Source organism: Burkholderia ubonensis subsp. mesacidophila (assembly GCF_002097715.1).
Lineage (GTDB): Bacteria > Pseudomonadota > Gammaproteobacteria > Burkholderiales > Burkholderiaceae > Burkholderia > Burkholderia mesacidophila.
Genome location: NZ_CP020737.1, coordinates 283548 through 341218, shown reverse-complemented (window position 1 = coordinate 341218; position 57671 = coordinate 283548). Strand labels below are relative to the sequence as shown.

Genomic DNA, 57671 nt, shown 5'->3' with positions numbered 1-57671 from the left:
ATGCGCCATAAACGATGCGCTCTGCGACCGACTTCTTGCCGGACAGCATCAGCATGTTCATGAACTTGGCAACATCAACGTTGCCGAACTTCGGATCCGGCAACACTTCCCGCTTGGGAACTTCGCGACGACGCGGCATGATTCTTCCTTTACTTGTTCAGTTGGAGCTGCATCCAGCTCCGCGGCCACCAACAAACCCGATCACATCTTCACGACTAACCAGCTTGGCCGGGTGACCACTTACTCGACAGCACCGGCAATCCGGCACTCCCGCCTTGACCGCCCTGCGGCGATCCCTGATCAAAAACTGCTTACTTGGCAGCCTTTGCACGCTTCGCGCCGTACTTCGAGCGCGCTTGCTTACGGTCCTTGACGCCCTGGGTATCCAGCGAGCCGCGAACCATGTGGTAACGCACACCCGGCAAGTCCTTCACACGGCCGCCGCGGATCAGCACAACCGAGTGTTCCTGCAGGTTGTGGCCTTCACCGCCGATGTACGAAATCACTTCGAAGCCGTTCGTCAGACGAACCTTGGCGACCTTACGGAGTGCCGAGTTCGGCTTCTTCGGCGTCGTCGTGTACACACGCGTGCACACGCCGCGACGCTGGGGGCAGTCCTGCAGGGCCGGGCTCTTGCTCTTAGTCGTTTCCGACTGGCGGCCTTTGCGAACCAGTTGGTTGATGGTTGGCATTGTTTATTCCTGAAATTGAACAAAATCCGCACATCGATTTCGGGCAAAGCGAGAATCGAGGCGCGATTGACCTCCGGAACCGGGAAACGGGCACGAACTTTCGCACGCAACCAGCCCCACCAAGAACCGGAACCTAGCATCATATTCCGGAAATACTAAGCAAGTCAACGGCTTGCGTGATTTTCCGGCCGCGCGGCCGGGAGTCGGGAAACGGTGTCGTCAGGCGGATTCGACGACGTCGATGATCTCGTCGCCGAAGCGCTCGAGCTTGCGGATACCCATGCCCGGAATGTGGCGCAGATCGTCGATCGTCTCCGGCGCGTTGCGCGCGATCTCGGCCAGGGTCGCATCGTGAAAGATCACGTAGGCCGGCACGCCGTCGGCCTTGGCCGTCTCCGCGCGCCACGCGCGCAACGCGTCCCAGCGCGCGCGTTCGCGCGTGCTCATGCCGGTCGTCGGGTCGACGCGCGTGCCGCTGCGGCTGGACGACTGGCGCGTGCGCTGCGGTTTCACGTAGCGCCGCAGCGTGACCTTCTCCTCGCCCTTCAGCACCGGCTTCGCGGCTTCGGTCAGCACCAGCGCGCCGAAGCCGCCGTGGTCGACGGCCAGGTAGCCATATGCGACGAGCTGCCGGAAGATCGCCCGCCATTCCGGCTCGGACAGCGAAGCGCCGATCCCGAACGTGCTGAGCGTGTCGTGGCTACGCTGCAGGATCTTCTCGTTGCGGCTGCCGCGCAGGATCTCGATCAGGTGGCTCGCGCCGAAGTTGAAACCGCTCGCGCGCTGCGCGCGGAACGCGCACGACAGCGCCATCTGCGCCTCGCGCGTCGCGTCCCACGAATCGGGCGGCTCGATACACGTATCGCAGTTGCCGCACGGCTGGCTGGCCTCGCCGAAATAGTTCAGCAGGCGCACGCGGCGGCACGAGATCGTCTCGCACAGGCCGAGCAGCGCGTCGAGCTTCGACGTCTGCACGCGCTTGTGCGCGTCGTCCGCATCGGACTCGTCGATCATCTTGCGCTGCTGGACGACGTCGCCGAGGCCGTACGCCATCCACGCGTTCGCGGGCAGGCCGTCGCGGCCCGCGCGGCCGGTTTCCTGGTAATAGCCCTCGACGCTCTTCGGCAGGTCGAGGTGGGCGACGAAACGCACGTCCGGCTTGTCGATGCCCATCCCGAACGCGATCGTCGCGCACATCACGACCCCCTCTTCGCGCTGGAACATCTCCTGGTGCTTCTGGCGCACCTCGAATTCCATCCCTGCGTGATACGGCAGCGCGCGCACGCCCTGCGACTTCAGCCATTCGGCCGTTTCCTCGACCTTGCGCCGCGACAGGCAGTACACGACGCCGGCGTCGGTCGTGCCGTCGGCATTCGTATGCTCGGCGCGGATGAAGTCGAGCAGCTGCGCGCGCGCGTTGTCCTTCTCGACGATCCGGTAGCGGATGTTCGGCCGGTCGAAGCTCGACACGAACACGCGTGCGTCGTCGAGCGCGAGGCGATGGACGATCTCGTCGCGCGTGATCGCGTCGGCGGTGGCCGTCAGCGCGATGCGCGGCACCGACGGAAAACGCTCGTGCAGCACCGACAGCTGAATGTATTCGGGACGGAAATCGTGCCCCCATTGCGACACGCAGTGCGCTTCGTCGATCGCGAACAGGCCGATCTTCGCGCGGTCGAGCAGGTCGAGGAAGCGCCCCGTCATCAGCCGCTCGGGCGCGACGTACAGCAGGTCGATGTCGCCTTCGCGCAGTGCGCGCTCGGTGGCGGCCGCCTCCGCGCCGGACAGCGTCGAGTTCAGATAGGCCGCGCGCACGCCGACTTCGGAGAGCGCGGCGACCTGGTCCTGCATCAGCGCGATCAACGGCGACACGACGATGCCGGCGCCCTGCCCGGCCTCGCGGCGCAGCAGCGCGGGAATCTGGTAGCACAGCGACTTGCCGCCGCCCGTCGGCATCAGCACGAGGCAATCGCCGCCGCCGGCGACGTGCTCGACGATCTCGCCCTGCTGGCCGCGAAACGCGGAATAACCAAAGACTTCGTCGAGAATTTCGAGGGCGCGGGACATGAATGAGAACGAGGACGGCAAACGATGACCCGGATTTTAACAACCCGCTCGCAGTGCGCGCGGCGAATCGCGCAACGTTGGCCATCCGGACTGGTTCCGTTCGCGCGCATGACGGGCCTGCAGCCGCGCGGGCGCAAGCCCGTCATGCGCGTGAACGACGGATAAAAAAAACCGCCCAGTCGAAACTGGGCGGTTTCAGCGACAGCGTAGCGAGGCGGCTCGCGCCGCCCGCGCTTACTCGGCTGCCGGGTGCTGTTGCGGCTCTTCCGCAGCAGGCGTGCTCGGCGTGCCGAAATCGAACGCCTCTTCCGCTGCGATCTGGTCGAAACGCTCGCGATCCGACGACTCCTTGGCCTTGCGCGCCTTGTGGAACGCCAGACCCGTACCGGCCGGGATCAGACGGCCGACGATCACGTTTTCCTTCAGGCCGCGCAGATCGTCGCGCTTGCCCATGATCGCCGCCTCGGTCAGCACGCGGGTCGTTTCCTGGAACGATGCCGCGGAGATGAACGAGTCGGTCGACAGCGACGCCTTCGTGATACCGAGGAGCACGTTGTCGTACGACGCCGGACGCTTGTCTTCGGCGATCATGCGGTCGTTCTCGTCCAGCATGTCCGAACGCTCGACCTGCTCGCCCGGGATGAAGCGCGTATCACCGTTGTCGGTGATCTGCACACGACGCAGCATCTGGCGAACGATCACTTCGATGTGCTTGTCGTTGATCTTCACGCCCTGCAGACGGTACACGTCCTGCACTTCGTCGACGATGTAGCGCGACAGCGCCTCGATACCCTGCAGACGCAGGATGTCGTGCGGATCGGCCGGGCCGTCCACGATCATTTCGCCCTTGTTGACGACCTGGGCGTCGTGGACCAGCACCTGCTTTTCCTTCGCGATCAGGAACTCGTGCTGATTGCCCTCGAGGTCCGTGATGACGAGACGCTGCTTGCCCTTCGTGTCCTTGCCGAACGACGTCGTGCCGGTGACTTCCGCGAGAATGCCCGCATCCTTCGGCGAACGCGCTTCGAACAGTTCCGCCACCCGCGGCAGACCGCCGGTAATGTCACGCGTCTTCTGCGCTTCGGTCGGGATACGTGCGAGCACTTCACCCACCTGCACCTGCTGGCCGTCCTTCACGGTGATCAGCGCGCCGACCTGGAAGCCGATCTGCACCGCGTGCTCCGTGCCCGGGATCTTCACTTCGTTGCCGTTCGCGTCGAGCAGCTTCACCTGCGGACGCACGCTCTTCGAAGCCTGCGAACCGCGGCGCTTCACGTCGATCACGACGAGGGTCGACAGACCGGTCACGTCGTCGATCTGCTTCGCGACCGTCACGCCTTCCTCGACGTTCTCGAACTTCACCGTACCGCCGTACTCGGTGATGATCGGACGCGTCATCGGGTCCCACGTCGCCAGCTGCGTGCCGGCCTTGATCGCCGCGCCGTCGAGCTGCAGCAGCGTCGCGCCGTACGGGATCTTGTGACGCTCGCGCTCGCGGCCGAAATCGTCGGTGATCAGCGCCTCGCCCGAACGGGAGATGACGATCTGCTCGCCCTTCGCGTTCGTCACGTAACGCATCGTCGCCGTGAAGCGCAGGATACCGTTGCTCTTCGCTTCGACCGACGAAGCCACTGCCGCACGCGATGCCGCACCACCGATGTGGAACGTACGCATCGTCAGCTGCGTGCCCGGTTCGCCGATCGACTGCGCCGCGATCACGCCGACCGCTTCGCCGACGTTCACGAGCGAGCCGCGGCCGAGGTCGCGGCCGTAGCAGGCCGCGCACAGGCCGTAACGCGTTTCGCAGGTCAGCGGCGTGCGCACGCGCACTTCGTCGATGCCGAGGCGCTCGATGTCTTCGACCGCGGTCTCGTCGAGCAGCGTGCCCGATTCGTACAGCGTTTCCTGCGTTTCCGGATTCACGACGTCCGCCACCGCGACGCGGCCGAGGATACGGTCGCGCAGCGCTTCGACGACTTCACCGCCTTCGACCAGCGCCTTCATCGCAACGCCGTTCGACGTACCGCAATCGTCCTCGACCACGACCAGATCCTGCGTCACGTCGACGAGACGACGCGTCAGGTAACCCGAGTTCGCGGTCTTCAGTGCCGTATCAGCCAGACCCTTACGTGCACCGTGGGTCGAGATGAAGTACTGCAACACGTTCAGGCCTTCGCGGAAGTTCGCGGTAATCGGCGTCTCGATAATCGAGCCGTCCGGCTTCGCCATCAGGCCGCGCATACCGGCCAGCTGACGAATCTGCACCGCCGAACCCCGGGCGCCCGAGTCGGCCATCATGTAGATCGAGTTGAACGATTCCTGGCGCGTCTCGTTGCCGTCGCGGTCCGTCACCGGCTCCGTCGACAGCTGCTCCATCATCGCCTTGCCGACCGCTTCCGACGTCGCCGACCAGATGTCGACCACGTTGTTGTAGCGCTCCTGCGCGGTGACGAGACCCGACATGTACTGGCGGTCGTACTCCTTCACCTTCTTCGCGGCGTCGCCGACGATCGTTTCCTTCTGCGGCGGCACGAGCATGTCGTCGACGCAGATCGAGATGCCGGCGCGCGTCGCGAGACGGAAGCCCGACTGCATCAGCTGATCGGCGAACACCACAGTCGCGCGCAGACCGCACTTGCGGAATGCCGTGTTGATCAGGCGCGAGATTTCCTTCTTCTTCAGCGGCTTGTTCAGCACCGAGAACGGCAGGCCGTGCGGCAGGATCTCCGACAGGATCGCGCGACCGACGGTCGTCGCGTACAGCGTGATCTTCGGCACGAACGCCGGCGCGCCTTCCGACGTGTCTTCGTTGTGGACCATTTCGGTGATCCGCACGTTGACGCGCGATGCGAGCTCGACTTCCTTGTTCTCGTACGCGCGGAGCACTTCCGACACGCCGGTGAACGACAGGCCCTCGCCCTTCGCATTGATCGCCTCGCGGGTCGCGTAGTACAGACCCAGCACGATATCCTGCGACGGCACGATCGACGGATCGCCGTTGGCCGGGAACAGCACGTTGTTCGACGCGAGCATCAGCGTGCGCGCTTCCATCTGCGCTTCGAGCGACAGCGGCACGTGAACGGCCATCTGGTCACCGTCGAAGTCGGCGTTGAACGCCGCGCAAACGAGCGGGTGCAGCTGAATTGCCTTACCTTCGATCAGCACCGGCTCGAATGCCTGGATACCGAGACGGTGCAGCGTCGGCGCACGGTTCAGCATCACCGGGTGCTCGCGGATCACCTCTTCGAGGATGTCCCACACGACCGGCGTCTGGTTCTCGACTTCCTTCTTCGCAGCCTTGATGGTCGTCGCGACGCCCATCACTTCCAGCTTGTTGAAGATGAACGGCTTGAACAGCTCGAGCGCCATCAGCTTCGGCAGACCGCACTGGTGCAGCTTCAGCGTCGGGCCGACCACGATGACCGAACGGCCCGAGTAGTCGACGCGCTTGCCCAGCAGGTTCTGACGGAAACGACCGCCCTTGCCCTTGATCATGTCGGCGAGCGACTTCAGCGGACGCTTGTTCGCGCCCGTCATCGCCTTGCCGCGGCGGCCGTTGTCGAGCAGCGAGTCGACGGCTTCCTGCAGCATCCGCTTTTCGTTGCGGACGATGATTTCCGGCGCCTTCAGCTCGAGCAGACGCTTCAACCGGTTGTTACGGTTGATCACGCGGCGGTACAGGTCGTTCAGGTCCGACGTCGCGAAACGGCCGCCGTCCAGCGGCACGAGCGGACGCAGTTCCGGCGGCAGCACCGGCAGCACTTCGAGGATCATCCACTCGGGCTTGATGCCCGAGCGCTGGAATGCCTCGAGGACCTTCAGGCGCTTCGCGTACTTCTTGATCTTCGCTTCCGAGCCGGTGTTCTTCAGCTCGGTGCGCAGCGTCTCGACCTGCTCGTCGATGTTGATCGCGCGCAGCAGCTCACGCACGCCTTCCGCGCCCATCTCGGCACGGAATTCGTCGCCGTATTCCTCGACCTTGTTGTAGTAATCCTCTTCGGTCATGATCTGCCGCGCCTTCAGCGGCGTCATGCCCGGTTCGATCACCACGTACGCTTCGAAGTACAGCACGCGCTCGATGTCGCGCAGCGTCATGTCGAGCACCATGCCCAGACGCGACGGCAGCGACTTCAGGAACCAGATGTGCGCGACCGGCGAGGCCAGCTCGATGTGGCCCATGCGCTCGCGGCGCACCTTCGCCAGCGTGACTTCGACGCCGCACTTCTCGCAGATCACGCCACGGTGCTTCAGGCGCTTGTACTTGCCGCACAGGCACTCGTAGTCCTTGATCGGCCCGAAGATCTTCGCGCAGAACAGACCATCGCGTTCCGGCTTGAACGTACGGTAGTTGATGGTCTCCGGCTTCTTCACTTCGCCGAACGACCACGAACGGATCTTGTCAGGCGAAGCCAGACCGATCTTGATCGCGTCGAAAACTTCTTCCTGTTGGACTTGCTTGAATAGATCGAGCAGAGCTTTCATTGCTTTCTCTCCGTAGTCCGATTAATTGCGGTCGAGATCGATATCGATACCGAGCGAGCGGATTTCCTTCACGAGCACGTTGAAGGATTCCGGCATGCCTGCATCGATGACGTGATCGCCCTTGACCAGGTTCTCATAGACCTTGGTCCGGCCGTTCACGTCGTCCGACTTCACCGTCAGCATTTCCTGCAGCACGTAGGACGCGCCGTACGCTTCGAGTGCCCACACTTCCATTTCACCGAAACGCTGGCCACCGAACTGCGCCTTACCACCCAGCGGCTGCTGCGTGACGAGCGAGTACGGGCCGGTCGAACGCGCGTGCATCTTGTCGTCGACCAAGTGGTGCAGCTTCAGGTAGTGCATGTAGCCGAGCGTCACGCGACGTTCGAACATTTCACCCGTGCGGCCGTCGTACAGGCGGACCTGGTTCTTCGACGGGTTCATGCCGAGCTGTTCCGCGATGTCGTCCGGGAACGCGAGGTCGAGCATCTTGCCCATTTCTTCCTCGGTCGCACCGTCGAACACCGGCGTTGCGAACGGCACGCCTTCGCGCAGGTTCTTCGCGAGTTCGAGAATCTCGTCGTCGGTGAAGCTTTCCAGATCTTCCTGGCGGCCCGACTCGTTGTAGATCTTCGTCAGGAACACGCGCAGTTCCTCGATCTTCGCCTGGCGCTGCAGCATTTCGCCGATACGCCAGCCGAGGCCCTTCGCGGCCCAGCCGAGGTGCACTTCCAGAACCTGACCCACGTTCATCCGCGACGGCACGCCGAGCGGGTTCAGCACGACGTCTGCCGGACGGCCGTCGGCCATGTACGGCATGTCTTCGATCGGGACGATCTTCGACACGACACCCTTGTTACCGTGACGGCCTGCCATCTTGTCGCCAGGCTGCAGACGGCGCTTCACCGCGAGGTACACCTTGACCATCTTCAGCACGCCCGGCGGCAGTTCGTCGCCTTGCGTGAGCTTCTTGCGCTTCTCTTCGAACGCGAGGTCGAACTGGTGACGCTTCTCTTCGATCGAGTTCTTGATCGCTTCGAGCTGCACCGCTGCCTCGTCGTCCGCCAGGCGGATGTCGAACCAGTGGTAGTGATCGAGGTCTTCCAGGTAAGCCTGGTCGATCTTCGTGCCCTTCGCGAGCTTCTTCGGACCGCCGTTCGCGACCTTGCCCACGAGCATGCGCGCGAGACGCTGGAACGCGTCGCCTTCCACGATGCGCAGCTGGTCGTTCAGGTCGAGACGATAGCGCTTCAGTTCGTCGTCGATGATCTGTTGCGCACGCTTGTCGCGCTGGATGCCTTCACGCGTGAAGACCTGGACGTCGATCACGGTACCGCTCATGCCCGACGGCACGCGCAGCGACGTGTCCTTCACGTCCGATGCCTTCTCGCCGAAGATCGCGCGCAGCAGCTTCTCTTCCGGCGTCAGCTGGGTTTCGCCCTTCGGCGTGACCTTGCCGACCAGCACGTCGCCCGCTTCGACTTCCGCACCGATGTACACGATGCCCGATTCATCGAGACGGCCGAGCTGGACTTCCGCCAGGTTCGAGATGTCGCGCGTGATTTCTTCCGGCCCGAGCTTCGTGTCGCGTGCAACGACGTTCAGCTCTTCGATGTGGATCGACGTGTAGCGATCGTCGGCCACGACCTTCTCCGAGATCAGGATCGAATCCTCGAAGTTGTAGCCGTTCCACGGCATGAACGCGATCAGCATGTTCTGGCCGAGCGCGAGCTCGCCCAGGTCCGTCGAGGCGCCGTCGGCCAGCACGTCGCCGCGCGAGACCTTGTCGCCCATCTTCACGATCGGACGCTGGTTGATGTTCGTGTTCTGGTTCGAACGCGTGTACTTGATCAGGTTGTAGATGTCGACACCGACTTCACCTGCGACCGCTTCGTCGTCGTTCACGCGAATCACGATACGGCCCGCGTCGACATAGTCGACGACGCCGCCGCGGAACGCCTGAACCGTCGTGCCCGAGTCGACCGCGCAAGTGCGCTCGATGCCCGTACCGACGACCGGCTTCTCCGGACGCAGACACGGCACGGCCTGACGCTGCATGTTCGAGCCCATCAGCGCACGGTTCGCGTCATCGTGCTCGAGGAACGGAATCAGCGAGGCTGCGACCGACACGATCTGCGACGGCGCGACGTCCATGTACTGGATGCGGTCCGGCGTGACCATCATCGTTTCGCCGGCTTCACGCGACGACACGAGTTCGTCGATCAGCGTGCCGTTCTCGTCGATCGCGGCGTTCGCCTGCGCGATCATGTAGCGGCCTTCCTCGATCGCCGACAGGTAGTCGATCTGGTCGGTCACCTTGCTGTCCACGACCTTGCGGTATGGCGTCTCGAGGAAGCCATACTCGTTCAGGTGCGCGTACAGTGCGAGCGAGTTGATCAGACCGATGTTCGGACCTTCCGGCGTTTCGATCGGGCACACGCGGCCATAGTGGGTCGGGTGCACGTCGCGGACTTCGAAGCCTGCGCGCTCGCGCGTCAGACCGCCCGGGCCCAGTGCGGAGACACGACGCTTGTGCGTGATTTCCGACAGCGGGTTGGTCTGGTCCATGAACTGCGACAGCTGCGACGAACCGAAGAACTCGCGGATCGCCGACGAAATCGGCTTCGAGTTGATCAGGTCGTGCGGCATCAGGTTTTCGCTTTCGGCCTGGCCGAGGCGTTCCTTGACCGCGCGCTCGACGCGCACGAGACCCGCGCGGAACTGGTTTTCCGCCAGTTCGCCGACGCAACGCACGCGACGGTTGCCGAGGTGGTCGATGTCGTCGACTTCGCCCTTGCCGTTGCGCAGCTCGACGAGGATCTTGATCGTCGCGAGGATGTCGTCGTCCTGCAGCGTCATCGGGCCGACGATTTCGTCACGGCCGACGCGGCGGTTGAACTTCATACGGCCGACCTTCGACAGGTCGTACGCTTCTTCGCTGTAGAACAGGCGGTTGAACAGCGCCTCGACCGCTTCTTCGGTCGGCGGCTCGCCCGGACGCATCATGCGATAGATCGCGATGCGCGCGGCCGTCTTGTCGGTCGTTTCGTCGACACGCAGCGTCGACGAGATGTACGGGCCCTGATCCAGATCGTTCGTGTAGAGCGTCTGGATGTCCTTGATGCCCGCTTCGCGCAGCTTCTCGAGCACGCTTTCCGTGATCTCGTCGTTCGCGTTCGCGATCACTTCGCCGGTGTCGCCGTCAACGACGTTCTTCGCCAGCACGCGACCGAGCAGGTAGTCTTCCGGCACCGAGATGAACTTGGTCTTCGCGGCGTCGAGATCGCGGATGTGCTTCGCGTTGATCCGCTTGTCCTTCTGGACGATGACCTTGCCGTCACGATCCGTGATGTCGAAACGCGCGACTTCACCGCGCAGGCGCTCCGGCACGAACTCGAGTTGCGCGCCTTCGTCCATCAGCGTGAAGTTGTCGAACACGAAGAAGTTCGCGAGGATCTGTTCCGGCGTGAGGCCGATCGCCTTCAGCAGGATCGTGACCGGCATCTTGCGGCGACGGTCGACGCGGAAGTACAGGATGTCCTTCGGATCGAATTCGAAGTCGAGCCACGAGCCGCGGTACGGAATGATCCGTGCCGAGAACAGCAGCTTGCCCGAGCTGTGCGTCTTGCCCTTGTCGTGTTCGAAGAACACGCCCGGCGAACGGTGCAGCTGCGAGACGATCACACGCTCGGTGCCGTTGATGACGAACGAGCCCGTCGGCGTCATGAGCGGAATTTCGCCCATGTACACTTCCTGCTCCTTCACTTCCTTGACGACCGGCTTGTTCGGCGATTCCTTGTCGAGGATGACGAGGCGCACCTTCGCGCGCAGCGCGGAACAGTACGTCAGGCCCCGCTGTTGGCATTCCTTGATGTTGAACGCCGGCGAGGACAGCGCGTAGCTCACGAACTCGAGACGCGCGAAGCCATTGTGCGAAACAATGGGAAATACGGATGTGAACGCGGCCTGCAAACCCTCAGGCTTGCGTTGCGCCGTCAGCACATCAGCTTGCAGAAACGTGCTGAATGATTCAAGCTGGGTGGCCAGCAGGAAAGGAACTTGGTGAACGATGGGGCGCTTCGCGAAACTCTTGCGAATACGCTTCTTCTCGGTGAAGGAATAGTGCATACGATCTCCGAATCACGGCGGGTGCTATCGAGGCGGAATACCTGGACGTGTCAAACCCGAGTGTTCACCGACTGAGACCCGATGGCCGTCCGACGGCTTGAACGAGCCGAGAAGCTTGGTGGTTGGCCGCTACCAACCGCTGGCTGACGGCAGCGGATGCCTGTGTTGCCCGCTACCCGACCAAACTTGCCTTCTGCAGTCGCTTCAGAAGACAAAGAGAAACGCCAATCGCAACGATTCGACGGTTATCTTTGGCTTCTGGGGGCGTTTATTCGGGCTCCCAAAAGAGTGCCAGAATAACGTCCCCACAAAGCACAAAAAGGCCGGCGGTGGAAATACCGCCAGCCTTCGCACAGCGCGTCGGAACTTACTTGACTTCGACCTTCGCGCCTGCTTCTTCCAGCTTCTTCTTGGCTTCTTCAGCAGCAGCCTTGTCGACGCCTTCCTTGACGGGCTTCGGTGCACCGTCAACCAGGTCCTTCGCTTCCTTCAGGCCCAGGCCCGTCAGTTCGCGAACTGCCTTGATGACCGAAACCTTGTTGCTGCCTGCTTCAGCCAGAACGACCGTGAATTCGGTCTTCTCTTCAGCAGCAGCAGCAGCGCCGCCGCCTGCCGGGCCAGCGACTGCAACAGCAGCTGCCGACACGCCAAACTTCTCTTCGAACGCCTTGACCAGTTCGTTCAGTTCCAGAACGGTCATCCCTTCGACTGCTGCCAGGATGTCTTCTTTTGCGATTGCCATTTGAAATACTCCTAAATTGAATACGGATACAGCCAGCGATCAGTGACGCTGATGTGCGTTCGATTACGCAGCTTCTGCTTGCTTCTTCTCAGCCAGCGCGGCCAGAGCGCGCGCAAAGCCGGAAACAGGCGATTGCATAACGAACAGCAGCTTCGAGAGCAGTTCCTCGCGGCTCGGGATGCTTGCCAGCGCTTGCACGCCAGCCTGGTCCATCACCTTGCCATCGAACGAACCAGCCTTGATGACCAACTTGTCATTGCTCTTGCTGAAGTCGTTAACGACCTTCGCAGCGGCAATCGCATCTTCCGAGATGCCGTAGATCAGGGGGCCAGTCATCTGCTCTGCCAGCGGAGCAAAAGGCGTACCTTCAACGGCGCGGCGCGCCAGCGTGTTCTTCAGAACGCGCAGGTAAACCTGTTGCTCACGCGCTTTCGCGCGCAGCTTGGTCAGATCGCCAACCGCAATTCCACGATACTCAGCCAGCACAACGGTCTGGGCCTTCGCGACTTGCGCGGCAACCTCAGCGACGACGGCTTGCTTGTCTTCTCTATTAAGCGGCACGGTTAGCCTCCAGAAACGATACGTTCGGCTTGCCGGTATGGCGCAACCTCGCGTACCTCGTTCAACAACGGCGTCCGACTCGTTAGGAGTATTTCCACCTCATGCCGCGAATCGCTTCGCGGCCTGCGGCTTCACCACTGCAAAACTTTTTCGGGTTCGCCATCTGCGTTGGCTTGAATTAAGGGATCGCCTGACTGCTGCTCTCCCACCAACGGTCTTTGATAACCGGTTGCCCGCCTACTCCGCGAACAACCGCCCAAAGCCCTTAGGGCCGCTACGCGACGCGAAGCGGCCCGAATTTCTTGCTTACTGCGCGGCCAGCGTAGCCTGGTCGACACGCACGCCGACGCCCATCGTGCTCGACAGTGCGATCTTGCGCAGGTACACGCCCTTGCTCGTTGCCGGCTTCGCCTTCTGCAGCGCTTCGATCAGCGCCGACAGGTTCGAACGCAGCGCGGTCGGCTCGAACGATGCACGGCCGATCGTTGCGTGGATGATACCGGCCTTGTCGACACGGAACTGAACCTGACCAGCCTTCGCGTTCTTGACGGCGGTCGCGACGTCCGGCGTCACGGTGCCGACCTTCGGGTTCGGCATCAGGCCGCGCGGGCCGAGGATCTGGCCCAGCGTACCGACGATACGCATCGTGTCCGGCGAAGCGATCACGATGTCGAAGTCCATCTGGCCAGCCTTGATCTGCTCTGCCAGGTCTTCCATACCGACGATTTCCGCGCCTGCTGCACGTGCTTGCTCAGCCTTCTCGCCTTGCGCGAACACGGCAACGCGAACCGACTTGCCCGTACCTGCCGGCAGAACGACCGAACCACGAACGACCTGGTCCGACTTCTTCGCATCGATGCCGAGCTGGACTGCGACGTCGATCGACTCGTCGAACTTCGCGCTGGCGCATTCCTTCACGAGCGACAGAGCGTCTTCGATCGCGTACAGCTTCTGACGATCGACCTTGGCGGCAAATGCCTGGCGGCGCTTGGAGATCTTAGCCATTTACACACCCTCCACGGTGATGCCCATCGAGCGTGCGCTACCAGCGATGGTGCGAACGGCTGCGTCCAGATCAGCTGCCGTAAGGTCCGGCATCTTGGTCTTCGCGATTTCTTCGGCTTGAGCGCGCGTGATCGAACCGACCTTGTCGGTGTGCGGCTTGCTCGAGCCCTTGTCCACCTTCGCCGCCTTCTTGATCAGGACGGTCGCCGGCGGCGTCTTCATCACGAACGTGAAGCTCTTGTCCGCGAATGCCGTGATGACCACCGGCACCGGCAGACCCGGCTCCATGCCTTGAGTCTGCGCGTTGAACGCCTTGCAGAACTCCATGATGTTCAGGCCGCGCTGGCCCAGTGCCGGACCGACCGGCGGCGACGGGTTGGCTTTACCTGCAGGGATCTGCAGCTTGATAAAGCCGACAATCTTCTTTGCCATTTGAAAACCTCGTTGGAACGCCAAGCGACGTTCGGTGAGTGATAACGCGCGTTCGCCGATCGGCTACTGACGCTCCTCAACAGCCATGACGCGGGCCGTAAGCGCGAAGGTGGGCAGCCGAGGCTGCCCACCGAATCGGGATCAAACTTTTTCGACCTGGCCGAACTCGAGCTCGACCGGGGTAGCGCGACCGAAGATGGTGACCGACACACGCACACGCGATTTTTCGTAGTTCACTTCTTCGACGGTGCCGTTGAAATCCGTGAACGGGCCTTCCTTGACCCGAACCATCTCGCCGACTTCGAACAGGGTCTTCGGGCGCGGCTTCTCCACGCCTTCCTGCATCTGCGACATGATCTTCTCGACTTCCTTGGGGGAAATCGGCGTCGGGCGGTTACGCGCACCGCCGACGAAACCGGTGACCTTCGCGGTATTCTTCACGAGGTGCCACGTTTCGTCCGTCATTTCCATTTCCACCAGCACGTAGCCGGGGAAGAAACGACGCTCCGTCACTGCCTTGTGGCCGCCCTTGACTTCGACCACTTCTTCGGTCGGAACCAGGATCTGACCGAATTTGTCCTGCATGCCGGCACGTTCGATGCGCTCTTGAAGCGCACGTTGCACGCTCTTCTCCATGCCGGAGTAGGCGTGCACAACGTACCAACGCTTTCCGCTCGGGGATGCCGGAGTATCGCTCATATCATTTCCAACCCAGAATCGCCGAGAAAATCACCCACTCGATGGACTTGTCACTCAACCAGAGGAAAATCGCCATCACGAGCACGAAACCGAACACGACGAGCGTGGTTTGCGTTGCTTCCTTGCGGGTGGGCCAAACGACCTTGCGGACTTCCTTGTACGAATCCTTGGCAAATGCGATCAGGCTCTTGCCAGGCGCCGACATCAGACCGACGGCCACGCCGGCGATCAACCCTACCGCCAATGCGGCACCGCGGACATACCACTCCTGACCGCCCAGCCAGAAGAAGCCCACGAATCCGGCCAAGACCAACAATACGCCCAGGGCCAGCATCAGCTTATCGCCGGAGGTATTTACAGTTTCGACGGATGGATTCGCCATAACACCTTAAAACAAATGCCACGTAGGACACGTGGCGATTTTTTGGCAGGGGCAGAGGGAATCGAACCCCCAACCTTCGGTTTTGGAGACCGACGCTCTGCCAGTTGAGCTATACCCCTAGACCATGTTGGGACTGGCTGATGCCAGCCCCAAAACTGTCGATCAACGAATAACTGGCTTACTCGATGATCTTGGCGACGACGCCTGCGCCGACGGTACGGCCGCCTTCGCGGATTGCGAAGCGCAGACCTTCTTCCATCGCGATCGGCGCAATCAGCTTCACCGTGATCGACACGTTGTCGCCCGGCATCACCATTTCCTTATCCTTCGGCAGCTCGATCGAGCCCGTCACGTCCGTCGTACGGAAGTAGAACTGCGGACGGTAGTTGTTGAAGAACGGCGTGTGACGGCCGCCTTCGTCCTTGCTCAGCACGTACACTTCAGCCGTGAAGTGCGTGTGCGGCGTGATCGAACCCGGCTTCGCCAGAACCTGGCCGCGCTCCACGTCTTCACGCTTCGTGCCGCGCAGCAGGATACCGACGTTGTCGCCTGCCTGACCTTGGTCCAGCAGCTTGCGGAACATTTCCACGCCCGTGCAGGTCGTCTTCACCGTCGGCTTGATACCGACGATTTCGATTTCTTCGCCGACCTTCACGATGCCGCGCTCGACACGACCCGTCACCACCGTACCGCGACCCGAGATCGAGAACACGTCTTCCACCGGCATCAGGAACGCGCCGTCAACCGCACGCTCCGGCGTCGGGATGTACGTGTCCAGCGCGTCGGCCAGGCTCATGATCGCCACTTCGCCCAGCTCGCCCGTGTCGCCTTCCAGCGCCAGCTTGGCCGAACCCTTCACGATCGGCGTGTCGTCGCCCGGGAAGTCGTACTTCGACAGGAGTTCGCGAACTTCCATCTCGACCAGCTCGAGCAGTTCAGCGTCGTCCACCATGTCGCACTTGTTCAGGAACACGATGATGTACGGAACGCCAACCTGACGCGCCAGCAGGATGTGCTCACGCGTTTGCGGCATCGGGCCGTCTGCTGCCGAGCAAACCAGGATCGCGCCGTCCATCTGCGCCGCGCCCGTGATCATGTTCTTCACGTAGTCAGCGTGGCCCGGGCAGTCGACGTGTGCGTAGTGGCGGTTTGCCGTTTCGTACTCGACGTGCGCGGTGTTGATCGTGATACCACGTGCCTTTTCTTCCGGCGCCGCATCGATCTGGTCGTATGCCTTCGCTTCGCCGCCGAACTTCTTCGTCAGCACGGTCGTGATCGCCGCCGTCAGCGTCGTCTTGCCGTGGTCAACGTGACCAATCGTACCAACGTTCACGTGCGGCTTGGTCCGCTCGAATTTTTCCTTGGCCATTTTCAACTCCCGAAAGGAATTTCACATGTTGCGCCGCGCGCAAACAGACACTGACTATACTGCTGGTGCCCATGGGCAGGATCGAACTGCCGACCTCTCCCTTACCAAGGGAGTGCTCTACCACTGAGCCACATGGGCGATTTCATGCTTCAACTGCACAGACTGGAGCGGGTGAAGGGAATCGAACCCTCGTCGTAAGCTTGGAAGGCTTCTGCTCTACCATTGAGCTACACCCGCACGGGCCACTAACGATTCCCTACCGCTCTCTGCGTTGATGTCTTGGTGGAGGAGGTTGGATTCGAACCAACGTAGGCGTAAGCCAACAGATTTACAGTCTGCCCCCTTTAGCCACTCGGGCACCCCTCCGTAGAGAACTGACGATTATGGGGGTGCATCGAACCTTTGTCAAGCGCACCGCGAAGATTATTTTCATTCTCTTCACCAGCACCTGACTGATACGCCCCAAGCCCCTCACCGACGCCGCGTCGAGCGAAACCGCCCTCGCAAACGACGAAAGTCACACCTGGCGCACCGATGCACGCATCTTCGTCAGATTCCGACCGTTCCGTCGCAAACCAGAGTTCACGCCGAAAAATCAGAAGACCGCCATCATACGACCTTCGCGCGATAAAGCCAAGCGGGTAAACGCAAAAAAAACGCAAATTTCGTGCCGAACGTAATCGGGCCGATTTTTGCGCACCCGAGACGCCCTTTACGATCGATGCGGCCGCGCTCGCATCCGTATTGGGAATACGCGTCCGGACGCGGCAGCAGCGCTGCTCAGCCGAACGCCACCAACTGCGGCGCATAGCGGCAACAGGAGTTCGCCGCGTCGCACGAACGTGGGCCGCGCCGCTCAGCGCCCGCTCCCGATGCTCGAGCGTGGTGACTCAGCCCCTGCTGGCGCCCCTCATCACGCCACGTTAGCCTGCGTAGGGTCCGGAGCGAAATGTACAGACTGCAACGCCAGAGGGACGCCGGGCGCTCGACTCGAACCTGACACCAGGAGCTTCCATAGGCCTCTCGTGCGCCCTTCCGATCGCTGCCTCACTGGTCGCGAACATCGCGCATGCCGCATCGGACGAAAGCCTCTACCGCGGCACGTCCCGACCGTCAACGCTGGGGAATTCGTCGAATGCCCGCTCGCCGGCGGCGCCGACGAACCAACCGCCTGCGACGAGCCGACCGGCGTCTGGTCCCCCTCGTTCGCATCGGTACGGCATCTGGGACGTGGCGGAAAAGCGCGCAGACGGTCACCACCCTGCCGATCCGTCTGGAGCCCACAAGCGCCACCTGCGACGCGGACTTTCACTGATCGTCGGCAATCGAACGCGGCTGCGATTGCTTGCGCGTGGAACGGCCGACTGAGATTTCTGCACACAAGGGAACGTCGACCGATCGCGCCGTCGCATGGCGATTCGTCACCGAGAAGCGAAGTGGAGCGTCCGCCCCGCAGCTGACGAGCGCCCCATCCGCGGACGCAATGCGATCCATCAACACCGAGCTCGATCGGAAGTTTCGGGAAACGGTCGGCTTCGCACTCATGGCCCGGCCGAAAGGCGATTCGAGCTGCACACCAACGGTAGCATTCGCCAATGCGTGCTTGTTTACGGTCGACGCAACATGGTTTTCGGATTGGCCAGGCGCAGCTCACTCGTCGAACGGCTGGACGACGACAACGTACGATCTCCCGACCGGCGAGCCTCTCGACTGGACTCGAACGGTTCACTTTCCGGCCGTCGGCCCCGAGACCTTCGACTTCGCGAAGGGGAACGACGTCGTGTCGCTCGCGCTAAGGCACGCAGCGGACGAGCGCAATGACAACGAATGCGTTAACGAGGCGTTCCGAAGCTTTGAATGCGACGGCTCGCGATGTCGAAACCAGGGCGCGAAGAACATGGCGGACTGGAAGTGGCCACTCGTGCTTTCGCCCGGGAAGGAGGGGCTCTTTGCCGCGTTCAATGAATATTCGGAAGGCCGAAAGAAGTTGCCGGGGCGAAGGCGTGATCTTGACGTGGCGCGACGTTCGCGCGCTTTTGCTCGCGCCGAGCACGCTGCCATGAACGTCAGCCGTGGGGTTGGCCGGTCGCCAGAGCTGGCTCATGTCCGTCTGCTCGCTCGGCCCAGCTCGACCTCTTGCTGCATTCGCAGTGAACGGACGTTTGACCGTCCTGAATGACGCCCGGAGCGCCCCTCGTTCGCGCTGCGGCAACCTGCAGTGCCGACGCCCGGGACATGACCGGATTGGCTGCACGGCGCCGACGCGCCTGACGCGGACGTTCGGCAGATCTCACGCAGTTCCCAGCTGGTGTTTGAAGTGGCCGGGAATGGCGAACTAACGGAGAGATGGCGTCGGATGGCGCGGTACGCGAGCAGTAACACCGGCGCACGAGGACCACCGTGCCTTTCCTGCGCGCCAATGCAAAAACCCCCGCCGGATGGGCGGGGGTTTCTGGCTAAGGGAGCCTGACGATTACCTACTTTCACACGGGAATCCGCACTATCATCGGCGTAGAGTCGTTTCACGGTCCTGTTCGGGATGGGAAGGGGTGGGACCGACTCGCTATGGTCATCAGGCAAAGAGGGTTGTCGCGCGGCTTCGCAGCGCGACCAATCTGGGAAGAAGCAGTAATCTTGGGTTGTGCGTATCAGCACATCGCGGTCATTCAACCGCTCTGTAAAACAGACTTGTTATAGGATCAAGCCTTACGGGCAATTAGTATCAGTTAGCTGAACGCATTACTGCGCTTACACACCTGACCTATCAACGTCCTGGTCTCGAACGACCCTTCAAGGGGATCTAGTCCCCAGGGATATCTCATCTTAAGGCGAGTTTCCCGCTTAGATGCTTTCAGCGGTTATCTCTTCCGAACATAGCTACCCGGCGATGCCACTGGCGTGACAACCGGTACACCAGAGGTTCGTCCACTCCGGTCCTCTCGTACTAGGAGCAGCCCCCTTCAAATATCCAACGCCCACGGCAGATAGGGACCAAACTGTCTCACGACGTTTTAAACCCAGCTCACGTACCTCTTTAAATGGCGAACAGCCATACCCTTGGGACCGGCTACAGCCCCAGGATGAGATGAGCCGACATCGAGGTGCCAAACACCGCCGTCGATATGAACTCTTGGGCGGTATCAGCCTGTTATCCCCAGAGTACCTTTTATCCGTTGAGCGATGGCCCTTCCATACAGAACCACCGGATCACTATGACCTGCTTTCGCACCTGCTCGACTTGTCGGTCTCGCAGTTAAGCACGCTTATGCCATTGCACTATCAGCACGATTTCCGACCGTACCTAGCGTACCTTCGTACTCCTCCGTTACGCTTTGGGAGGAGACCGCCCCAGTCAAACTGCCTACCATGCACTGTCCCCGACCCGGATCACGGGCCAAGGTTAGAACCTCAAACAAACCAGGGTGGTATTTCAAGGACGGCTCCACCGAAACTAGCGTTCCGGTTTCATAGCCTCCCACCTATCCTACACAGATCGGTTCAAAGTCCAATGCAAAGCTACAGTAAAGGTTCATGGGGTCTTTCCGTCTAGCCGCGGGTAGATTGCATCATCACAAACACTTCAACTTCGCTGAGTCTCGGGAGGAGACAGTGTGGCCATCGTTACGCCATTCGTGCAGGTCGGAACTTACCCGACAAGGAATTTCGCTACCTTAGGACCGTTATAGTTACGGCCGCCGTTTACCGGGACTTCAATCAAGAGCTTGCACCCCATCATTTAATCTTCCGGCACCGGGCAGGCGTCACACCCTATACGTCCACTTTCGTGTTTGCAGAGTGCTGTGTTTTTATTAAACAGTCGCAGCCACCAGTTTATTGCAACCCCTTCACCCTCCTGGCGCAGGCCAGTCAAGCTACAAGGGCGTACCTTATCCCGAAGTTACGGTACCAATTTGCCGAGTTCCTTCTCCCGAGTTCTCTCAAGCGCCTTAGAATACTCATCTCGCCCACCTGTGTCGGTTTGCGGTACGGTCATCGTTAGACTGAAGCTTAGAGGCTTTTCTTGGAACCACTTCCAATTGCTTCGCTCCCTAAGGAGCTCGCGCCACACCCTTGAATCCTGCGCCCGGATTTGCCTAAGCGCCTTCTCCAATGCAGCGACCGGGACTTCCAACACCCGGACAACCTTCCGCGATCCGTCCCCCCATCGCATCTAACAATGGTGCAGGAATATTGACCTGCTTCCCATCAGCTACGCATTTCTGCCTCGCCTTAGGGGCCGACTCACCCTACGCCGATGAACGTTGCGTAGGAAACCTTGGGCTTACGGCGAGGGGGCCTTTCACCCCCTTTATCGCTACTCATGTCAGCATTCGCACTTCCGATACCTCCAGCACCCTTTACAAGGCACCTTCGCAGGCTTACGGAACGCTCTCCTACCATGCGTGCTAAGCACGCATCCGCAGCTTCGGTATATAGCTTAGCCCCGTTACATCTTCCGCGCAGGACGACTCGATCAGTGAGCTATTACGCTTTCTTTAAAGGGTGGCTGCTTCTAAGCCAACCTCCTGACTGTTTTAGCCTTCCCACTTCGTTTCCCACTTAGCTATATTTGGGGACCTTAGCTGGCGGTCTGGGTTGTTTCCCTCTTGACACCGGACGTTAGCACCCGATGTCTGTCTCCCGTGATTGCACTCTTCGGTATTCGGAGTTTGCTATGGCGGGGTAATCTGCAATAGACCCCCCAACCATGACAGTGCTCTACCCCCGAAGGTGAGACACGAGGCACTACCTAAATAGTTTTCGGAGAGAACCAGCTATTTCCAAGTTTGTTTAGCCTTTCACCCCTATCCACAGCTCATCCCCTAACTTTTCAACGTTAGTGGGTTCGGACCTCCAGTACGTGTTACCGCACCTTCATCCTGGCCATGGATAGATCACTTGGTTTCGGGTCTACGCCCAGCAACTGAACGCCCTATTCGGACTCGCTTTCGCTACGCCTGCCCTATACGGTTAAGCTTGCTACTGAACGTAAGTCGCTGACCCATTATACAAAAGGTACGCCGTCACCCCTTACGAGGCTCCGACTGTTTGTATGCATGCGGTTTCAGGATCTATTTCACTCCCCTCCCGGGGTTCTTTTCGCCTTTCCCTCACGGTACTGGTTCACTATCGGTCGATCACGAGTATTTAGCCTTGGAGGATGGTCCCCCCATCTTCAGACAGGATTTCACGTGTCCCGCCCTACTTGTCGTACACTTAGTTCTTTCATACTGTTTTCGCCTACAGGGCTATCACCTGCTATGGCCGCACTTTCCAGAGCGTTCGGCTAACAATACAAATAAAGAGTACAAGGCTCATCCCATTTCGCTCGCCACTACTTTGGGAATCTCGGTTGATTTCTTTTCCTGCGGTTACTTAGATGTTTCAGTTCACCGCGTTCGCTTCACTAGACCTATGTATTCAGTCTAGGATGACCCAAAAGGGCCGGGTTTCCCCATTCGGACATCTACGGATCAAAGCTCGTTTGCCAGCTCCCCGTAGCTTTTCGCAGGCTACCGCGTCCTTCATCGCCTGTGATCGCCAAGGCATCCACCACATGCACTTGTTCGCTTGACCCTATAACGAGTCTGTCTTGCGACGACTGTTACAGGTTGAGTTCTCGCGTTGTGCCGTATTCCAATTGATGTCGGTCCAGCGTTAGCGCTTTAGCGCTTACGCTGGCCCCACTCCCGAAGGGAGTAGACCCGAATCATCTTGAGATACATCGATACAATCACAACCCGGATAGTTTCCACGTCCATCTCAAAGACGCTTCCGCTATCCAAATTACTTACTTCTTCCAGATTGTTAAAGAACGACAGCCGATATGGTGTTACTCATATCACTCTGACTGGCTCAATCGCCAATGACAAAGACTCGAACAATCATCATTCGAATGTTTGTCATTGAAGATTGGTGGAGGCAGACGGGATCGAACCGACGACCCCCTGCTTGCAAAGCAGGTGCTCTCCCAGCTGAGCTATGCCCCCATACAGAGACTTCCCAGGGTTTCAGCCTGTCGGCATGGGGCGCTCGTAAGCGCTGAAGCGCTAACGATCACCGACACGTCAGACAATTGGTGGGTCTGGTTGGATTCGAACCAACGACCCCCGCCTTATCAAGACGGTGCTCTAACCGACTGAGCTACAGACCCCTGAGTCTGTCTTGATTTACAGCCGATAAGCGTGAGCGCTCAACTTATGCGAGATAGCTCTAGAAAGGAGGTGATCCAGCCGCACCTTCCGATACGGCTACCTTGTTACGACTTCACCCCAGTCATGAATCCTACCGTGGTGACCGTCCTCCTTGCGGTTAGACTAGCCACTTCTGGTAAAACCCACTCCCATGGTGTGACGGGCGGTGTGTACAAGACCCGGGAACGTATTCACCGCGGCATGCTGATCCGCGATTACTAGCGATTCCAGCTTCATGCACTCGAGTTGCAGAGTGCAATCCGGACTACGATCGGTTTTCTGGGATTAGCTCCCCCTCGCGGGTTGGCGACCCTCTGTTCCGACCATTGTATGACGTGTGAAGCCCTACCCATAAGGGCCATGAGGACTTGACGTCATCCCCACCTTCCTCCGGTTTGTCACCGGCAGTCTCCTTAGAGTGCTCTTGCGTAGCAACTAAGGACAAGGGTTGCGCTCGTTGCGGGACTTAACCCAACATCTCACGACACGAGCTGACGACAGCCATGCAGCACCTGTGCGCCGGTTCTCTTTCGAGCACTCCCGAATCTCTTCGGGATTCCGACCATGTCAAGGGTAGGTAAGGTTTTTCGCGTTGCATCGAATTAATCCACATCATCCACCGCTTGTGCGGGTCCCCGTCAATTCCTTTGAGTTTTAATCTTGCGACCGTACTCCCCAGGCGGTCAACTTCACGCGTTAGCTACGTTACTAAGGAAATGAATCCCCAACAACTAGTTGACATCGTTTAGGGCGTGGACTACCAGGGTATCTAATCCTGTTTGCTCCCCACGCTTTCGTGCATGAGCGTCAGTATTGGCCCAGGGGGCTGCCTTCGCCATCGGTATTCCTCCACATCTCTACGCATTTCACTGCTACACGTGGAATTCTACCCCCCTCTGCCATGCTCTAGCCTGCCAGTCACCAATGCAGTTCCCAGGTTGAGCCCGGGGATTTCACATCGGTCTTAGCAAACCGCCTGCGCACGCTTTACGCCCAGTAATTCCGATTAACGCTCGCACCCTACGTATTACCGCGGCTGCTGGCACGTAGTTAGCCGGTGCTTATTCTTCCGGTACCGTCATCCCCCGACCATATTAGGATCAAGGATTTCTTTCCGGACAAAAGTGCTTTACAACCCGAAGGCCTTCTTCACACACGCGGCATTGCTGGATCAGGGTTTCCCCCATTGTCCAAAATTCCCCACTGCTGCCTCCCGTAGGAGTCTGGGCCGTGTCTCAGTCCCAGTGTGGCTGGTCGTCCTCTCAGACCAGCTACTGATCGTCGCCTTGGTAGGCCTTTACCCCACCAACTAGCTAATCAGCCATCGGCCAACCCTATAGCGCGAGGCCCGAAGGTCCCCCGCTTTCATCCGTAGATCGTATGCGGTATTAATCCGGCTTTCGCCGGGCTATCCCCCACTACAGGACATGTTCCGATGTATTACTCACCCGTTCGCCACTCGCCACCAGGTGCAAGCACCCGTGCTGCCGTTCGACTTGCATGTGTAAGGCATGCCGCCAGCGTTCAATCTGAGCCAGGATCAAACTCTTCAGTTCAAACCTGTTACTGTTTTCGGTTCCGTAGAACCGGTCGCTCACTCAAAGCTGACAGGAATATGAATTGCTTCATAAACCTGACTTACTTTAGTGTGAGACTCTTGATACTTTTGCTAATCCGATCCAAGGATCGGCTCGCTGTCATCAAGCGCCCACACTTATCGGCTGTTAATTTTTAAAGAGCGTTTCTGCGAGAAGTACCGCTTTCTCAGCAGCGCTGCGTTGTCAGCAGCAGAGAAATAAGATTATGAACACTGTTTCGCAGTTCGTCAACAACTTTTTTACTACATCGTTGCGACTGCGGGGTTCATCTTCCTCGGCGACCCCGGCGCCTGAATCCAGACACCCGAACCGCTTCGCTTCCCCTCTTCCGCGCCGCGTTGCCGTTAGCGCGAAAGAGGCGTGATTCTAGGCACGTCCCGCGTTCTGCGCAAGGGGTTTCGTGAAATAAATTCAAAAGCCCCCGTGCGCTGCCGCGCACGGGGGCTTTTGAGGTGATGAATCAGGCGGCGGCGGGTGACACGCAACCGCGCCCCTCATATATATAGAGCAGGAGAAATGCGCCGCTCCCTGCCCCCTCACTTCCCGGCAACCACCGCCTGCAGCCGCTCGACCGGCACGGCGTCCGCCATCGCCGCATAGCCGGCGTCGCTCGGATGAATACCGTCGCCACTATCGTAACGACTCTGCAGCACGCTCGGGCGCGCGGGATCGCGCAGCGCTTCGTCGAAATCGACGACGCCGTCGAACGCCCCGCCGCTCCGGATCCAGCGATTCACCTCCAGCCGGATCCCTTCGCGCCCGGCCGGCAGCGCCGCCGGCGTGAGCGTCGCGCCGAAGATCCTCACGCCCCGACGATGCGCGGCATCGATCAACCGGCGATAGCCGTCGATCAGCGTCGCCGCGCTCACCTGCGTATGCGGATGATCGCAATCGAGCCCGGCGTGAGGCGGCATCGCCGCAAAGTTGATGTCGTTGATGCCGATCAGCAGGATCGCCGCCTTCACCCCCGAGCGCGATAGCGCGTCGCGATCGAAGCGGGATTGCAGCGACGTGCCGTAGCAGGCCGAATCGCTGAGCAGTCGGTTGCCGCTGATGCCCAGATTCACCACGCCGATCGCATCCGACGGCGCCAGCCGGCGCGCCAGCGCGTCCGGCCAGCGGTGGTTGCGGTTCAGGCTCGAGCGCAGCCCGTCGGTGATCGAATCGCCGATCGCCGCGATGCTCGCGCGCGCCGCCCCGGCCTCGACCGCGAGTTCCGTCACCCACGCATATTGGGTAAACCGGGTCCGGAACGCGCCGGCGCCAGCGTCCTTCGTGTGGTCGCCTGGCCCCGATACGTAATTGAGCTGGTTCGACACGCGGTGCCAGACCGTCATCCGCTGGCGTGCTCCCATATACAGGCTGACCGCATAAGGCCGTCTGGTCGCCACGTCGATCGTCACCGGATCGCTTTCGATTTCCTGCCCCGGCGCCAGCGTCACCGACGCCTGCCCGCCGAACCGAACCGCAATCGGCATGCCGTCCGCCAACGCCGCGCCATCACCGGCCCGCGCCAGACTCGCCGACTCGACGACCAACGGCGCACTGCCGTACGCATTGCTCAGCCGAATCCGCGCCGCCCGGCCCGCCACCGTCGGGTAGACGATCTGCCGGACGGTCCTGCCCGCCACGTCGGGCGCGCGATAGAGCGGCGGCGGCGAGGCCAGTTCCGGAATCGGCTGCAGCGCGGTGGCCCAGGCGGCAACCCACCCCGCCGGCGCAGCGCCGGCCGCTAGCGGCGACAGGAGAACGGACGCGCCCAGCACGACCGCGGCAAGACTGCTGCGAAATGACATCGGCAAGATCCTCAACGGAAAGCGGGCATTGTGCCGCAGATGCGGTTCGGCACCGCGCGCCGCCACGCGTTCCCCATCGGCACGACTACACCCACTCTCTTCTCTCGTTTACCCGCATCGCACGCGATATCGCCAAAATAATTTATTAACCGACCGGTCGGTTGGCTTATACTTCGCACACATTCAACCGGACGAGAGCCTCGCCATGTACACGCAATCCCTCGACATCCCCGGCAACGTCGCAACGCTCGACGCCGCCGCCGAGTCGCCCGAGCAGGCGCGGTTCGACGCGGTCATGGCCACGGACGGCAAGATCGAGCCGCAGGACTGGATGCCCGACGCCTATCGCAAGACGCTGATCCGCCAGATCTCGCAGCACGCGCACTCGGAAGTCGTCGGCATGCTGCCGGAAGGCAACTGGATCTCGCGCGCGCCGAGCCTCAAGCGCAAGGCGATCCTGCTCGCGAAAGTACAGGACGAAGCCGGCCACGGCCTCTATCTGTACAGCGCGGCCGAAACGCTCGGCGTGTCGCGCGACGCGCTGATCGACGCGCTGCACACCGGCAAGGCGAAGTACTCGAGCATCTTCAACTACCCGACGCCGACCTGGGCGGACGTCGGCGTGATCGGCTGGCTCGTCGACGGCGCCGCGATCATGAACCAGATCCCGCTGTGCCGCTGCACGTACGGCCCGTATGCGCGCGCGATGATCCGCGTGTGCAAGGAGGAGTCGTTCCACCAGCGCCAGGGCTTCGACGCGCTGCTGTCGATGATGAAAGGCTCCGACGCGCAGCGCGCGATGGTCCAGCAAGCGGTGAACCGCTGGTGGTGGCCGGTGCTGATGATGTTCGGCCCGAGCGATGCCGACTCCGTGCACAGCAACCAGTCGGCCAAATGGGGCATCAAGCGGATCACGAACGACGACCTGCGGCAGAAATTCGTCGATGCGACCGTCGAGCAGGCGAAGGTGCTCGGCGTGACGCTGCCCGATCCCGACCTGAAATGGAACGAGGCGCGCGACCATTACGACTACGGCGCGATCGACTGGGACGAATTCTGGCGCGTCGTCAACGGCGACGGCCCATGCAACAAGGAACGCCTCGCAACCCGCGTGAAGGCGCACGACGACGGCGCGTGGGTGCGCGAAGCCGCGCTCGCGCACGAAGCGAAGCGCCGCGCCCGCGCCGAACAGCAAGCCGCCTGAGCGGCAACCATCGAATTCAGGATTCAGGAGAGAGTGATGAACAAGGAATGGCCGATCTGGGAAGTGTTCGTGCGCAGCAAGCAGGGCCTCGACCACAAGCATTGCGGCAGCCTGCACGCCGCCGACGCATCGATGGCGCTGCGCATGGCGCGCGACGTCTACACGCGCCGCCAGGAAGGCGTAAGCATCTGGGTGGTGCCGTCGTCGGCGATCACCGCGTCGGATCCGAACGAGAAGGCCGAGCTGTTCGAGCCGGCCGGCGACAAGATCTATCGCCACCCGACGTTCTACACGCTGCCCGATGAAGTCAACCACATGTAACGCCCGCGCCATGACGATCACGCCCGAACACCTCTGCTACGTGCTGCGCCTCGCGGACAACGCGCTGATCCTCGGTCAGCGCAACGCCGAATGGTGCGGCCACGGCCCGATTCTCGAAGAAGACATCGCGCTGACCAACATGAGCCTCGACCTCATCGGCCAGGCGCGGATGCTGTATACGCACGCGGCCGACCTCGAACGTCAGCTCAACGGCGCGGCGAAGACCGAGGACGACTACGCGTACTTCCGCACCGAGCGCGAATTCGCGAACTTCACCCTCGCCGAGCTGCCGCATTACGGCCCGGTGTCGGGCACCGCGCACGCCGACAAGGACTACGCGGTGACGATCGTGCGCAACTTCCTCTACGCGGCGCTGATGCTGCACGTGTGGAGCGCGCTCGAAACGTCGGCCGACGCGACACTGGCCGCCATTGCGGCGAAATCGGTGAAGGAGACCCGCTATCACCTGCACCACGCGCGCGAGTGGCTGGTGCGGCTCGGCGACGGCACCGACGAATCGCACCGCCGTGCGCAGGCCGCGCTCGACTACCTGACCCCGTACACGCGCGAGTTCTTCGCGGCGGACCAGGTGGACGACGCGATCGCCGCGCAGCGCATCGGCCCGGCGCCGGCCACGCTCGAAGCCGCGTGGCGCGCCGACGTCGACGACGCGCTCGCCGAGGCGACGCTGACGCTGCCGGCGCCCGTCCAGCACGTCACCACCGGCAAGCAGGGCGAGCACTCGGAGCACATGGGCTACCTGCTCGCCGAAATGCAGAGCCTCGCGCGCCAGCATCCCGGCGCGACCTGGTAACGCACACGTCAAACGGAGCCTCGCGATGTCCGCCTCATCCGCCCTCGCCGCCACGCCCGCCCCGCACCACGCCGATCCGCTGCTCGCGCGGGCGTGGGAAGTGCTCGAGGCCGTGCCCGATCCGGAAATCCCCGTCGTGTCGATCCGCGAGCTGGGCATCCTGCGCGACGTCCGGCGCGCGGACGACGGCCAGCTCGAGGTCGTGATCACCCCGACCTACTCGGGCTGCCCGGCGATGTCGCAGATCGCCGAGGACATCGCGGCCGCGATGCAGCAGGCCGGCCTGCCGCCGCACCGCGTCGAGACCGTGCTCGCGCCCGCGTGGACGACCGACTGGATCACGCAGGAAGCGCGCGACAAGCTGCGCGCCTACGGGATCGCGCCGCCGGTCGGCCAGTGCGGCAGCGCCGCGCCGCGCGAGACTGTCGTGCGCTTCGTGCCGCGGCCGGTCGCGGCGCCCGTCTGCCCACGCTGCGGCTCCGCGCGCACCGAGCGGCTCGCGCAATTCGCGTCGACCGCCTGCAAGGCGCTGTATCGCTGCGTCGACTGCCGCGAACCCTTCGACTACTTCAAACCTTACTGATATGGCGACCCCGCAATTCCACCCGCTGCGTATCCGCGACGTGCGGCCCGAGACCGCCGACGCCGTGACCGTCTCGTTCGAGATCCCGCCCGAGCTGCGCGACGCATACCGCTTCACGCAAGGCCAGTTCGTCACGCTGAAAACCCATATCGACGGCGAGGAGACGCGCCGCTCGTATTCGATCTGCGTCGGCACGACCGACTACGACCGCGACGGCGAATTGCGCATCGGCATCAAGCGCGTGCGCGGCGGGCGCTTCTCGAACTTCGCGTTCGATACGCTGAAGCCCGGCCACACGATCGACGTGATGACGCCCGACGGCCGCTTCTTCACGCACCTGAACGCGGAGCACGGCAAGCAGTACGTTGCGTTCTCCGGCGGCTCCGGGATCACGCCGGTGCTCGCGATCGTCAAGACGACGCTCGAACTCGAGCCGCGCAGCACGTTCACGCTGATCTACGGGAACCGCAGCGTCGACGCGATCATGTTCGCGGAGGAGCTCGAGGACCTGAAGAACCGCTACATGAACCGCTTCGCGCTGTATCACGTGCTGTCCGACGACCTCCAGGACGTCGAGCTGTTCAACGGCGTGCTCGACCAGGCGAAGTGCGCGGCGTTCCTCGACACGCTGGTGCCGGCCGACTCGATCGACGAGGCGTTCATCTGCGGCCCCGCGCCGATGATGGACGCGGCGGAGGCCGCGCTGAAGGCGGCGGGCGTGCCGCAGGCGAGGGTCCACGTCGAACGCTTCGGCACGCCGCTGCCGCAGGCCGGCGTGCCGGCCGTCGAGATCACCGACGCGACGCCCGCCGCCGAACTCGAAATCGTCCTCGACGGCAAGAAGCGCAAGCTGCGCCTGCCGTACGAAGGCGTGAGCCTGCTCGACGTCGGCCTGCGCGCGGGCCTCGCGCTGCCGTACGCGTGCAAGGGCGGCGTGTGCTGCACGTGCCGCGCGAAGGTGCTCGAAGGCGAAGTGCGGATGGAGAAGAACTACACGCTCGAGGAGCACGAGGTGAAGGACGGCTTCGTGCTCACCTGTCAGTGCCACCCGGTCAGCGACAAGGTCGTGGTCAGCTACGACGAACGTTGAGCGAGCGGCGCGGCGCCGGCTCCGCGACCGGGTGTCGCCCGCCGGCCGGTTTCTCGCCGTCACACATCTCGCTTACACTAGGGGCCGCCCGCCGGCCGGACGACGCAAGTCCGGCCGGCCGGCGGTTTTCTTTTGTTGACCACAGGCCGATGAGTACCATTCACGTGATTCAGGGCGGCAGCGCCGCCGCGTCACTCAACGAGGCGCTCGCCCAGGCGGGACGCGACGAGCGCGTCGTCGGATTGCTCGACGACCTGGCCGTCGGGCCGCTCAAGGGCGTCGACGAGACGCTGGAGACCCGCGCCGCGTTCTGGCAGCGCGTGCTCGGCGACCAGATTTCCGACTGGAAGGCGGAAGTCGAGCGCGAATTCGCGCGCCTCGACCTGCTCGCGATGGACACCGGCCAGGTGGTCGTCTGGCATGCGCCGAGCGTCGGCGACAAGCTGCTGCTGCGACGCGTCGCCTACCATCTGCGCAACGTGCCGCAGCGCCTGAACGAAGTGCGGCTGTCGGACGCCGATCTCGGCACGGCGTCGACGCGCGCCGACCGCGCGTGCGCGACCGGCATGTTCTCGCCGGCGCAACTGCTCGCGAAGCTGCCGGAAGCGGCCCCGATCTCGGTGCTGCGCATCGGCCGGCTCGCGCTCGAATGGCAGGAAGCCAAGCATCTGGACGCCGAACTCCGCTACTGGGTCAGCAACACGATCAAGAGCGGCCACTACGGCGACCTCGACACGCTGATCCTCGCGCATGCGGAGGCCGGCTGGCTGCCGGCGCGACGCCTCGCCGGCGGCGTGATGGCCGATGCCGACCGCGGCGGGCTGTTCGTCAGCGATTCGATCGCGCTGTGGCGCTGCCGCGAACTCGCCGCCGCCGGCCGCCTCGAGCTGCAGGACGACACCGCCGACCTTCATTCCACGCAGGTGCGCGCAGCCCGCGCCACCGCGCCGCAACGCTAATCCCCGCATTCGACCATGGCCCGCACCCGAGCCCCCGATCACGAATCCCAGCGCGAGCAGATCCTCGATCTCGCCGCCGAAAAGTTCGCGCAGACGAGCTACCCGAGCACGTCGATGTCCGAGCTTGCCACCGCAAGCGGCACGTCGAAGGCACGGCTCTATCACTACTACGAGAGCAAGGAAGCGATCCTGTTCGACCTGCTCGACCGCTACACGAAGCGGCTGATGCTGATCATCGCCGAGGTCGAAGGCACCAGCCAGCGGCGCGGCCTCACCGAGCGCGAGGCGTTCGCGGAGCTCGTGCGCACGTTCCTCGCCGAATACGAGACGTCGCACAGCCGCCACGTCGCGCTGCTCAACGACGTGAAGTATCTTGAGGACGCGCAGCGCGAGATCGTGCTGGACCGCCAGCGCGACATCGTCGCGGCCTTCGCGCGCCAGCTCGCGCGTGCGTACCCGGAGCGGATCTCGAAGGACAACCAGACGTCGGTGACGATGATGGTGTTCGGGATGATCAACTGGACGTTCACGTGGCTCAAGCCGGGCGGGCGCCTCGGCTACCGCGACTTCGCCGAGCAGGTGATCGACCTGATCGAGCGCGGGATGTCTTCGCCGGCGTGATTGCCGCGGAGCAGCAAGCGTTGCGTGGCGGAAACACTGCGACACCCCACCACGCATTTCATATGATGAATTTTCAAATCATTAAAAATCAAATAGTTGCTCGCTTAGTTAAGCGTATTTAGAACGCCGCCTCCAAAACGAATACGGGTTTTCCCCAATCCGGAGGCCTGCTGTCGGGTAAAATGCTGCTGCATTGCACAACCCGCAGTACGGTCACACATTGAGGAACCCACGATGAACACGCATATCCACGGCCCCGCCGATGTCGTCGGCACCGCCGGTGCTGCGCCGGTTCTCGTCAGGGAACTGGCTTCCAAAGACCGTGAGCAGATGCTCACCCACTTTCTCTCGCTCGACGAGGACGATCGCCTGCTGCGCTTCGGCCAGGTGGTGCCCGACCACGTGATCGAGAACTATGTCCGCACGCTCGATTTCGGCCGCGACACGGTGTTCGGCGTGTTCGATCACGCGCTCGAGCTGATCGGCGTCGGCCACCTGGCCTACCTGCCCGCCGAAGGCGACAAGCGCACCGCCGAATTCGGCGTGTCGGTGCTCGAAAGCGCGCGCGGCTGCGGCGTCGGCTCGAAGCTGTTCGAGCGCGCGGCGATCCGCAGCCGCAACACGCACGTGACGATGCTGTACATGCACTGCCTGTCGCGCAACGCGACGATGATGCACATCGCGAAGAAGTCCGGGATGCGGATCGAGTACGCGTACGGCGAAGCCGATGCGTACCTGTCGCTGCCGCCCGCCGACCACTCGACGATCATCGCCGAGATGCTGCAGGAGCAGGCCGCGGTGTTCGACTACGCGCTCAAGCGCCAGGCGCATCGCACGTCGAAGTTCATCGAATCGCTGATGCCCGCCGCGCTGACGGCCTGACATCGGCCGACCGGGCCCGCCGACGCGGCGCGCCCGGTCGCGCTTCCCAACGTCCGATCGCGCCCCCCTACCGAATCGACCGGATCGGCAGCGCCGTCGTCTCCTTGAAGCACTCGAGCGAAAAGCTCGTCTTCACGTCGATCACCGACGGATGGTGCAGCAGTTGCTCCTGCACGAAGCGGGAGAAGTGCGCCATGTCCTCGACCTGCACCCGCAGCAGGTAATCCATGTCCCCCGTCATCGCATGGCAGGCGACCACCTCCGGCCAGGTCTGCACCGCCGCGCGGAACAGCTCCGCATGCGTCGCGCCGGCGCGTGCCGGCGTCTCGTCCGCGCGGACCGGCGCGAGCCCGCCCCGCTTCTCGAGCCGCACGCTGACGTACGCGAGCAGGTCGAGCCCGAGCTTCTGCGGATCGAGCAGCGCAACGTAGCCGGTGATCACGCCGATCTCCTCGAGCCGCCGGATCCGCCGCAGGCACGGGCTCGGCGACAGGTTCACGCGCTCGGCGATCTCCTGGTTCGACAGGCGGCCGTTCTCCTGAAGAATCGCGAGAATCCGCCGATCGATGGCATCCAATTCCACTTGCGCCATCTTCTGCCTCCCAAGCATCAATTCAAGACTGGAAATTGCGCCATCGTAGTCAGCCACGCTCAAGTTCGCAAGTTTCCGCCTCCCTTCGCCCGCTACACTCTGTCGCACGCACTGATTCATCGCGCGCATCGCGGCGCGCATCAATCCCGGCCGGCGATCCGGGCGGGCGCGCAAGCGCTTGCCGCGGTCGACCGCCGGGCATGGAACCGGAGACAACCATGCAGATCCCCACCTGGGACAACCCCGTCGGCACCGACGGCTTCGAATTCATCGAGTACACCGCGCCGGACCCGAAGGCGCTCGGCCAGCTGTTCGAGCGGATGGGCTTCACCGCGATCGCGCGCCACCGCCACAAGGACGTGACGGTGTACCGCCAGGGCGACATCAACTTCATCATCAACGCGGAGCCGGATTCGTTCGCGCAGCGCTTCGCGCGCCTGCACGGCCCGTCGATCTGCGCGATCGCGTTCCGCGTGCAGGACGCCGCGAAGGCCTACCGGCACGCGCTCGAACTCGGCGCATGGGGCTTCGACAACAAGACCGGCCCGATGGAGCTGAACATCCCGGCGATCAAGGGCATCGGTGATTCGCTGATCTACTTCGTCGACCGCTGGCGCGGCAAGAACGGCGCGCAGCCGGGCGCGATCGGCGACATCAGCATCTATGACGTCGACTTCGAGCCGATTCCCGGCGCGAACCCGAACCCGGTCGGCCACGGCCTCACCTACATCGACCACCTGACGCACAACGTGCACCGCGGCCGCATGCAGGAATGGGCGGAGTTCTACGAGCGCCTGTTCAACTTCCGCGAAGTGCGCTACTTCGACATCGAAGGCAAGGTGACCGGCGTGAAGTCGAAGGCGATGACGTCGCCGTGCGGCAAGATCCGCATCCCGATCAACGAGGAAGGCTCGGAAACGGCCGGCCAGATCCAGGAATACCTCGACGCGTATCACGGCGAAGGCATCCAGCACATCGCGCTCGGCGCGTCGGACATCTATCGCGCGGTCGACGGCCTACGCGCCAAGGAAGTGAAGCTGCTCGACACGATCGACACGTACTACGAACTCGTCGACCGCCGCGTGCCGAACCACGGCGAGCCGCTGGACGAACTGAAGAAGCGCAAGATCCTGATCGACGGCGCGCGCGACGACCTGCTGCTGCAGATCTTCACCGAGAACCAGATCGGGCCGATCTTCTTCGAGATCATCCAGCGCAAGGGCAACCAGGGCTTCGGTGAAGGCAACTTCAAGGCGCTGTTCGAATCGATCGAGCTCGACCAGATCCGCCGCGGCGTCGTGCAGGACAAGGCCTGACGTGCAAGGCGCGGCACGCCCGGCGGCAGCGGGCGTGCGACGGCGCAAATAGAAAGGGCGGGAATCCCGGGATTCCCGCCCTTTTTTCATCGTCGCGGCCGGCGCGGCCGCCCGACCGGATCAACGCGCATTCTCTCCCTGCGCGATCTGGCGCACGCCCGACGGCTGCACCTCGGCGTGCTGCGCGGGCGCGATCTGGCGCATCTGCGCGCCCGCTGCCGCCAGTGCGCTCGCGCCTTGCGCGCGCACCGGGCCGGTCATCGCGAAAAACGCGGCGGACACGATCAGGAAACTCTGGATATGACGTGTGTTCATTGGTACCTCCTGTTGAACTGCCGGCGCCTCCCCGCTTTCGTCACAACCATGGACGCCGGCGGGCACCTCCGACAGGCCGCCCAGATTAACGGCAATTGTCCGACGATGTGAGCGGCCTTACATGCTCTTACATGCCGTAACGCGTCAATCCTGCTTGCAGGCGGGCCGGCGCGGCACGGGCCGCCCCGGCAAGGGCCGCCCCGGCAATTTCGACGACGAACGGCGGGTTTTTCCCAGTGCTACCATCGCTTAAAACCGGCCAATATCCCGGCCACTGCCGACGCGTCCACAAGACGCCGACGCAATCGAAGTTTTGGCGATCCCAGACTGGTTGGAGGAGACTCATCAATGAATGCCCCGCTAGACGCAGGCCAACGCGCGTCCCTAGAAGCCGCGCTGAAGTCCGTCACGCTTGACGACAAATACACCCTCGAACGCGGCCGCGCGTACATGAGCGGCATCCAGGCGCTGGTGCGCCTGCCGATGCTCCAGCAGGAACGCGACCGCGCCGCCGGCCTCAACACCGCCGGCTTCATCTCCGGTTATCGCGGCTCCCCGCTCGGCGGCCTCGACCAATCGCTGTGGAAGGCCAAGAAGCACCTGTCTTCCCACCAGATCGTTTTCCAGCCCGGTCTCAACGAAGATCTCGCCGCCACCGCCGTGTGGGGCTCGCAGCAGGTGAACCTGTACCCCGGCGCGAAGCACGACGGCGTGTTCGGCATGTGGTACGGCAAGGGCCCGGGCGTCGACCGCACCGGTGACGTGTTCAAGCACGCGAACTCGGCCGGCTCGTCGCAGCACGGCGGCGTGCTCGTCCTCGCCGGCGACGACCACGCGGCGAAATCGTCGACGCTCGCGCACCAGTCCGAACACATCTTCAAGGCCTGCGGCCTGCCGGTGCTGTTCCCGTCGAACGTGCAGGAATACCTGGACTTCGGCCTGCACGGCTGGGCGATGAGCCGCTATTCGGGCCTGTGGGTCGCGCTCAAGTGCGTGACCGACGTCGTCGAATCGTCGGCATCGGTCGACATCGACCCGCATCGCACCGAGATCGTGCTGCCGTCCGACTTCATCATGCCGGACGGCGGCCTGAACATCCGCTGGCCCGACCCGCCGCTCGTGCAGGAAGCGCGCCTGCTCGACTACAAGTGGTACGCGGCGCTCGCCTACGTGCGCGCCAACAAGCTCGACCGCATAGAGATCGACTCGCCGCACGCGCGCTTCGGCATCATGACGGGCGGCAAGGCGTACCTCGACGTGCGCCAGGCGCTGACCGACCTCGGCCTCGACGACGAAACCTGCGCGCGCATCGGCATCCGCCTGTACAAGGTCGGCTGCGTGTGGCCGCTCGAAGCGCAGGGCGCGCAGGCGTTCGCGCGCGGCCTCGACGAGATCCTCGTCGTCGAGGAAAAGCGCCAGATCCTCGAATACGCGATCAAGGAAGAGCTGTACAACTGGCCGGACGCGCAGCGCCCGCGCGTGTTCGGCAAGTTCGACGAGAAGGACGGCGCCGGCGGCGAATGGTCGGTGCCGATGGGCAACTGGCTGCTGCCCGCGCACTACGAGCTGTCGCCCGCGATCATCGCGAAAGCGATCGCGACGCGCCTCGAGAAGTTCGAGCTGCCGTCCGACGTGCGCGCGCGCATCGCCGCGCGGCTCGCGGTGATTCACGCGAAGGAAACCGCGCTCGCGAAGCCGCACGTGACGACCGAGCGCAAGCCGTGGTTCTGCTCGGGCTGCCCGCACAACACGTCGACCAACGTGCCGGACGGTTCGCGCGCGATCGCGGGGATCGGCTGCCACTACATGACCGTGTGGATGGACCGCAACACGAGTACCTTCAGCCAGATGGGCGGAGAAGGCGTGCCGTGGATCGGCCAGGCGCCGTTCACGAACGAAAAGCACGTGTTCGCGAACCTCGGCGACGGCACCTACTTCCACTCGGGCCTGCTCGCGGTGCGCGCGGCGATCTCGTCGAAGGCGAACATCACGTACAAGATCCTGTACAACGACGCAGTCGCGATGACGGGCGGTCAGCCGGTCGACGGGGTGCTGACGGTGCCGCAGATCACGCACCAGCTCGCGTCGGAAGGCGCGAAGAAGATCGTGATCGTCACCGACGAGCCGGAAAAGTACGAAGGCAAGACCGCGCTGCTCGCGCCGGGCGTGACGATCCATCACCGCGACCAGCTCGACGGCGTGCAGCGCGAGCTGCGCGAGATCGAAGGCACGACGATCCTGATCTACGACCAGACCTGCGCGACCGAGAAGCGCCGCCGCCGCAAGCGCGGCGCGTTCCCGGACCCGGCGAAGCGCGTCGTGATCAACGACGCGGTGTGCGAAGGCTGCGGCGACTGCTCGGTGAAATCGAACTGCCTGTCGGTCGAGCCGCTGGAAACCGAATTCGGCACGAAGCGCCAGATCAACCAGTCCACCTGCAACAAGGACTTCTCGTGCGTGAACGGCTTCTGCCCGAGCTTCGTCACGGTCGAGGGCGGCCAGCTGAAAAAGCCGAAGGCCGTGTCGGTCGACGGCAGCGCGCTGCCGCCGATTCCCGAACCGGAACTGCCGGCGATCGACCGTGCATACGGCGTGCTCGTCACCGGCGTCGGCGGCACGGGCGTCGTCACGATCGGCGCGCTGCTCGGGATGGCCGCGCACCTGGAGAACAAGGGCGTGACCGTGCTCGACGTCACCGGCCTCGCGCAGAAAGGCGGCGCGGTGATGAGCCACGTGCAGATCTCGCACGCGCCGACCGACATCCACGCGACCCGGATCGCGATGGGCGAGGCCGACCTCGTGATCGGCTGCGACGCGCTCGTCACGGCCGGCGATGAATGCACGTCGCGGATGCGGCACGACGCGACGCGCGTCGTCGTCAACAGCGCGCAGACGCCGACCGCCGACTTCATCAAGAACCCGAACTGGGCGTTCCCGGGCGTGTCGGCCGAGCAGGACATCCGCGCGGCCGCGGGCGACGCGGTCGATCTCGTCGACGCGAACCGCTTCGCGGTCGCGCTGCTCGGCGACGCGATCTACACGAACCCGTTCGTGCTCGGCTACGCGTGGCAGAAGGGCTGGCTGCCGCTCACGCTCGCGTCGCTCGAGCGCGCGATCGAGCTGAACGCCGTGCAGGTCGACAAGAACCGCGCGGCGTTCGACTGGGGCCGCCGCGCCGCACACGACCTCGCGAGCGTGCAGCAGGCCGCGACCGGCGGCGCGCGCGCCGCGCAAGCCGGTGCGACGGTGATCGCGCTGCACACGAAGAAGTCGGTGGACGCGCTGATCGCGAAGCGGGTCGAGTTCCTCACCGCGTACCAGAACGCGGCCTACGGGGCGCGCTACGCGGCGTTCGTCGACCATGTGCGCGCCGCCGAGCGCGCGCTGGCCGACGGCGACACGCAGGAGCCGCTGACCGAGGCGGTCGCGCGCAACCTGTTCAAGCTGATGGCGTACAAGGACGAATACGAGGTCGCGCGGCTGCAGTCCGATCCGGCGTTCCTCGCGCGCCTGTCCGCGCAGTTCGAAGGCGACTGGAAGCTGAAATTCCACCTCGCGCCGCCGCTGTTCGCGAAGAAGGATGCGCATGGCCATCTGGTGAAGAAGTCGTACGGCCCGTGGATGATGCCGGCGTTCCGGATGCTCGCGAAGCTGAAGGTCCTGCGCGGCACCGGTCTCGATCCGTTCGGCCGCACCGAGGAGCGCCGCACCGAGCGTGCACTGATCGGCGAGTACGAAGCGCTGATCGGTGAAGTCGTCGGCAAGCTGACGGCCGCGAACCGCCCGCTCGCGCTCGAGCTGGCCGCGCTGCCGGACGGCATCCGCGGCTACGGCCACGTGAAGGAGAACAACCTGCGCGCGGTTCGCACGAAGTGGAACACGTTGCTCGCGCAGTGGCGCTCGCCGACGGGCGGCCAGAGCCGGCAGCAGGTCGCCTGACCGGGTGCGCGGCCGGCGTTCGCGGCGCGGACGCCGGCCGCCTGTTGTCGCTCACCATGAAAAAACGCCACGGAACCCGGGTTCCGTGGCGTTTTCTTTTGCGCCGCGCGCAAGGCGCGGCGCGACCGCAGGCGCGAACTTACTTCGTGTTCACGTTCGCCGCGGCGACTGCCGTCATGTTGATGATCCGGCGCACGGTCGCGGCCGGCGTCAGGATGTGGACCGGCTTCGCAGCGCCGAGCAGCAGCGGGCCGACCGTCACGCCTTCGCCGCCGACCATCTTCAGCAGGTTGTACGCGATGTTCGCCGCTTCCACGTTCGGCATGATCAGCAGGTTCGCTTCGCCGGACAGCGTCGTGCCCGGGAACGCGGCCTTGCGGACCACTTCGGACAGCGCCGCGTCGCCGTGCATTTCACCGTCGACTTCCAGCTGCGGCGCGCGCTCGACGATCAGCTTGCGGGCCTCGGCCATCCGGCGCGACGACGCCGACGGCGCGCTGCCGAAGTTCGAGTTCGACAGCAGCGCGGCCTTCGGCGTGATGCCGAAGCGCTCGATCTCGGCCGCGGCCTGGATCGTCATGTCGGCGAGCTGTTCGGCGCTCGGCACCTCGTTCACGTACGTATCGCACAGGAACAGGTTGCGGCCCGGCAGCATCAGCAGGTTCATCGCCGCGAAGTGCTCGGCGCCCTTCGCGCGGCCCAGCACCTGCTCGATGAACTTCAGGTGGCTGTGGTACGTGTCGATCATCCCGCAGATCATGCCGTCCGCATCGCCCAGGTGGACGAGCATCGCGCCGATCAGCGTGTTGAACTTGCGCATCGCCGCCTTCGCGACTTCCGGCGTCACGCCGTCGCGCGCGCCGATCTCGTGGTACGCCTGCCAGTACTGGTGATAGCGGGTGTCGTCTTCCGGATTGACGATCTCGAAATCGACGCCGGCCTTCAGCTTCGAGCCGATCTTCTGCAAGCGCATCTCGACCACCGACGGACGGCCGACGATGATCGGCTTCGCGATCTTCTCCTGCAGCACGAACTGCGCAGCGCGCAGCACGCGCTCGTCCTCACCCTCGGCGAACACGATGCGGGCCGCGGCCTTCTTCGCGGTCGCGAACACCGGGCGCATCACCATGCCGGTGCGGTAGACGGTCGCGCCGAGCTGCTCGCGGTACGCGTCCATGTCCTGGATCGGACGGGTCGCGACGCCCGAATCCATCGCGGCCTGCGCGACGGCCGGCGCGATCTTGATGATCAGGCGCGGGTCGAACGGCTTCGGAATCAGGTAATCCGGGCCGAATTCGAGCGAATGGCCTTCATACGCCTTCGCGACTTCCTCGCTCTGGTCGGTTTCCTCGGCCAGCTCGGCGATCGCGCGCACGCAGGCGAGCTTCATCTCTTCCGTGATCGTCGTCGCGCCGACGTCGAGCGCGCCGCGGAAGATGAACGGGAAGCACAGCACGTTGTTGACCTGGTTCGGGTAGTCCGAACGGCCGGTCGCGACGATCGCGTCGGGGCGCACGGCCTTCGCGTCTTCCGGGCGGATTTCCGGCTCCGGGTTCGCGAGCGCGAGGATCAGCGGACGGTCGCCCATCGTCTTGACCATGTCCTGCTTCAGCACGCCGGCGCTCGAGCAGCCGAGGAACACATCCGCGCCGACGATCGCGTCGCCGAGCGTGCGCGCATCGGTGGCCGCGGCGTAGCGCTGCTTCGACGGATCGAGGTTGCCGCGACCTTCGTAGATCACGCCCTTCGAGTCCGCGACGAGCACGTTCGCCTTGTTCAGGCCGAGCTTCACCAGCAGGTCCAGGCACGCGATCGCCGCCGCGCCCGCGCCCGAGCAGACCAGCTTCACTTCGTCCAGCTTCTTGCCGACCACTTTCAGGCCGTTCAGGATCGCGGCCGACGCGATGATCGCCGTGCCGTGCTGGTCGTCGTGGAAGACCGGGATCTTCATCCGCTCGCGCAGCTTCTGCTCGATGTAGAAGCACTCCGGCGCCTTGATGTCCTCGAGGTTGATGCCGCCGAGCGTCGGCTCGAGCATCGCGATCGCGTCGACGAGCTTGTCGGGGTCGGTCTCCGCCAGCTCGATGTCGAACACGTCGATGCCCGCGAATTTCTTGAACAGGCAGCCCTTGCCTTCCATCACCGGCTTCGCGGCGAGCGGGCCGATGTTGCCGAGGCCGAGCACGGCCGTGCCGTTGGTCACGACGCCGACGAGGTTGCCGCGCGACGTGTATTTCTGCGCGTCGAGCGGATCGGCCTCGATCGCCTCGCACGCGGCCGCGACGCCCGGCGAATACGCGAGCGACAGGTCGAGCTGGTTCGACAGCGGCTTGGTCGGGGTGACCGAAATCTTGCCGGGTTTCGGGTTCAGGTGATAGGCGAGAGCGGCCTGCTTCAGTTGTTCGTCCATGATTGACCTGCGAGAGACATGCGAAAGGAAAATGCGAGTGCTCAGTACGCAGCACCTTGAGCCGCGGACGCGTGGATCGAGGGGGTATTCGACTGCGACGGCCGTTGCGCACCGGATCGGCGCGCGATCGAACCTCGGCGGGTGGCAAGAGGAAAGTACAAAGTACCGAGCGATTATTCTAGGGGGGCTTAGTGTACACCCCATGCATGACGTGCGTTGCTGCGACGCCGCATCGCGGGCCTCGCAGCGGCCCGCCGATCAAGCCCCGCTTATTCCGGACTGTTCCGTACACGGCGGCAAGCGCGCGCAAAGTCCATCGAAATCAGCCCGAATCGGGTAAAATAGCCGGCTACGCGCGCAGCGATACGATCGGCTCCCCGGTCGCGCCCCGGCCCTCGCGGGCGGGCTCCCCTTGCTGCGCCACCGGGCACGCGCCCGCTCCTCGCTCACCATCCAAGGAATGCCCATGACAGGCTTCGATCGTCAGACGATCTCCGACACGACCGCCAAAATCCTGCTCGAAGTGCAGGCGGTGCACTTCAACGCCGAAAAGCCGTTCATCTTCACGTCCGGCTGGGCCAGCCCCGTCTACATCGACTGCCGCAAGCTGATCTCGTATCCGCGCGTGCGCCGCGGCCTGATGGAAATGGCGGAAGCGACGATCCTGCGCGACGTCGGCTTCGAGCAGATCGACGCGGTGGCGGGCGGCGAAACCGCCGGCATCCCGTTCGCGGCCTGGCTCGCCGACCGGATGATGGTGCCTATGCAGTACGTGCGCAAGAAGCCGAAGGGCTTCGGCCGCAACGCGCAGATCGAAGGCCACCTGGAAGAAGGCTCGCGCGTGCTGCTCGTCGAGGACCTGACGACCGACAGCCGCAGCAAGATCAACTTCATCAACGCGCTGCGCACGGCAGGCGCGACGGTGAACCACTGCTTCGTGCTGTTCCACTACAACATCTTCAAGGAAAGCGTGTCGGTCCTGAAGGACATCGACGTCGACCTGCACGCGCTCGCGACCTGGTGGGACGTGCTGCGCGTCGCGAAGGCGTCGGGCTACTTCGAGACGAAGACGCTCGACGAAGTCGAGAAATTCCTGCACGCGCCGGCCGAGTGGTCGGCCGCGCACGGCGGCGCGACGGGCGCCCAGGAGTGATGCCGCGCCGGCGGGCACGCCGGCGCCATCGCGGCACAAGCCGCTCGCCTCACGGCGGGCGGCTTTTTTTTCGCGCCGCGCCGCCGGGCGCGGCGGGGTCGGGTGCCCGCGACACTCATCCGTCACGGCAAGCGTCGCTCATCGAACCCTAATGCTAGACTTGCTCCATCACCGTAATCACCTTCGCGACAACAAACGATGCCGGGCTCATCCGCCCGGCCCACGTGACGGGAGAAGCGCCATATGCGTGTGGGTCGCCAGATCGCTCCGCCTGCGTCATCGAACCGCCCGTCCCCGCTCGCCCTCGCTTTCCTTTGCGCCGCCGGCTTCGCGTATCTGCCGTCGCACGCGGAACCCGCGTTCACCGTGTCGAGCGACGACCTGTCGCCGGGCGGCCGCGTCGGCGCCGCGCAGGTGTTCGACCGCGGCGACTGCAAGGGCGCGAACCGCTCGCCGCAACTGTCGTGGCGCAACCCGCCGCCCGGCACGCGCGGCTATGCGATCACGATGTTCGACCCGGACGCGCCCGGCCACGGCTGGTGGCACTGGGCCGTCGCGAGCCTGCCGCTCACCGTCACGAGCCTGCCCGCCGATGCCAGCGCGTCGGGCCTCCTGCGGCGCGTCGGCGCGAGCGAGGCGCGCAACGATTTCGGCATCGACGGCTATGGCGGCCCATGCCCGCCGCCCGGCAAGCCGCATCGCTACGTGATCACCATCCACGCGCTGAAGAGCACCGACCTGCGCATCGGCCAGGGCCGCCCCGCGCCGATGTTCGAGCACGAGATCGGCACGCAGACGATCGGCACCGCGACGCTCGTCGTGCATTACGGACAGTAAGCCGGCGGCTGCACGCGGCCGATTGCCGACGCCCACGAAATTCCGTCCTGCGCCATTGCAGTTTTTTGCGTCATTTCTCGTTGCTAGACTCGTCGTGACCGATCGCGCGGCGCAGGGCCGCGCGTCGGCGCCCCCTTCGTCCTCATCCGGAGAACGCCTCATGTCGAACATCGTCATCGTCTATCACAGCGGCTACGGCCATACGAAGAAACTGGCCGAAGCCGTCCACGCCGGCGCGCAGGACACCGGCGCGCAGGTGCGCGTCATCGCGGTCGGCGACCTCGACGACGCAGGCTGGGCCGCGCTCGACGCGACCGACGCGATCGTGTTCGGCGCGCCGACCTACATGGGCGGCCCGTCGGCGCAGTTCAAGACGTTCGCCGACGCGACGTCGAAAGCGTGGTTCACGCAGAAATGGAAGGACAAGATCGCCGCGGGCTTCACGAACTCCGCGACGATGAACGGCGACAAGTTCTCGACGATTCAATATTTCGTCACGCTGGCGATGCAGCATGGGATGGTGTGGGTCGGCACCGGCCTGATGCCGGCCAACTCGAAGGCGGCCACGCGCAACGACATCAACTTCGTCGGCGGCTTCACGGGCCTGCTCGCGCAATCGCCGTCGGACGCGTCGCCCGACGAGGCGCCGCTGCCGGGCGACCTCGAGACCGCGAAGGCGTTCGGCCGGCGCGTCGCCGAGGCGACGGCCCGCTGGCTCGCGGGCGGCCGCTGAAGCGGCCCGCCCCGATAAAGGGACACAAGACGGCCCGCACGGCCGTCTTTTTTTCGGCCCGTGCGGTGCAGGCCCGCCGCATGAGGTCTTAAAATGGCGGTTTTCCGGCGTGCAAGCGCCGCGGCCCCGTTTCAGTGAGAGCGAAATGAGCACCAAAGTTTTTGTCGACGGCCAGGAAGGCACGACCGGCCTCAAGATCTTCGAATACCTGTCCGCCCGCAGCGACATCGAGATCCTGCGCATCGACGAAGCGAAGCGCAAGGACGTCGACGAACGCCGCCGCCTGATCAATGCGTCGAACGTCACGTTCCTGTGCCTGCCGGACGTCGCGTCGCGCGAATCGGCGTTGCTCGTCGAGAACCCGGACACGACGCTGATCGACGCGAGCACCGCGTTCCGCACGAGCCCGGACTGGGCCTACGGCCTGCCCGAGCTGACCCGCGCGCAGCGCGAGAAGATTCGCACGTCGAAGCGCATCGCGGTGCCGGGCTGCCACGCATCGGCGTTCGTGCTCGCGATGCGTCCGCTCGTCGACGCCGGCGTCGTCGCGCCGACGTTCGCCGCGCACAGCTACTCGATCACCGGCTACAGCGGCGGCGGCAAGTCGATGATCGCCGACTACGAGAACCCCGCGTCGGCCGCGAAGCTCGCGAGCCCGCGCCCGTACGCACTCGGCCTCACGCACAAGCATCTGCCGGAAATGGCCGCGCACACGGGCCTCGCGTCCGCGCCGATCTTCACGCCGATCGTCGGCCCGTTCCTCAAGGGCCTCGCGGTGACGACCTACTTCACGCCCGGCCAGCTCGCGAAGCGCGCGACGCCGCAGGACGTGCAGCGCATCTTCGCGGAGTACTACGCGGATGAAGCGTTCGTGCGCGTCGCGCCGTTCAACGCCGACGACAACCTCGACGCCGGCTTCTTCGATGTGCAGGCGAACAACGACACGAACCGCGTCGACCTGTTCGTGTTCGGCAACGAAGAGCGCTTCGTCACCGTCGCGCGCCTCGACAATCTCGGCAAGGGCGCGTCGGGCGCCGCGATCCAGTGCATGAACCTGAGCATCGGTGCGGCGGAAGACACGGGCCTCAAGCGCTGAGTCATCCTCGCATGCGATGCAAAGCCGGCCGCTGGCCGGCTTTTTATTTATCCTTAATTGGCAATAAGTGATAATTCGCGCAGGGATTTACAATAATTTACAAGCTTTCAATTGCGCGATATCCGCTCGATTAATTCCCCCTCTCCTTTATCCAGTCAATCCCGAATAGGGATAAACCGGATACCCCCGCTTTAAACGCTGCCGTAATGGCCAAAAGGCCACGTGGAATTTCCCTGCGTGCGGCATCACACCGGCTTCGGCGTACATCTTCAGCACACCTTGCGTTTTAATTCTTACTGAATACCCGTTCCCGAAGGCATTCGCCGCGCACCCGTCGTTTCAATCGGCTTTTTTAGACGGGTTCATCAATTGACAGCAAAAATACGTGCAGCGACATTAACTCGCACAATTAAACGATTGGAGACAGCGGCATGTCGCACACCTTGTCCAAGGGGGTGGCAACGGCCTTTGCCATTGCCCCTTTGCTCGTCGCATGTGGCGGAGGAGATTCCGGCGGTTCGCCCGCCCCGATCGAAGCCCCCCAATGTTCCGGATCGAGCTGCGGCACGCAGGGGCCGCCGGCATCGCAACCCGTCAACGGCTCGCTGTGCCCGGCCGATGCCGACATCGTGAAGAGCACGTATCTCGGCGGCGCGGGCAGCGGCGAGATCGTCAGCGTCAACATCGACGCGGTCGCGATGACCTACACGCTCAAGTGGCTCGAATCGCCGATTCCGCTGACGACCGGCACGGTCACGCCGACGCGGGTCGGCACGACGATCACCGGCCGCGTCATGCACCCGCCGGCCGGCACGCTGCCGACCGCCGAGCAGACGCGCTGCGCGTTCATCTTCACGCCCGGCGCGGGCACGGCCGGCAACGGCTCGGCGTATTCGACGGCGGCCGACTTCAACCCGGCGAACCCGCCGATGCTGCTGGTCGGCATGGGCGTGGCCGGCGGCGGCATTCCGGGCGCGACGATCCAGTACGACGGCCTGACGATCAGCGTCGCCGGCGTGCCGGTCTATCAGAACGTCGGCAAGGTGCCGAACCGCCACTTCGACTTCTATCCGTTCCTCGGCTTCGCGAGCACGACGACGGACCTCACGAAGCTGCCGGGCACCTACAACGCGCTGATCTACCACCTCGTGCCGTCCGGCAACTACGCGACGAAAGGCACGAACTCGAGCGAGACGTTCGATGCGAACGGTGCGTGCACGTCGACCGGCGCGTCGGGCTGCGAGACAACCGGCGATCCGTGGAAGACGAGCGCGAACGGCGGCTATTTCGACAGCACGAAGGCGCCGCAGATCCTGCCGCAGACGCAGTTGCCGATCATCGGCGCGACCGGCAAGTCGGCGACCGCGCACATGGTGATCGGCCAGCTCAACGGCGCGACGGTGCCGGTGGTCGTGCGCACGGGCAGCGTGTACCTCGGCACGGACGCGGCGCTGCACGCGGATGCGAAGGTCGACGACGAATCGGGCATCGCGGTGCTCGGCAACGCGACGGCGCTCACGTCGGGCGGCATCGACGGCGGCTACGCGGGCGCGGACTCGAACTTCAAGTACACGGCCGCGCTGATCCGCGGCGGGAACGCCACGTTCGTGAACCCGACGACGCAGGCCGCGGAAGACGGCTTCACGCTGGACTACGGCCAGGCGACGCCGGGCCTGCTGAACCTGCAGACGATCCCGCCGGCCAATTCGGGCTACGCGGCAAGTTCCGGACTCCTGATCGCGACGGGCGGGCTGTACGCGGCGCTCGTGCAGGGCAAGACGAACGGCGGGATCAAGCAGACGTCGGCCAACGCAGACACGCCGTCGGCGCCGTACTTCGGCGTCGGCGCGCAGATCAGCAAGTAACGGCGGAACAACGGCGGCAACGCACAAGAGGCGCCCGGCACGGCGCCGGCAGGACGACGCACAAACAGGAAGCGGCCGACAGGGAGCCGGCCGCCACACAAGACAAATTCTGGAGGAGCAACATGAAGCGGAACCTCATTCTGGCTGCGACCGTGGCCGCCCCCTTTCTTTCGGCATGCGGCGGCAGCGGCGGCGACAATCCGCCGCCGCTCGTCGAAGACCGTCTCTGCCCCGCCACGCTCGACTACGGCACCGTCTACACCGGCGGCGCGGGCAGCGGCGAGCTCGTCAAGCTGCAGCTCGACACGACCAAGATGACCTGGCAGGTCACCTACGTCGAATCGCCGGTTCCGCGCACCACCGGCACCGTCACGCCGACGCGCGCCGGCACCGTCGACAGCGGCACGCTTACGCAGGAAACGCTGTTGCCGACCAACAAGCTGAACCAGTGCGCGTTCCGCCTGAACGGCGCGAGCCTCGACCCGTCGCGCCCGGCGCGCATCTTCGTCGGCTTCGGCGTCGCGGGCGGCACGATCCCCGGCAAGGAGATCCAGTTCGGCGGCGTGCTCGGCCAGGCCGCGGTGCCCGACACGAAGTTCCCGTACTACCCGTTCATCGGTTTCTCCGCGATCGAGACCAACCTCGCGAACGTCGCCGGCACGTACAGCCACGTCGGCTTCGGCGAAGTGCCGTCGCAGCAGTTCGCGCCGGTGTCGATCGACGCGAAGGTGACGATCAACGCCGACGGCACGTGGATCAAGTGCGACTCGACCGGCCAGTTCGCCGGCACGTGCCGCCAGCCGGGCACGAACCTCGCGCCGTCGGCGGACGGCAGCGGCGCGTTCCAGACCAACAGCTACCAGAGCCAGATCAAGCCGACGCTGTCGACGCTGCCGCAGGGCAAGGGCTTCATGATCGTCGGCAAGCTGCGCAACCAGCTCGTGCCGATCCTCGTGCGCACCGGCGTCGCGAACCCGAACGTGCAGCCCGACAGCAATGGCGTGCCGGGCCTCACCGCCGACGACGAATCGAGCATCTCGATCCTCGCGCCGCAGACGGCGATCGCGGTCGGCTCGCAGAACGGCGAATACATCGGCGTCGACAGCGCGTTCAACTATCGCACCACCGCGCTGATCAACAACCAGGCGACGCTGCTCGATCCGTTCCAGCCGTCGCAGGCGTCGCTCGCGACCCCGCTCGACCTCGACTACACGCAGAAGGTGCCGGGCACCGTCACGACGATCCACTCGGGCTCGGGCAGCACGTCGCCGACCGGCAAGTTCATCTTCACGGGCGGCGTGTTCGGCTTCCTCGACAACGCGAGTTCGACGCCGTATTTCACGATCGGCGCGTTCGTCCAGTAAGCGGGCACGGGAGCCGTCATGAAGAACAAGATCCTCCTGTGCGCGGCGGCCGGCGTCGCCGCGCTGGCGCCGCCCGCGGCGCACGCGCAAAGCGCCGGCAGCAACGTCGTCACGCTCGGCTGGTTCCACGTGATGCCGCAGCAGAGCAGCACGCCGATGACGACCAACGTCGCGCCGACGCCGATCAACACGCCGCTGCGCCTGCCGCCGTCGTTCACGTCGCCGGGCACCGGGCTGCGCACGAGCGGCGCGGACACCGTCGGCCTCACGGTCAGCCACTTCCTCACCGACCACATCGCGGTCACGTCGGTAGCCGGCGTGCCGCCGGTGTTCAAGGTGTCGGCCCAGGGCACGATCAAGCCGCCGGGCCCGGCCGGCGCGCTCGGCACGCAAAACATCGGGCTCGGGTCGGTCAACCCGATCGTGAAGAGCGTGCGGCAGTGGAGCCCGGCGGTGATCCTGCAGTACTACTTCGCGCAGGCGAACGCGAAGTTCCGGCCGTTCCTCGGCCTCGGCGTGTCGTACAACTGGTTCAGCGACCTGCAGCTCAACCCGAACTTCGTCAAGCAGACGCAGGACAACCTCGGCGCGATCCTCGCGGCGGGCGCGGGCAAGCCGGGCAAGACATCGGTGGAGGCGAAGGCGTCGTCGTCGTGGCAGCCGGTGTTCAACGCGGGCCTGCAGTACAACATCACCGAGCATTTCGGGCTGGTCGCGTCGGTCACCTACATCCCGCTGAAGACGACGTCGACGGTGACGATCAAGGCGGCCGACGGCACGACGCTCGCCGAGTCGAAATCGGACCTGAAGGCCGATCCGATCATCAGCTACGTCGGGATGTCGTACAAATTCTGAGACTGATCGGAAAGATACGGACGAAAAAAAGCCCGCCTAAGAGGCGGGCTGAATCCATATCAGAGGAGACATGGAGGAGACAGGTGTAACTATAGCGAATCAGTTTCCGCAACGCAACATTTCCGTTGAGAAAATCAGGATTTTCCCTCGAATGCGGGCTCTAACCGGCCACCTCTTCTGACCCCATCAGCTTTTCCTGCGCCAGCACCTCGGCCAGCGCATCCCGCAGCAGCGTGACCGGCCGCTGCAGGCGGCCCGGCAGCGCGCCGTGCACGAGCCAGATGTTGATCCGCGTTTCCAGCCCGGACGTGCTGACCACCCGCAGTGCATCGCGATGCGTGCTGCGTGCGAGCGCCGCCGGCGACGCGATGCCGATCCCCGCGCCGCGCGCGACCAGCGACAGCTGCAGATCCGACCCGAATGCCTCGACCGCGACGTTGAACGGCAGCCCCGCCGCGCCGAACGCGCGGCTCAGCGCCGAGCGCATCCCGCAGCCGTCCTGGCTCAGCACCCACGGACAATGCGACAGCGCATCGAGCGTCAGCGGCCCGTCGGGCAGCGGGTAGTCGCGCGCCGCGACCAGCACGGCCGGTTGCGTGCCGAGCAGCGTCTTCGTCAGCGCGTCCGGCAACACCGCGCTCACCGGCACCATCACCGCCGCCGCGTCGAGCGCGCCCCGTTCAACAGCCTGCACGAGCGCCGGCGACCAGCCCGCGGTGACGCGCAGCGTCAGGTGCAGGAACGCGTCGCGCAACCGGTCGACCGGCCGCTCGAGCGCCAGCTCCGACAGGAACGGCGGCACGCCGATGCGCAGCTCGCCGGACGGTTCGCTGTCCGGCGCGCCGACCGCCATCAGTTCGTCCACCGCGCCCAGCACGTTGCGCGCGAGCGTGTAGACCTCACGCCCGGCGGCAGTCGGCTTCAGCGGCTTGCTCTGCCGTTCGAGCAGCGGCACGCCGAGCAGGGTTTCGAGGTTCTGCACGCGCCGCGTGAGACCCGGCTGCGTCAGATGGAGCTTCGCGGCGGCGGCCACCATCGAGCCGCTGTCGACCACCGCGACGAATGCCTGCAGATCGCGCGTATTCAAAACAAACTCGCATAATCATGTTAGACATATTTCAATTGTCGCATAACCGTCGGCCACCTACGATGGGGACTTTCCACTCCTCGACAGCCTCACGATGACTCGCCCTGCCGACTTCTGCCCTGTTGCCGCGCCGCGCGCATCCGGCGGCGCAACGCCCGAATTGAGCGCGGGCATGACGCTGTTCTTCGCCGCGACGGTCGGCGTGATCGTCGTCGACCTGTTCGCCGCACAGCCGTTGACCGGCCCGATCAGCGCCGAGCTGCGCCTGCCGCCGCGCCTCGCCGGCCTCGTCGCGATGCTGCCGCAGCTCGGCTATGCGGCCGGACTCGTGCTGCTCGTGCCGCTCGTCGACCTGCTGGAAAATCGCCGGCTGATCGTGACGACGCTCGCCGCGTGCGCGGCGATGCTCGCGCTGCCCGCGCTCACACGCTCGAGCACGGTGTTCCTGCTCGCGACGCTCGCGGCCGGCGCCGCGTCGAGCGTGATCCAGATGCTGGTGCCGATGGCCGCGTCGATGGCGCCCGATGCGCAGCGCGGCCGCGCGGTCGGCAACGTGATGAGCGGGCTGATGCTCGGCATCCTGCTGTCGCGGCCGCTCGCGAGCCTGATCGCCGGATCGTTCGGCTGGCGCGCGTTCTACGGTGTCGCCGCGGCCGCCGACGCGGCCATCGCCGCCGTGCTCGCCTTCCGGCTGCCCGCGCGCCGGCCGCATGCGACGGCCGGCTACCGCGCGCTGCTCGCGTCGATGGGGCGCCTGCTCGCCGACGAGCCGGTGCTGCGCCGGCACGCGCTGTCCGCCGCGCTCGTGATGGCCGCGTTCAGCGCGTTCTGGACCGCGATCGGGCTGCGGCTCGCGCAGCCGCCGTTCGAATTCGGGCTGCACGGGATCGCGCTGTTCGCGTTCGCCGGCGCGAGCGGCGTGATCGCGACCCCATTCGCCGGCCGGGCCGGCGACCGCGGCCACGGCCCCGCCGCGCTGCGGCTCGCGCACGCCGCGATGCTGGCGGCGCTCGTCGCGATCGGTGTCGCGGGGGCGGGATGGTTCGGTTTCGACACGCACGCGCATCGCGGCGCGGCGCTCGTGCTGCTGGCGGCCGGCGCGGCGCTGCTCGACGCGGGCGTGGTCACCGACCAGACGCTCGGCCGGCGCGCGATCAATCTGCTGAATCCGGCCGCGCGCGGGCGTCTGAACGGGCTGTTCGTCGGATCGTTCTTCGTCGGCGGCGCGCTCGGTGCGGTGCTCGCGGGCAGCGCGTGGGCGTGGGCCGGCTGGCCCGCGGTGTGCGGCGTCGCGCTGGTGTTCACCGGCGCTGCCGGCGCGTTCGGGCTCGTGGCCGGGCGCCGCCCCGGCGCGGCGGCCGTGCCCGGCGCACGCCCCTGAAAGACGAACGCCCCGCCCTCGAACGAGGACGGGGCGTCGGGCCGGACTGACCGGAAACCGCCGGAATCAGTGCCGCACCAGCGCCATCATCGCGCCGAAGCCGACGAACAGGCCGCCCGTCATCCGGTTGAACGCCTTCGCGACGTTCTGGCTCTTCAGCGTCGCGCCGATGCGCGTGCCGAACGACGCATAGACGAGATACCAGCTCACCTCGATCACCGCGAATGTGACGACCAGCACGCCGAACTGCGGCAGCGTCGGCGCGGACGCGTTGATGAACTGCGGCAGCAGCGCGGCGGCGAAAAGGATCGCCTTCGGATTGCTGCCCGCGACCAGGAAGCCGTTGCGGAACAGCACCCAGCGCGACGCCGGCACGGCCTGGCGGGCCACCGGCTCGACGTCGGCGCCCGGCGTGTCGCCATCGACGCGCGCGCGCCACGCCTTCACGCCGAGGTAGATCAGGTACGCGGCGCCGGCGTAGCGCAGCGCGTTGAACATCGCCGGCCACGCCTCGAGGAACACGCCGAGCCCGGCCGCCGACACCGACAGCATCAGCACCAGCGCGCTCAGGCAGCCAGCCATCGTCGCCGACGAGCGCCGCAGGCCATGTCGCGCGCCGTGCGTCATCACGAGCAACATGTTCGGACCGGGAATCGCCGACACGACGAACACCGTCGCCACGAAAAGCCACCACGTATGCAAGCTCATTGCCGCCCCTGCGTGAAGGAAAACGAAGCGACGATTATGCCGCCTGCGGCACGGGTTTGTCCCGCGCCGCCCGCTTCAGCGGCCCGCGCGGCGCGACGCGACCTCGCCGAGCACCGCGAAGTCCAGCTCGCCGCCGCCGTGCGCGAGCGCATCGAGCAGGTTGTCGCGCACGAGGCTCGCAAGCGGCAGCGGCACCGACACCGCGTCGCCCGCCTCGAGCGCCAGCCGGACATCCTTCAGCCCGAGGCGCGCCTTGAAGCGCGCCGGCTCGTAGCGCCGCTCGGCGATCATCGCGCCGTAGCCTTCGTACACGGGCCCCGGGAACACGCTGTGGGTGATCACGTCGAGGAAATCGCGCATCGCGACGCCGTGCCCGGCGAGCAGCGCGGACGCCTCGCCGAGCGTCTCGATCGCCGACGCCAGCGTGAAATTCGCGGCGAGCTTCGCGACGTTCGCGTGCTGCGGCAGCGAGCCGAGCCGCCAGGTCTTCTGGCCGATCGCGTCGAACAGCGGCTGCATCCGGTCGATCGCTTCCGCCGGGCCGGCCGCCATGATCGTCAGGCGCGCCGCCGCCGCGACGTCCGGCCGCCCCATCACGGGCGCGGCGACGTAGTCGATGCCGCGCGACGCATGCGCGTGCGCGAGCGACTCGGCGAGCGCGACGGAAAGCGTCGCCATGTTGACGTGGATCAGGCCGCGCGGCGCCTGCGCGAGCAGCGCATCGTCGAAGATCCCGCGCGCGGCGGCATCGTCGGCGAGCATCGAGAACACGGCGTCGCCGCGGAACGCGTCGGCCGGCGTGTCGACCGCCTGCGCGCCGAGCGCGACGAGCGGCTCGGTCCGCTCGCGCGAACGGTTCCAGACCCGCACCTGGTGCCCCGCCTTCAGCAGGTTCGTCGCGATCGCCTGCCCCATTTCGCCCAGCCCGATAAATCCGAGATCCATCGCACGCTCCTTCGACAAAAGTGAAGCCGCGAGTTAAACACATTCGTGTGCAACCTGCAGGCAGCGCCGCCGCCCGCGCAATGCGATACTGCGCGCATGGCGACCGCGACCTTCCGTTTCCACGGCGAACTGAACGCGTTCCTTGCGCGAACGCTGCGCGACCGCGCGTTCGCCCGCGCGTGCGGCAGCGCGGCGAGCGTCAAGCACATGGTCGAGGCGCTCGGCGTGCCGCATACGGAAGTCGGGCGGCTGTGCGTGAACGGCTCACCTGTGCCGTTCGACCAGCGGCTCGCGGACGGCGACCGTGTCGACGTCTACCCGGAACGCGCGCCGCAACAGGCGGACGGCGCCCGCGTGCCGGCGCCGCCGGACTGGCGCTTCGTCGCCGACGCGCACCTCGGCGGCCTCGCGCAGCTGCTTCGCCTCGCCGGCTTCGATACCTGCTACGACAATCATTTCAGCGACGACGAGATCGCCGTGCTCGCCGCGCAGGACGGCCGTATCGTCCTCACCCGCGATCGCGAGCTGCTCAAGCGGCGCGCGGTCGCGCGCGGCTGCTACCTGCATGCGCTGCAGCCGGCCGCGCAACTGCGCGAGCTGTTCGCGCGGCTCGATCTGGCGCCGCACATGCGGCCGTTCCGCCTGTGCCTGCGCTGCAACGCGCCGCTGCATCCGCTGAGCGCCGAAGACGCGGCCCTGCGCGTGCCGGACGGCGTGCGGCAGCGCCACCGGCGCTTTGCCGCCTGCGACGTGTGCCAGCGCGTGTTCTGGGAGGGCTCGCACTGGCGGCGCATGCGCACGGTCGTCGACGCGATGCGCGCGGTCGCACCCGGAGCCTGAAAAGAACAATCCCCACGCAGCGCAGTCCGCTGCGTGGGGATCGCGTTGATCCTGTCATTCAACCCCGCATGCCGAAACAGGCGGGGGTTGAGACGTCCGGAGCCGGATGAACCGGCCCCGGGCAGGCCCATCAGTTTTGCGTGCCCTTATCGTTCGTACCGGCGGCGGATGCCGCCTCGGCCTTCGCCTTGCCCTTCGCCGAGCCGTGCTGCTTCAGCTGGTGCTTCGGCTTGGTGTGATCCTTCTTCATCGGCGCCGATGCGGCGGCCGGCGCTTCGGCAGCCGGCGCCGAAGCCTGTGCGAATGCCGAAACCGATGCGAGTGCGAATGCTGCGGTCATGATCGAAGCGAGCGTCTTCTTCATTGTTCTTCCTCTGTCAGGGAAAAAATCAAACGAACCGGTCTGGAAAGATGCGAGGCATCCGCATCGGAGCGCCAGCCGCGCCGGCCGTGCCGGCGCGACGAATGCTGACGCACTGGCTGCATAACGCGCCGCCGTCGCGGCGAGTTGACAGGCCGCTTGCAGCATCCGGGCTTTCCCTGACGCACCACGCCCGCCGCACAAGAAGCGCCCGTCGCCGCCCCCCGATACGACGCTATACTGGCTCGGCTTCCGTCCCTTCCCCCGAAACCGGCCCGCGACCGCCACGAGGCGCTCCAAATTGCCCGATCACAATCTGGACAGGTTGAAAATCGACCGGCCGCCGATCACCGCGGCTGCCCAGCAACGGCACCCCTGGCGCCGCTATGCGGCCATCGCGCTCGTCGTCGCAGCAGCCATCGGCGCGGGCTTCGCGCTGACCGGCCGGCAGACGGTCGAAACGACGACCGTGACCTCCGCCTATCCGTTCCAGAACGACACGCTGCTCAACGCGACCGGCTACGTCGTGCCGCAGCGCAAGGCCGCGGTCGCGTCGAAGGCCCAGGGCCGCGTCGAATGGCTCGGCGTGCTCGAAGGCACGCGCGTGAAGCAGGGCGAGGTGATCGCGCGCCTCGAGAGCCGCGACGTCGCGGCTGCGCTCGGGCAGGCGCTGGCGCAGGTCAAGGTCGCGCAAGCCAACCTGGCGCTGCAGCAGGCCGAACTGAAGGACGCCGAAATTGCGTTCCATCGCACCGAAATCCTCGCGCCGAAGGGCGCGGTGCCGGCGGCGCAGTACGACACCGATCTCGCGCGCGTCAACAAGGCGCGGGCGTCCGTCAACAGCAGCCAGGCCGCGATCGCGTCGGCCGAGGCCAATGCACAGGCCGCGCAGGTCGCGGTCGACCAGACCGCGATCCGCGCGCCGTTCGACGGCGTCGTGCTCGAAAAGCACGCGAACGTCGGCGACAACATCACGCCGTTCTCGTCCGCGTCGGACAGCAAGGGTGCGGTCGTGACGATCGCCGACATGGACACGCTCGAGGTCGAGGCGGACGTCGCGGAATCGAACATCGCGCGGATTCGCGTCGACCAGCCGTGCGAGATCCTGCTCGATGCGCTGCCGGACCAGCGCTTCGCCGGCCGAGTGTCGCGCATCGTGCCGACGGTGGACCGCTCGAAGGCGACCGTGCTGGTCAAGGTGCGCTTCGTCGACCGCGACGAGCGCGTGCTGCCGGACATGAGCGCGAAGATCGCGTTCCTGTCGAAGCCCGTGTCGGCGCAGGACAAGCAGCCCGTGACGGCGGTGCAGGCCGGCGCGGTCGTCGAGCGCGACGGCCGCAAGGTGGTATTCGTCGTGAAGGACGACGCCGTGCGCGAGACGGCCGTGACGCCCGGCGTGCGGATCGGCGAACTCGTCGCGATCCGCGGCGTGCGCCCGGGCGACACGCTCGTGCTGGCGCCGGGCGCGAAGCTCAAGGACGGCGCGAAGGTGACCGTCGCGAAGAAATAGCGTGAACGCGTCACTGCCCGCCCCGCTCGTCGAGATCAGCCACGTCGCGAAGTCGTACCGGCGCGGCGTGCAGACCGTGCCGGTTTTGACCGACATCACGCTCGACATCGGCGAAGGCGATTTCGTCGCGCTGATGGGGCCGTCGGGCTCCGGCAAGAGCACGCTGCTCAACCTGGTCGCCGGCATCGACCGGCCCGACAGCGGCGAGCTGCGCGTCGGCGGCCTCGACATCACGCGGCTGGCGGAAGCGGCGCTGGCCGACTGGCGCGCCGCCAACGTCGGCTTCATCTTCCAGTTCTACAACCTGATGCCGGTGCTCACCGCGTTCGAGAACGTCGAGCTGCCGCTGATGCTCACGCGCCTGCCGCGCCGGGAGCGGCGCGAGCGCGTCGAGCTGGTGCTGGACATGGTGAGCCTCGCGAACCGGATGGACCATTACCCGTCGGAGCTATCCGGCGGCCAGCAGCAGCGCGTCGCGATCGCGCGCGCGCTGATCACCGATCCCGCGCTGATCGTCGCCGACGAGCCGACCGGCGACCTCGACCGCGCGTCCGCCTCCGAGGTGCTGGCGCTGATGCAGCGGCTGAACGCCGAGCTCGGCAAGACCATCATCATGGTGACCCACGACGCGCATGCGGCCGGCGCGGCGAAGGCGCTCGTGCATCTGGAAAAAGGAGAGCTGATCAATGGCCAGGGGCGCTGAGCGCGCTCGCGGAGTCGCGCGATGTACGTGCTGAAGCTGATCGTGCGCAACGCGCTGCGGCACAAGCTGCGCACGCTGCTGACCGTGCTCGGCCTGACCATCGCGGTGCTGGCGTACGGCTTGCTGCACACGGTCGTGGACGCGTGGTACGCGGGCGCCGCCGCGGCGTCCAACGCGCGGCTCGTCACGCGCAACGCGATCTCGCTCGTGTTTCCGCTGCCGGTGAGCTACGAGAACCGGATTCGCGGCGTCGACGGCGTGACGATCGTCGCCCGCTCCAACTGGTTCGGCGGCATCTACCGGGAGCCGAAGAACTTCTTCGCGCAGTTCGCCGTGTCGGACAACTATCTCGACCTGTATCCCGAATTCATCCTGAGCGCGCAGCAGCGCGCCGACTACCAGCGCGACCGCAAGGGCTGCCTGATCGGGCGGCAGCTCGCGAACCAGTTCGGCTTCAAGGTCGGCGACGTGATCCCGATCAAGGGCACGATCCACCCCGGCACCTGGGAATTCGTCGTGCGCGGCATCCTGGACGGACGCGACGAAACGACGATCACGCGGCAGCTGATCTTCCACTGGGACTATCTGAACGAGCGGGTGCGCAAGACCTCGCCGCGACAGGCCGACCAGGTCGGCGTCTACGTGTTCGGGATCGCGAACCCGGACGACGCCGCCGCGATCTCCCGCAACGTCGACGCCGTGTTCAAGAATTCGCTCGCCGAGACCCTCACCGAAACCGAGCAGGCGTTCCAGCTCGGCTTCGTTGCAATGTCGAACCAGATCATCGCGGCGATCCGCGTGGTGTCCTACGTGGTGATCGTGATCATCATGGCCGTGATGGCCAATGCGATGGCGATGAGCGCGCGCGAGCGCACGACCGAATACGCGACGCTCAAGGCGCTCGGCTTCGGCCCCGGGTTCCTCGCGCTGCTCGTGTTCGGCGAATCGCTCGTGATCGCCGCGATCGGCGGCAGCCTCGGCATGCTCGCGATGCCGCCGGCGGCGAACCTGTTCAAGCAGGCGACAGGCGGCGTGTTCCC

At 64.6% G+C, this 57671-nt stretch carries 43 protein-coding genes, 6 tRNA genes and 3 rRNA genes (2 of these 52 cut by a window edge); 23 read left to right on the top strand and 29 right to left on the bottom strand.

Translation table 11 applies throughout. The features are described from left to right. From rpsG to B7P44_RS01500, 16 genes are all read right to left on the bottom strand, one after another. Window positions 1-139 carry the start of a 30S ribosomal protein S7 gene (rpsG, locus tag B7P44_RS01575; protein WP_006477195.1) on the bottom strand. It extends 332 nt beyond the left edge of the window, so only the first 139 of its 471 coding nucleotides appear in the window; the start codon lies at window positions 137-139; its stop codon lies beyond the left edge, outside the window. A gap of 172 nt (window positions 140-311) precedes the next feature. Beyond that, window positions 312-692 carry a 30S ribosomal protein S12 gene (gene rpsL / locus B7P44_RS01570; RefSeq protein ID WP_006400662.1) on the bottom strand — a complete coding sequence of 127 codons (381 nt, stop codon included), beginning with the start codon at window positions 690-692 and terminating at the stop codon, window positions 312-314. Between the two features lie 219 nt (window positions 693-911). Continuing rightward, entirely contained in the window at window positions 912-2759 is a 1848-nt protein-coding gene (gene recQ / locus B7P44_RS01565) for a DNA helicase RecQ (RefSeq protein ID WP_084899895.1), read from the bottom strand. Between the two features lie 234 nt (window positions 2760-2993). Beyond that, entirely contained in the window at window positions 2994-7241 is a 4248-nt protein-coding gene (gene rpoC / locus B7P44_RS01560) for a DNA-directed RNA polymerase subunit beta' (protein WP_084899892.1), read from the bottom strand. A 21-nt stretch (window positions 7242-7262) separates the two neighbouring features. After that, a complete protein-coding gene (rpoB, locus tag B7P44_RS01555) occupies window positions 7263-11369 on the bottom strand; it encodes a DNA-directed RNA polymerase subunit beta (RefSeq protein ID WP_084899890.1) in 4107 nt (1368 codons plus the stop codon). 367 nt (window positions 11370-11736) lie between these two features. Further along, a complete protein-coding gene (gene rplL, locus B7P44_RS01550; RefSeq protein ID WP_010092951.1) occupies window positions 11737-12111 on the bottom strand; it encodes a 50S ribosomal protein L7/L12 in 375 nt (124 codons plus the stop codon). Between the two features lie 63 nt (window positions 12112-12174). Continuing rightward, entirely contained in the window at window positions 12175-12672 is a 498-nt protein-coding gene (rplJ, locus tag B7P44_RS01545; RefSeq protein ID WP_084899887.1) for a 50S ribosomal protein L10, read from the bottom strand. A 306-nt stretch (window positions 12673-12978) separates the two neighbouring features. Continuing rightward, window positions 12979-13677, bottom strand: coding sequence for a 50S ribosomal protein L1 (rplA, locus tag B7P44_RS01540; protein ID WP_006482906.1), 699 nt, complete (start codon window positions 13675-13677; stop codon window positions 12979-12981). After that, a complete protein-coding gene (gene rplK, locus B7P44_RS01535; protein ID WP_006753591.1) occupies window positions 13678-14109 on the bottom strand; it encodes a 50S ribosomal protein L11 in 432 nt (143 codons plus the stop codon). It lies immediately after the preceding gene. A 141-nt stretch (window positions 14110-14250) separates the two neighbouring features. Next, window positions 14251-14808: a transcription termination/antitermination protein NusG gene (nusG, locus tag B7P44_RS01530; RefSeq protein ID WP_006765424.1), complete on the bottom strand. Its 558-nt coding sequence runs from the start codon at window positions 14806-14808 to the stop codon at window positions 14251-14253. 1 nt (window position 14809) lies between these two features. Continuing rightward, window positions 14810-15190, bottom strand: a complete 381-nt coding sequence (secE, locus tag B7P44_RS01525) for a preprotein translocase subunit SecE (protein WP_084899884.1) — start codon at window positions 15188-15190, stop codon at window positions 14810-14812. Window positions 15191-15233: 43 nt separating this feature from the next. Beyond that, window positions 15234-15309 (bottom strand) — tRNA-Trp (locus tag B7P44_RS01520). 59 nt (window positions 15310-15368) lie between these two features. Then, on the bottom strand, window positions 15369-16559 hold the full coding sequence (tuf, locus tag B7P44_RS01515) for an elongation factor Tu (RefSeq protein ID WP_006482910.1): 1191 nt from the start codon (window positions 16557-16559) through the stop codon (window positions 15369-15371). Between the two features lie 63 nt (window positions 16560-16622). After that, a tRNA-Thr gene (locus B7P44_RS01510) sits at window positions 16623-16697 on the bottom strand. Window positions 16698-16722: 25 nt separating this feature from the next. Beyond that, window positions 16723-16796 (bottom strand) — tRNA-Gly (locus B7P44_RS01505). Between the two features lie 43 nt (window positions 16797-16839). Beyond that, window positions 16840-16925: transfer RNA gene (locus B7P44_RS01500), tRNA-Tyr, on the bottom strand. Window positions 16926-18042: 1117 nt separating this feature from the next. On the opposite strand from B7P44_RS01500, the gene B7P44_RS36110 reads away from it, so the two are divergent. Then, window positions 18043-18738 carry a hypothetical protein gene (locus B7P44_RS36110; protein WP_133118076.1) on the top strand — a complete coding sequence of 232 codons (696 nt, stop codon included), beginning with the start codon at window positions 18043-18045 and terminating at the stop codon, window positions 18736-18738. A gap of 285 nt (window positions 18739-19023) precedes the next feature. On the opposite strand, the gene rrf is transcribed toward B7P44_RS36110, so the two are convergent. The 6 genes from rrf to B7P44_RS01465 all read right to left on the bottom strand — a co-directional run bounded on the left by rrf (window position 19024) and on the right by B7P44_RS01465 (window position 26147). After that, window positions 19024-19136: ribosomal RNA gene (rrf, locus tag B7P44_RS01495) — 5S ribosomal RNA — on the bottom strand. 118 nt (window positions 19137-19254) lie between these two features. Continuing rightward, window positions 19255-22136: ribosomal RNA gene (locus tag B7P44_RS01490) — 23S ribosomal RNA — on the bottom strand. Window positions 22137-22473: 337 nt separating this feature from the next. Further along, a tRNA-Ala gene (locus tag B7P44_RS01485) sits at window positions 22474-22549 on the bottom strand. Between the two features lie 87 nt (window positions 22550-22636). After that, window positions 22637-22713, bottom strand: a tRNA-Ile gene (locus B7P44_RS01480). Window positions 22714-22776: 63 nt separating this feature from the next. Continuing rightward, window positions 22777-24309 (bottom strand): 16S ribosomal RNA (locus B7P44_RS01475). The 16S, 23S and 5S rRNA genes sit together here with 2 tRNA genes alongside, the layout of an rRNA operon. A gap of 578 nt (window positions 24310-24887) precedes the next feature. Further along, on the bottom strand, window positions 24888-26147 hold the full coding sequence (locus tag B7P44_RS01465; RefSeq protein ID WP_084906336.1) for an SGNH/GDSL hydrolase family protein: 1260 nt from the start codon (window positions 26145-26147) through the stop codon (window positions 24888-24890). Window positions 26148-26352: 205 nt separating this feature from the next. On the opposite strand from B7P44_RS01465, the gene paaA reads away from it, so the two are divergent. The 8 genes from paaA (at window position 26353) to B7P44_RS01430 (ending at window position 32621) form a co-directional block, all read left to right on the top strand. Further along, entirely contained in the window at window positions 26353-27351 is a 999-nt protein-coding gene (gene paaA, locus B7P44_RS01460; RefSeq protein ID WP_088511396.1) for a 1,2-phenylacetyl-CoA epoxidase subunit PaaA, read from the top strand. 36 nt (window positions 27352-27387) lie between these two features. Continuing rightward, window positions 27388-27672: a 1,2-phenylacetyl-CoA epoxidase subunit PaaB gene (gene paaB, locus B7P44_RS35835; RefSeq protein ID WP_010092957.1), complete on the top strand. Its 285-nt coding sequence runs from the start codon at window positions 27388-27390 to the stop codon at window positions 27670-27672. A gap of 10 nt (window positions 27673-27682) precedes the next feature. Further along, window positions 27683-28486, top strand: coding sequence for a 1,2-phenylacetyl-CoA epoxidase subunit PaaC (gene paaC / locus B7P44_RS01455; protein ID WP_084899882.1), 804 nt, complete (start codon window positions 27683-27685; stop codon window positions 28484-28486). 25 nt (window positions 28487-28511) lie between these two features. After that, the gene (paaD, locus tag B7P44_RS01450; RefSeq protein ID WP_084899879.1) at window positions 28512-29069 is read left to right on the top strand and encodes a 1,2-phenylacetyl-CoA epoxidase subunit PaaD; all 558 of its coding nucleotides are present in this window, start codon (window positions 28512-28514) and stop codon (window positions 29067-29069) included. Window position 29070: 1 nt separating this feature from the next. After that, on the top strand, window positions 29071-30159 hold the full coding sequence (gene paaE, locus B7P44_RS01445) for a 1,2-phenylacetyl-CoA epoxidase subunit PaaE (protein ID WP_084899877.1): 1089 nt from the start codon (window positions 29071-29073) through the stop codon (window positions 30157-30159). A 149-nt stretch (window positions 30160-30308) separates the two neighbouring features. Then, window positions 30309-31118, top strand: a complete 810-nt coding sequence (locus B7P44_RS01440) for a DUF1835 domain-containing protein (protein ID WP_084899874.1) — start codon at window positions 30309-30311, stop codon at window positions 31116-31118. 15 nt (window positions 31119-31133) lie between these two features. Then, the gene (locus B7P44_RS01435; protein WP_084899871.1) at window positions 31134-31739 is read left to right on the top strand and encodes a TetR/AcrR family transcriptional regulator; all 606 of its coding nucleotides are present in this window, start codon (window positions 31134-31136) and stop codon (window positions 31737-31739) included. Between the two features lie 234 nt (window positions 31740-31973). Beyond that, on the top strand, window positions 31974-32621 hold the full coding sequence (locus B7P44_RS01430) for a GNAT family N-acetyltransferase (RefSeq protein WP_084899869.1): 648 nt from the start codon (window positions 31974-31976) through the stop codon (window positions 32619-32621). Window positions 32622-32688: 67 nt separating this feature from the next. On the opposite strand, the gene B7P44_RS01425 is transcribed toward B7P44_RS01430, so the two are convergent. Next, a complete protein-coding gene (locus tag B7P44_RS01425; protein ID WP_060234787.1) occupies window positions 32689-33213 on the bottom strand; it encodes an Lrp/AsnC family transcriptional regulator in 525 nt (174 codons plus the stop codon). Window positions 33214-33431: 218 nt separating this feature from the next. Between B7P44_RS01425 and hppD the strand changes: the two genes are divergently transcribed. Further along, entirely contained in the window at window positions 33432-34529 is a 1098-nt protein-coding gene (gene hppD / locus B7P44_RS01420; RefSeq protein ID WP_084899867.1) for a 4-hydroxyphenylpyruvate dioxygenase, read from the top strand. A 120-nt stretch (window positions 34530-34649) separates the two neighbouring features. Here the strand turns inward: hppD and B7P44_RS01415 are convergent, their stop codons facing one another. After that, window positions 34650-34844 carry a hypothetical protein gene (locus tag B7P44_RS01415; RefSeq protein WP_084899865.1) on the bottom strand — a complete coding sequence of 65 codons (195 nt, stop codon included), beginning with the start codon at window positions 34842-34844 and terminating at the stop codon, window positions 34650-34652. Between the two features lie 348 nt (window positions 34845-35192). On the opposite strand from B7P44_RS01415, the gene B7P44_RS01410 reads away from it, so the two are divergent. Next, window positions 35193-38783: an indolepyruvate ferredoxin oxidoreductase family protein gene (locus B7P44_RS01410; protein WP_084899861.1), complete on the top strand. Its 3591-nt coding sequence runs from the start codon at window positions 35193-35195 to the stop codon at window positions 38781-38783. A 139-nt stretch (window positions 38784-38922) separates the two neighbouring features. Here the strand turns inward: B7P44_RS01410 and B7P44_RS01405 are convergent, their stop codons facing one another. Next, window positions 38923-41193 (bottom strand): NADP-dependent malic enzyme, encoded by a 2271-nt coding sequence (locus tag B7P44_RS01405; RefSeq protein ID WP_084899857.1) that lies wholly within the window; start codon window positions 41191-41193, stop codon window positions 38923-38925. 466 nt (window positions 41194-41659) lie between these two features. Here B7P44_RS01405 and B7P44_RS01400 point away from each other — a divergent pair, with 466 nt between their 5' ends. The 7 genes from B7P44_RS01400 to B7P44_RS01370 all read left to right on the top strand — a co-directional run bounded on the left by B7P44_RS01400 (window position 41660) and on the right by B7P44_RS01370 (window position 49096). Continuing rightward, window positions 41660-42346 (top strand): orotate phosphoribosyltransferase, encoded by a 687-nt coding sequence (locus tag B7P44_RS01400; RefSeq protein ID WP_084899855.1) that lies wholly within the window; start codon window positions 41660-41662, stop codon window positions 42344-42346. Between the two features lie 243 nt (window positions 42347-42589). Then, window positions 42590-43183 carry a YbhB/YbcL family Raf kinase inhibitor-like protein gene (locus tag B7P44_RS01395; RefSeq protein ID WP_084899852.1) on the top strand — a complete coding sequence of 198 codons (594 nt, stop codon included), beginning with the start codon at window positions 42590-42592 and terminating at the stop codon, window positions 43181-43183. A 160-nt stretch (window positions 43184-43343) separates the two neighbouring features. Further along, window positions 43344-43916 (top strand): flavodoxin family protein, encoded by a 573-nt coding sequence (locus B7P44_RS01390; protein ID WP_084899849.1) that lies wholly within the window; start codon window positions 43344-43346, stop codon window positions 43914-43916. A 145-nt stretch (window positions 43917-44061) separates the two neighbouring features. Continuing rightward, window positions 44062-45012: an N-acetyl-gamma-glutamyl-phosphate reductase gene (gene argC, locus B7P44_RS01385; protein ID WP_084899847.1), complete on the top strand. Its 951-nt coding sequence runs from the start codon at window positions 44062-44064 to the stop codon at window positions 45010-45012. A gap of 431 nt (window positions 45013-45443) precedes the next feature. Next, window positions 45444-46877 (top strand): DUF2957 domain-containing protein, encoded by a 1434-nt coding sequence (locus B7P44_RS01380; protein WP_084899844.1) that lies wholly within the window; start codon window positions 45444-45446, stop codon window positions 46875-46877. A gap of 122 nt (window positions 46878-46999) precedes the next feature. Next, on the top strand, window positions 47000-48241 hold the full coding sequence (locus tag B7P44_RS01375; RefSeq protein WP_084899842.1) for a DUF2957 domain-containing protein: 1242 nt from the start codon (window positions 47000-47002) through the stop codon (window positions 48239-48241). Window positions 48242-48259: 18 nt separating this feature from the next. Continuing rightward, window positions 48260-49096 carry an OmpW/AlkL family protein gene (locus B7P44_RS01370; protein WP_084899839.1) on the top strand — a complete coding sequence of 279 codons (837 nt, stop codon included), beginning with the start codon at window positions 48260-48262 and terminating at the stop codon, window positions 49094-49096. Window positions 49097-49256: 160 nt separating this feature from the next. Here the strand turns inward: B7P44_RS01370 and B7P44_RS01365 are convergent, their stop codons facing one another. Further along, a complete protein-coding gene (locus B7P44_RS01365) occupies window positions 49257-50183 on the bottom strand; it encodes a LysR family transcriptional regulator (RefSeq protein ID WP_084899836.1) in 927 nt (308 codons plus the stop codon). 94 nt (window positions 50184-50277) lie between these two features. Between B7P44_RS01365 and B7P44_RS01360 the strand changes: the two genes are divergently transcribed. Beyond that, on the top strand, window positions 50278-51564 hold the full coding sequence (locus tag B7P44_RS01360) for an MFS transporter (RefSeq protein ID WP_084899834.1): 1287 nt from the start codon (window positions 50278-50280) through the stop codon (window positions 51562-51564). Window positions 51565-51630: 66 nt separating this feature from the next. Here the strand turns inward: B7P44_RS01360 and B7P44_RS01355 are convergent, their stop codons facing one another. Together B7P44_RS01355 and B7P44_RS01350 are read right to left on the bottom strand one after the other, a co-directional pair. After that, window positions 51631-52272: a LysE family translocator gene (locus B7P44_RS01355; protein WP_084899831.1), complete on the bottom strand. Its 642-nt coding sequence runs from the start codon at window positions 52270-52272 to the stop codon at window positions 51631-51633. A 75-nt stretch (window positions 52273-52347) separates the two neighbouring features. After that, window positions 52348-53217, bottom strand: coding sequence for an NAD(P)-dependent oxidoreductase (locus tag B7P44_RS01350; protein WP_084899826.1), 870 nt, complete (start codon window positions 53215-53217; stop codon window positions 52348-52350). Window positions 53218-53313: 96 nt separating this feature from the next. On the opposite strand from B7P44_RS01350, the gene B7P44_RS01345 reads away from it, so the two are divergent. Further along, window positions 53314-54057: a Mut7-C RNAse domain-containing protein gene (locus B7P44_RS01345; RefSeq protein ID WP_084906334.1), complete on the top strand. Its 744-nt coding sequence runs from the start codon at window positions 53314-53316 to the stop codon at window positions 54055-54057. Window positions 54058-54187: 130 nt separating this feature from the next. Here the strand turns inward: B7P44_RS01345 and B7P44_RS37800 are convergent, their stop codons facing one another. Next, on the bottom strand, window positions 54188-54421 hold the full coding sequence (locus tag B7P44_RS37800; RefSeq protein ID WP_084899823.1) for a hypothetical protein: 234 nt from the start codon (window positions 54419-54421) through the stop codon (window positions 54188-54190). Window positions 54422-54719: 298 nt separating this feature from the next. Between B7P44_RS37800 and B7P44_RS01335 the strand changes: the two genes are divergently transcribed. The 3 genes in view from B7P44_RS01335 to B7P44_RS01325 are tightly spaced (at most 21 nt apart) and all read left to right on the top strand, a layout consistent with a single transcriptional unit that may run on beyond the window. Then, the gene (locus B7P44_RS01335) at window positions 54720-55928 is read left to right on the top strand and encodes an efflux RND transporter periplasmic adaptor subunit (RefSeq protein ID WP_084899819.1); all 1209 of its coding nucleotides are present in this window, start codon (window positions 54720-54722) and stop codon (window positions 55926-55928) included. Window position 55929: 1 nt separating this feature from the next. Continuing rightward, window positions 55930-56631 (top strand): ABC transporter ATP-binding protein, encoded by a 702-nt coding sequence (locus tag B7P44_RS01330; protein WP_084899817.1) that lies wholly within the window; start codon window positions 55930-55932, stop codon window positions 56629-56631. 21 nt (window positions 56632-56652) lie between these two features. Next, window positions 56653-57671 carry the 5' portion of an ABC transporter permease gene (locus B7P44_RS01325; RefSeq protein ID WP_084899814.1) on the top strand. It continues 136 nt past the right edge of the window, so the window shows 1019 of its 1155 coding nt (coding positions 1-1019); the start codon lies at window positions 56653-56655; the stop codon falls past the right edge of the window.

What these genes read in the sequence shown, in the direction of transcription:
- rpsL (WP_006400662.1), bottom strand. Translation starts at nt 692, where the DNA reads ATGCCAACCATCAACCAACTGGTTCGCAAAGGCCGCCAGTCGGAAACG.
- recQ (WP_084899895.1), bottom strand. Translation starts at nt 2,759, where the DNA reads ATGTCCCGCGCCCTCGAAATTCTCGACGAAGTCTTTGGTTATTCCGCG.
- rpoC (WP_084899892.1), bottom strand. Translation starts at nt 7,241, where the DNA reads ATGAAAGCTCTGCTCGATCTATTCAAGCAAGTCCAACAGGAAGAAGTT.
- rpoB (WP_084899890.1), bottom strand. Translation starts at nt 11,369, where the DNA reads ATGCACTATTCCTTCACCGAGAAGAAGCGTATTCGCAAGAGTTTCGCG.
- rplL (WP_010092951.1), bottom strand. Translation starts at nt 12,111, where the DNA reads ATGGCAATCGCAAAAGAAGACATCCTGGCAGCAGTCGAAGGGATGACC.
- rplA (WP_006482906.1), bottom strand. Translation starts at nt 13,677, where the DNA reads ATGGCTAAGATCTCCAAGCGCCGCCAGGCATTTGCCGCCAAGGTCGAT.
- rplK (WP_006753591.1), bottom strand. Translation starts at nt 14,109, where the DNA reads ATGGCAAAGAAGATTGTCGGCTTTATCAAGCTGCAGATCCCTGCAGGT.
- nusG (WP_006765424.1), bottom strand. Translation starts at nt 14,808, where the DNA reads ATGAGCGATACTCCGGCATCCCCGAGCGGAAAGCGTTGGTACGTTGTG.
- secE (WP_084899884.1), bottom strand. Translation starts at nt 15,190, where the DNA reads ATGGCGAATCCATCCGTCGAAACTGTAAATACCTCCGGCGATAAGCTG.
- tuf (WP_006482910.1), bottom strand. Translation starts at nt 16,559, where the DNA reads ATGGCCAAGGAAAAATTCGAGCGGACCAAGCCGCACGTGAACGTTGGT.
- B7P44_RS36110 (WP_133118076.1), top strand. Translation starts at nt 18,043, where the DNA reads ATGCGATCCATCAACACCGAGCTCGATCGGAAGTTTCGGGAAACGGTC.
- B7P44_RS01465 (WP_084906336.1), bottom strand. Translation starts at nt 26,147, where the DNA reads ATGTCATTTCGCAGCAGTCTTGCCGCGGTCGTGCTGGGCGCGTCCGTT.
- paaA (WP_088511396.1), top strand. Translation starts at nt 26,353, where the DNA reads ATGTACACGCAATCCCTCGACATCCCCGGCAACGTCGCAACGCTCGAC.
- paaB (WP_010092957.1), top strand. Translation starts at nt 27,388, where the DNA reads ATGAACAAGGAATGGCCGATCTGGGAAGTGTTCGTGCGCAGCAAGCAG.
- paaC (WP_084899882.1), top strand. Translation starts at nt 27,683, where the DNA reads ATGACGATCACGCCCGAACACCTCTGCTACGTGCTGCGCCTCGCGGAC.
- paaD (WP_084899879.1), top strand. Translation starts at nt 28,512, where the DNA reads ATGTCCGCCTCATCCGCCCTCGCCGCCACGCCCGCCCCGCACCACGCC.
- paaE (WP_084899877.1), top strand. Translation starts at nt 29,071, where the DNA reads ATGGCGACCCCGCAATTCCACCCGCTGCGTATCCGCGACGTGCGGCCC.
- B7P44_RS01440 (WP_084899874.1), top strand. Translation starts at nt 30,309, where the DNA reads ATGAGTACCATTCACGTGATTCAGGGCGGCAGCGCCGCCGCGTCACTC.
- B7P44_RS01435 (WP_084899871.1), top strand. Translation starts at nt 31,134, where the DNA reads ATGGCCCGCACCCGAGCCCCCGATCACGAATCCCAGCGCGAGCAGATC.
- B7P44_RS01430 (WP_084899869.1), top strand. Translation starts at nt 31,974, where the DNA reads ATGAACACGCATATCCACGGCCCCGCCGATGTCGTCGGCACCGCCGGT.
- B7P44_RS01425 (WP_060234787.1), bottom strand. Translation starts at nt 33,213, where the DNA reads ATGGCGCAAGTGGAATTGGATGCCATCGATCGGCGGATTCTCGCGATT.
- hppD (WP_084899867.1), top strand. Translation starts at nt 33,432, where the DNA reads ATGCAGATCCCCACCTGGGACAACCCCGTCGGCACCGACGGCTTCGAA.
- B7P44_RS01415 (WP_084899865.1), bottom strand. Translation starts at nt 34,844, where the DNA reads ATGAACACACGTCATATCCAGAGTTTCCTGATCGTGTCCGCCGCGTTT.
- B7P44_RS01410 (WP_084899861.1), top strand. Translation starts at nt 35,193, where the DNA reads ATGAATGCCCCGCTAGACGCAGGCCAACGCGCGTCCCTAGAAGCCGCG.
- B7P44_RS01405 (WP_084899857.1), bottom strand. Translation starts at nt 41,193, where the DNA reads ATGGACGAACAACTGAAGCAGGCCGCTCTCGCCTATCACCTGAACCCG.
- B7P44_RS01400 (WP_084899855.1), top strand. Translation starts at nt 41,660, where the DNA reads ATGACAGGCTTCGATCGTCAGACGATCTCCGACACGACCGCCAAAATC.
- B7P44_RS01395 (WP_084899852.1), top strand. Translation starts at nt 42,590, where the DNA reads ATGCGTGTGGGTCGCCAGATCGCTCCGCCTGCGTCATCGAACCGCCCG.
- B7P44_RS01390 (WP_084899849.1), top strand. Translation starts at nt 43,344, where the DNA reads ATGTCGAACATCGTCATCGTCTATCACAGCGGCTACGGCCATACGAAG.
- argC (WP_084899847.1), top strand. Translation starts at nt 44,062, where the DNA reads ATGAGCACCAAAGTTTTTGTCGACGGCCAGGAAGGCACGACCGGCCTC.
- B7P44_RS01380 (WP_084899844.1), top strand. Translation starts at nt 45,444, where the DNA reads ATGTCGCACACCTTGTCCAAGGGGGTGGCAACGGCCTTTGCCATTGCC.
- B7P44_RS01375 (WP_084899842.1), top strand. Translation starts at nt 47,000, where the DNA reads ATGAAGCGGAACCTCATTCTGGCTGCGACCGTGGCCGCCCCCTTTCTT.
- B7P44_RS01370 (WP_084899839.1), top strand. Translation starts at nt 48,260, where the DNA reads ATGAAGAACAAGATCCTCCTGTGCGCGGCGGCCGGCGTCGCCGCGCTG.
- B7P44_RS01360 (WP_084899834.1), top strand. Translation starts at nt 50,278, where the DNA reads ATGACTCGCCCTGCCGACTTCTGCCCTGTTGCCGCGCCGCGCGCATCC.
- B7P44_RS01355 (WP_084899831.1), bottom strand. Translation starts at nt 52,272, where the DNA reads ATGAGCTTGCATACGTGGTGGCTTTTCGTGGCGACGGTGTTCGTCGTG.
- B7P44_RS01350 (WP_084899826.1), bottom strand. Translation starts at nt 53,217, where the DNA reads ATGGATCTCGGATTTATCGGGCTGGGCGAAATGGGGCAGGCGATCGCG.
- B7P44_RS01345 (WP_084906334.1), top strand. Translation starts at nt 53,314, where the DNA reads ATGGCGACCGCGACCTTCCGTTTCCACGGCGAACTGAACGCGTTCCTT.
- B7P44_RS37800 (WP_084899823.1), bottom strand. Translation starts at nt 54,421, where the DNA reads ATGAAGAAGACGCTCGCTTCGATCATGACCGCAGCATTCGCACTCGCA.